This is a genomic window from Agrobacterium sp. 6Ca8, assembly GCF_055382765.1.
This window is the reverse complement of sequence record NZ_AP026433.1, coordinates 2,776,965-2,832,897: the sequence shown is the minus strand read 5'-3', so window position 1 is coordinate 2,832,897 and position 55,933 is coordinate 2,776,965. Positions and strand designations below refer to the sequence as shown.

Annotated in this window: 57 protein-coding genes and 1 tRNA gene (2 of these 58 only partly in view); 36 read left to right on the top strand and 22 right to left on the bottom strand. The window is 58.0% G+C overall.

Annotated elements, in window-relative coordinates:
- The 3 genes from ACZ5A6_RS13750 to ACZ5A6_RS13740 form a co-directional block, all read right to left on the bottom strand.
- A protein-coding gene (locus ACZ5A6_RS13750) for a YegP family protein (RefSeq protein ID WP_003514584.1) crosses the window boundary here: on the bottom strand, positions 1–64 show its 5' portion. The gene continues 125 nt to the left of window position 1, outside the view; the window shows 64 of its 189 coding nt (coding positions 1–64); its start codon is at positions 62–64; its stop codon lies off the left edge, out of view.
- Positions 65–150: 86 nt separating this feature from the next.
- On the bottom strand, positions 151–849 hold the full coding sequence (locus ACZ5A6_RS13745) for a type 1 glutamine amidotransferase (protein WP_003514574.1): 699 nt from the start codon (positions 847–849) through the stop codon (positions 151–153).
- Positions 850–987: 138 nt separating this feature from the next.
- Positions 988–1,437 (bottom strand): DoxX family protein, encoded by a 450-nt coding sequence (locus ACZ5A6_RS13740; RefSeq protein WP_003514571.1) that lies wholly within the window; start codon positions 1,435–1,437, stop codon positions 988–990.
- Positions 1,438–1,582: 145 nt separating this feature from the next.
- Here ACZ5A6_RS13740 and ACZ5A6_RS13735 point away from each other — a divergent pair, with 145 nt between their 5' ends.
- Together ACZ5A6_RS13735 and ACZ5A6_RS13730 are read left to right on the top strand one after the other, a co-directional pair.
- Complete coding sequence (locus ACZ5A6_RS13735; RefSeq protein WP_003514570.1) at positions 1,583–1,888, top strand: Rdx family protein; 306 nt, start codon at positions 1,583–1,585, stop codon at positions 1,886–1,888.
- A gap of 120 nt (positions 1,889–2,008) precedes the next feature.
- A tRNA-Leu gene (locus ACZ5A6_RS13730) sits at positions 2,009–2,095 on the top strand.
- A 240-nt stretch (positions 2,096–2,335) separates the two neighbouring features.
- Here the strand turns inward: ACZ5A6_RS13730 and ACZ5A6_RS13725 are convergent.
- On the bottom strand, positions 2,336–2,719 hold the full coding sequence (locus ACZ5A6_RS13725; RefSeq protein ID WP_046205577.1) for a pilus assembly protein N-terminal domain-containing protein: 384 nt from the start codon (positions 2,717–2,719) through the stop codon (positions 2,336–2,338).
- A 445-nt stretch (positions 2,720–3,164) separates the two neighbouring features.
- Between ACZ5A6_RS13725 and ACZ5A6_RS13720 the strand changes: the two genes are divergently transcribed.
- From ACZ5A6_RS13720 to ACZ5A6_RS13680, 9 genes are all read left to right on the top strand, one after another.
- Complete coding sequence (locus ACZ5A6_RS13720) at positions 3,165–3,347, top strand: Flp family type IVb pilin (RefSeq protein ID WP_003514568.1); 183 nt, start codon at positions 3,165–3,167, stop codon at positions 3,345–3,347.
- An 82-nt stretch (positions 3,348–3,429) separates the two neighbouring features.
- Positions 3,430–3,942 carry an A24 family peptidase gene (locus ACZ5A6_RS13715; protein WP_003514567.1) on the top strand — a complete coding sequence of 171 codons (513 nt, stop codon included), beginning with the start codon at positions 3,430–3,432 and terminating at the stop codon, positions 3,940–3,942.
- Between the two features lie 125 nt (positions 3,943–4,067).
- A complete protein-coding gene (gene cpaB, locus ACZ5A6_RS13710; RefSeq protein WP_003514566.1) occupies positions 4,068–4,874 on the top strand; it encodes a Flp pilus assembly protein CpaB in 807 nt (268 codons plus the stop codon).
- Positions 4,871–6,454 carry a type II and III secretion system protein family protein gene (locus tag ACZ5A6_RS13705; protein ID WP_025592137.1) on the top strand — a complete coding sequence of 528 codons (1,584 nt, stop codon included), beginning with the start codon at positions 4,871–4,873 and terminating at the stop codon, positions 6,452–6,454. The genes cpaB and ACZ5A6_RS13705 overlap by 4 nt, the downstream gene beginning before the upstream one ends.
- Positions 6,455–6,510: 56 nt before the next feature.
- On the top strand, positions 6,511–7,203 hold the full coding sequence (locus ACZ5A6_RS13700) for a CpaD family pilus assembly protein (RefSeq protein ID WP_003514564.1): 693 nt from the start codon (positions 6,511–6,513) through the stop codon (positions 7,201–7,203).
- 34 nt (positions 7,204–7,237) lie between these two features.
- Positions 7,238–8,524 (top strand): AAA family ATPase, encoded by a 1,287-nt coding sequence (locus tag ACZ5A6_RS13695; protein ID WP_003514563.1) that lies wholly within the window; start codon positions 7,238–7,240, stop codon positions 8,522–8,524.
- 33 nt (positions 8,525–8,557) lie between these two features.
- The gene (locus ACZ5A6_RS13690) at positions 8,558–10,030 is read left to right on the top strand and encodes a CpaF family protein (protein WP_149909543.1); all 1,473 of its coding nucleotides are present in this window, start codon (positions 8,558–8,560) and stop codon (positions 10,028–10,030) included.
- A gap of 118 nt (positions 10,031–10,148) precedes the next feature.
- Positions 10,149–11,153 (top strand): type II secretion system F family protein, encoded by a 1,005-nt coding sequence (locus ACZ5A6_RS13685; RefSeq protein WP_003514558.1) that lies wholly within the window; start codon positions 10,149–10,151, stop codon positions 11,151–11,153.
- 10 nt (positions 11,154–11,163) lie between these two features.
- Positions 11,164–12,150: a type II secretion system F family protein gene (locus ACZ5A6_RS13680; RefSeq protein ID WP_003514557.1), complete on the top strand. Its 987-nt coding sequence runs from the start codon at positions 11,164–11,166 to the stop codon at positions 12,148–12,150.
- A 98-nt stretch (positions 12,151–12,248) separates the two neighbouring features.
- On the opposite strand, the gene ACZ5A6_RS13675 is transcribed toward ACZ5A6_RS13680, so the two are convergent.
- Positions 12,249–13,073, bottom strand: a complete 825-nt coding sequence (locus ACZ5A6_RS13675) for a tetratricopeptide repeat protein (RefSeq protein ID WP_065659772.1) — start codon at positions 13,071–13,073, stop codon at positions 12,249–12,251.
- A gap of 142 nt (positions 13,074–13,215) precedes the next feature.
- On the opposite strand from ACZ5A6_RS13675, the gene ACZ5A6_RS13670 reads away from it, so the two are divergent.
- Complete coding sequence (locus ACZ5A6_RS13670; protein WP_013635292.1) at positions 13,216–14,610, top strand: leucyl aminopeptidase; 1,395 nt, start codon at positions 13,216–13,218, stop codon at positions 14,608–14,610.
- 64 nt (positions 14,611–14,674) lie between these two features.
- On the opposite strand, the gene pncB is transcribed toward ACZ5A6_RS13670, so the two are convergent.
- The 8 genes from pncB to ACZ5A6_RS13630 all read right to left on the bottom strand — a co-directional run bounded on the left by pncB (position 14,675) and on the right by ACZ5A6_RS13630 (position 21,817).
- Complete coding sequence (pncB, locus tag ACZ5A6_RS13665; protein ID WP_003514549.1) at positions 14,675–15,979, bottom strand: nicotinate phosphoribosyltransferase; 1,305 nt, start codon at positions 15,977–15,979, stop codon at positions 14,675–14,677.
- 158 nt (positions 15,980–16,137) lie between these two features.
- Entirely contained in the window at positions 16,138–16,497 is a 360-nt protein-coding gene (locus ACZ5A6_RS13660) for a hypothetical protein (protein WP_035251992.1), read from the bottom strand.
- Positions 16,498–16,591: 94 nt separating this feature from the next.
- On the bottom strand, positions 16,592–17,443 hold the full coding sequence (locus ACZ5A6_RS13655) for a C40 family peptidase (protein WP_112682570.1): 852 nt from the start codon (positions 17,441–17,443) through the stop codon (positions 16,592–16,594).
- Between the two features lie 17 nt (positions 17,444–17,460).
- Positions 17,461–17,805 (bottom strand): MarR family winged helix-turn-helix transcriptional regulator, encoded by a 345-nt coding sequence (locus tag ACZ5A6_RS13650; protein WP_080799778.1) that lies wholly within the window; start codon positions 17,803–17,805, stop codon positions 17,461–17,463.
- A 368-nt stretch (positions 17,806–18,173) separates the two neighbouring features.
- On the bottom strand, positions 18,174–19,280 hold the full coding sequence (locus ACZ5A6_RS13645) for a DUF475 domain-containing protein (protein WP_003514542.1): 1,107 nt from the start codon (positions 19,278–19,280) through the stop codon (positions 18,174–18,176).
- Between the two features lie 307 nt (positions 19,281–19,587).
- Positions 19,588–20,508, bottom strand: a complete 921-nt coding sequence (locus ACZ5A6_RS13640; protein ID WP_003514540.1) for a DMT family transporter — start codon at positions 20,506–20,508, stop codon at positions 19,588–19,590.
- Between the two features lie 116 nt (positions 20,509–20,624).
- On the bottom strand, positions 20,625–21,506 hold the full coding sequence (locus ACZ5A6_RS13635) for a LysR family transcriptional regulator (RefSeq protein WP_003514539.1): 882 nt from the start codon (positions 21,504–21,506) through the stop codon (positions 20,625–20,627).
- On the bottom strand, positions 21,503–21,817 hold the full coding sequence (locus tag ACZ5A6_RS13630; protein WP_013635289.1) for a putative quinol monooxygenase: 315 nt from the start codon (positions 21,815–21,817) through the stop codon (positions 21,503–21,505). The genes ACZ5A6_RS13635 and ACZ5A6_RS13630 overlap by 4 nt, the downstream gene beginning before the upstream one ends.
- A gap of 175 nt (positions 21,818–21,992) precedes the next feature.
- On the opposite strand from ACZ5A6_RS13630, the gene ACZ5A6_RS13625 reads away from it, so the two are divergent.
- Positions 21,993–23,489, top strand: a complete 1,497-nt coding sequence (locus tag ACZ5A6_RS13625) for a CoA-acylating methylmalonate-semialdehyde dehydrogenase (RefSeq protein WP_003514535.1) — start codon at positions 21,993–21,995, stop codon at positions 23,487–23,489.
- A gap of 78 nt (positions 23,490–23,567) precedes the next feature.
- Here ACZ5A6_RS13625 and ACZ5A6_RS13620 read toward each other — a convergent pair whose 3' ends face one another.
- The gene (locus tag ACZ5A6_RS13620) at positions 23,568–24,617 is read right to left on the bottom strand and encodes a Fe(3+) ABC transporter substrate-binding protein (protein ID WP_236768911.1); all 1,050 of its coding nucleotides are present in this window, start codon (positions 24,615–24,617) and stop codon (positions 23,568–23,570) included.
- Positions 24,618–24,790: 173 nt separating this feature from the next.
- Between ACZ5A6_RS13620 and rirA the strand changes: the two genes are divergently transcribed.
- The 7 genes from rirA (at position 24,791) to ACZ5A6_RS13585 (ending at position 31,051) form a co-directional block, all read left to right on the top strand.
- Positions 24,791–25,261 (top strand): iron-responsive transcriptional regulator RirA, encoded by a 471-nt coding sequence (rirA, locus tag ACZ5A6_RS13615; protein ID WP_003514531.1) that lies wholly within the window; start codon positions 24,791–24,793, stop codon positions 25,259–25,261.
- 170 nt (positions 25,262–25,431) lie between these two features.
- On the top strand, positions 25,432–26,478 hold the full coding sequence (locus ACZ5A6_RS13610; RefSeq protein ID WP_112682567.1) for an AbrB family transcriptional regulator: 1,047 nt from the start codon (positions 25,432–25,434) through the stop codon (positions 26,476–26,478).
- Positions 26,479–26,619: 141 nt separating this feature from the next.
- Positions 26,620–27,531 carry a glycine betaine ABC transporter substrate-binding protein OsmF gene (gene osmF, locus ACZ5A6_RS13605; RefSeq protein WP_173992261.1) on the top strand — a complete coding sequence of 304 codons (912 nt, stop codon included), beginning with the start codon at positions 26,620–26,622 and terminating at the stop codon, positions 27,529–27,531.
- Between the two features lie 84 nt (positions 27,532–27,615).
- Positions 27,616–28,773, top strand: coding sequence for an ABC transporter permease (locus ACZ5A6_RS13600; RefSeq protein ID WP_464110963.1), 1,158 nt, complete (start codon positions 27,616–27,618; stop codon positions 28,771–28,773).
- Positions 28,774–28,778: 5 nt separating this feature from the next.
- Positions 28,779–29,717: an ABC transporter ATP-binding protein gene (locus ACZ5A6_RS13595; protein WP_003514521.1), complete on the top strand. Its 939-nt coding sequence runs from the start codon at positions 28,779–28,781 to the stop codon at positions 29,715–29,717.
- Positions 29,714–30,454, top strand: a complete 741-nt coding sequence (locus tag ACZ5A6_RS13590; RefSeq protein ID WP_019564507.1) for an ABC transporter permease — start codon at positions 29,714–29,716, stop codon at positions 30,452–30,454. The genes ACZ5A6_RS13595 and ACZ5A6_RS13590 overlap by 4 nt, the downstream gene beginning before the upstream one ends.
- A 108-nt stretch (positions 30,455–30,562) precedes the next feature.
- Positions 30,563–31,051 carry a gluconokinase gene (locus tag ACZ5A6_RS13585; RefSeq protein ID WP_174060714.1) on the top strand — a complete coding sequence of 163 codons (489 nt, stop codon included), beginning with the start codon at positions 30,563–30,565 and terminating at the stop codon, positions 31,049–31,051.
- Here ACZ5A6_RS13585 and ACZ5A6_RS13580 read toward each other — a convergent pair.
- The 7 genes from ACZ5A6_RS13580 to ACZ5A6_RS13550 form a co-directional block, all read right to left on the bottom strand.
- Complete coding sequence (locus ACZ5A6_RS13580; protein ID WP_174060656.1) at positions 31,048–32,349, bottom strand: NAD(P)/FAD-dependent oxidoreductase; 1,302 nt, start codon at positions 32,347–32,349, stop codon at positions 31,048–31,050. The two genes, ACZ5A6_RS13585 and ACZ5A6_RS13580, sit on opposite strands and share 4 nt — an antisense overlap.
- Before the next feature lies 1 nt (position 32,350).
- The gene (locus ACZ5A6_RS13575) at positions 32,351–33,712 is read right to left on the bottom strand and encodes a glutamine synthetase family protein (protein ID WP_003514517.1); all 1,362 of its coding nucleotides are present in this window, start codon (positions 33,710–33,712) and stop codon (positions 32,351–32,353) included.
- Between the two features lie 235 nt (positions 33,713–33,947).
- Positions 33,948–35,195 (bottom strand): NAD(P)/FAD-dependent oxidoreductase, encoded by a 1,248-nt coding sequence (locus ACZ5A6_RS13570; protein ID WP_174060655.1) that lies wholly within the window; start codon positions 35,193–35,195, stop codon positions 33,948–33,950.
- A gap of 102 nt (positions 35,196–35,297) precedes the next feature.
- Complete coding sequence (locus ACZ5A6_RS13565) at positions 35,298–36,938, bottom strand: ABC transporter ATP-binding protein (protein ID WP_464110962.1); 1,641 nt, start codon at positions 36,936–36,938, stop codon at positions 35,298–35,300.
- A gap of 5 nt (positions 36,939–36,943) precedes the next feature.
- The gene (locus ACZ5A6_RS13560) at positions 36,944–38,089 is read right to left on the bottom strand and encodes an ABC transporter permease (protein ID WP_003514514.1); all 1,146 of its coding nucleotides are present in this window, start codon (positions 38,087–38,089) and stop codon (positions 36,944–36,946) included.
- On the bottom strand, positions 38,089–39,183 hold the full coding sequence (locus tag ACZ5A6_RS13555; RefSeq protein ID WP_003514512.1) for a microcin C ABC transporter permease YejB: 1,095 nt from the start codon (positions 39,181–39,183) through the stop codon (positions 38,089–38,091). The genes ACZ5A6_RS13560 and ACZ5A6_RS13555 overlap by 1 nt, the downstream gene beginning before the upstream one ends.
- Positions 39,184–39,325: 142 nt before the next feature.
- Positions 39,326–41,170, bottom strand: a complete 1,845-nt coding sequence (locus ACZ5A6_RS13550) for an extracellular solute-binding protein (RefSeq protein WP_065688428.1) — start codon at positions 41,168–41,170, stop codon at positions 39,326–39,328.
- Positions 41,171–41,376: 206 nt separating this feature from the next.
- Between ACZ5A6_RS13550 and mepA the strand changes: the two genes are divergently transcribed.
- From mepA to dapB, 4 genes are all read left to right on the top strand, one after another.
- Positions 41,377–42,426, top strand: a complete 1,050-nt coding sequence (mepA, locus tag ACZ5A6_RS13545; RefSeq protein WP_013635279.1) for a penicillin-insensitive murein endopeptidase — start codon at positions 41,377–41,379, stop codon at positions 42,424–42,426.
- 101 nt (positions 42,427–42,527) lie between these two features.
- The gene (locus ACZ5A6_RS13540) at positions 42,528–42,911 is read left to right on the top strand and encodes a methylglyoxal synthase (protein WP_013635278.1); all 384 of its coding nucleotides are present in this window, start codon (positions 42,528–42,530) and stop codon (positions 42,909–42,911) included.
- 21 nt (positions 42,912–42,932) lie between these two features.
- The gene (locus ACZ5A6_RS13535; protein WP_174060654.1) at positions 42,933–43,955 is read left to right on the top strand and encodes a glucokinase; all 1,023 of its coding nucleotides are present in this window, start codon (positions 42,933–42,935) and stop codon (positions 43,953–43,955) included.
- Between the two features lie 115 nt (positions 43,956–44,070).
- Complete coding sequence (gene dapB / locus ACZ5A6_RS13530; protein ID WP_013635276.1) at positions 44,071–44,898, top strand: 4-hydroxy-tetrahydrodipicolinate reductase; 828 nt, start codon at positions 44,071–44,073, stop codon at positions 44,896–44,898.
- A gap of 22 nt (positions 44,899–44,920) precedes the next feature.
- On the opposite strand, the gene phnF is transcribed toward dapB, so the two are convergent.
- Entirely contained in the window at positions 44,921–45,658 is a 738-nt protein-coding gene (gene phnF / locus ACZ5A6_RS13525; RefSeq protein WP_003514498.1) for a phosphonate metabolism transcriptional regulator PhnF, read from the bottom strand.
- Between the two features lie 82 nt (positions 45,659–45,740).
- On the opposite strand from phnF, the gene phnG reads away from it, so the two are divergent.
- The 12 genes from phnG to ACZ5A6_RS13465 all read left to right on the top strand — a co-directional run.
- Complete coding sequence (phnG, locus tag ACZ5A6_RS13520; protein ID WP_174060653.1) at positions 45,741–46,202, top strand: phosphonate C-P lyase system protein PhnG; 462 nt, start codon at positions 45,741–45,743, stop codon at positions 46,200–46,202.
- Positions 46,202–46,810 (top strand): phosphonate C-P lyase system protein PhnH, encoded by a 609-nt coding sequence (phnH, locus tag ACZ5A6_RS13515; protein WP_013635274.1) that lies wholly within the window; start codon positions 46,202–46,204, stop codon positions 46,808–46,810. The genes phnG and phnH overlap by 1 nt, the downstream gene beginning before the upstream one ends.
- Before the next feature lies 1 nt (position 46,811).
- Positions 46,812–47,921, top strand: a complete 1,110-nt coding sequence (locus ACZ5A6_RS13510; RefSeq protein WP_111804248.1) for a carbon-phosphorus lyase complex subunit — start codon at positions 46,812–46,814, stop codon at positions 47,919–47,921.
- Positions 47,922–48,054: 133 nt separating this feature from the next.
- Positions 48,055–48,957, top strand: a complete 903-nt coding sequence (locus ACZ5A6_RS13505) for an alpha-D-ribose 1-methylphosphonate 5-phosphate C-P-lyase PhnJ (RefSeq protein ID WP_003514490.1) — start codon at positions 48,055–48,057, stop codon at positions 48,955–48,957.
- Positions 48,954–49,730, top strand: a complete 777-nt coding sequence (gene phnK / locus ACZ5A6_RS13500) for a phosphonate C-P lyase system protein PhnK (RefSeq protein ID WP_003514488.1) — start codon at positions 48,954–48,956, stop codon at positions 49,728–49,730. Before ACZ5A6_RS13505 ends, phnK begins: the two co-directional genes overlap by 4 nt.
- Before the next feature lie 4 nt (positions 49,731–49,734).
- Positions 49,735–50,442, top strand: a complete 708-nt coding sequence (gene phnL, locus ACZ5A6_RS13495; RefSeq protein ID WP_003514486.1) for a phosphonate C-P lyase system protein PhnL — start codon at positions 49,735–49,737, stop codon at positions 50,440–50,442.
- Positions 50,439–51,056, top strand: a complete 618-nt coding sequence (locus ACZ5A6_RS13490; protein WP_003514484.1) for a transferase hexapeptide repeat family protein — start codon at positions 50,439–50,441, stop codon at positions 51,054–51,056. Before phnL ends, ACZ5A6_RS13490 begins: the two co-directional genes overlap by 4 nt.
- 236 nt (positions 51,057–51,292) lie before the next feature.
- Positions 51,293–52,153, top strand: a complete 861-nt coding sequence (phnC, locus tag ACZ5A6_RS13485; protein WP_174060652.1) for a phosphonate ABC transporter ATP-binding protein — start codon at positions 51,293–51,295, stop codon at positions 52,151–52,153.
- Between the two features lie 85 nt (positions 52,154–52,238).
- Positions 52,239–53,144 carry a phosphonate ABC transporter substrate-binding protein gene (gene phnD, locus ACZ5A6_RS13480; protein ID WP_003514479.1) on the top strand — a complete coding sequence of 302 codons (906 nt, stop codon included), beginning with the start codon at positions 52,239–52,241 and terminating at the stop codon, positions 53,142–53,144.
- Between the two features lie 69 nt (positions 53,145–53,213).
- Positions 53,214–54,200, top strand: coding sequence for a phosphonate ABC transporter, permease protein PhnE (gene phnE, locus ACZ5A6_RS13475; protein ID WP_174060651.1), 987 nt, complete (start codon positions 53,214–53,216; stop codon positions 54,198–54,200).
- On the top strand, positions 54,200–55,549 hold the full coding sequence (gene phnE, locus ACZ5A6_RS13470) for a phosphonate ABC transporter, permease protein PhnE (RefSeq protein ID WP_038489427.1): 1,350 nt from the start codon (positions 54,200–54,202) through the stop codon (positions 55,547–55,549). Before phnE (ACZ5A6_RS13475) ends, phnE (ACZ5A6_RS13470) begins: the two co-directional genes overlap by 1 nt.
- 266 nt (positions 55,550–55,815) lie before the next feature.
- On the top strand, positions 55,816–55,933 hold the start of the coding sequence (locus ACZ5A6_RS13465; protein WP_174060650.1) for a DUF1045 domain-containing protein. The gene runs 581 nt beyond the window's last position; the window shows 118 of its 699 coding nt (coding positions 1–118); the start codon lies at positions 55,816–55,818; the stop codon falls past the right edge of the window.

Below are 55,933 nucleotides of genomic sequence, written 5' to 3'. Positions count from 1 at the left end.
TGGATGCTTTGAAGCGGAAGCGATATTCCCCGGCCCTGTCCTGATAGATTTCGAATTTATACATGATCTTGGTGCCTCCTTGGCAAACGTCGGTGAAACACACTCAATTCTGAGCGGCCTTGGCCATATTCGCAACCGATAATTGCCAGATCACACAAGCCGTACCCAGGCACGGGCAATTTCCAGACCGGTCGCATCGGCCACATCGGCACGCCCGCCACGGTGATCGTGGTAATTGTTCATCCAGCCGGGCGCCATTTTCTCGACGGAAGCCGGGAATGCCTCACACCATCCGTCTACCACGGCCGTGGATGCCTCAAAATGAAATTGCGTGCCATAGGCGGCCCGGCCAACGCGAAAAGCCTGATTTCGCGTTGCACCATTGGTCGCAAGTCTCGTCGCCGCGGGAGGAAGCGTGAATGTGTCGCAATGCCACTGAAAAATGGGAAATGTCTTGTCGAGTCCCGCCAATAGCGGATCGGACACGCCCTCTTCCGTGAGGGATACGTCTTCCCAGCCGAATTCGGGCGGGCCGGCCAGAATATTCTCTCCGCCATAGGCGCGCGCCAGCAACTGGCTGCCGAGACAGACGCCCATCACGGCCTTGTCCGCATCGCCAAACGCTTTCATCAAAAGTGCGAGGTCTGGAAGATAGGGATAAAGCACGTCGTCAAGAGCGTTCTGCTCCCCGCCCAAAACGACGAGCGCATCGTGTGCAGCTGCATCGAGAGGAAGAGGCTCACCCGCATAGGCGCGGATGACATGCACGTCAGCCCCTGCCTCTTGCAGAGCGACGCCGATCTGTCCATGCGGCGTGCCCGCCATGTTTTCGATAATTGCAACGCGCATGGGGCCTCTTGCCGACAACGGGGAATACGATCGGCCGGTATCGCCGATCGAATTCAGCTTCACCACGAGAAAAACGGATTTTCAAGAGGCGCAATATCGTCAGCAAGGCAATAAGCGGAAAAGCCGGCCTGTGGCACCTTAAAATTCCCGCGACAGCTTCGCGTCGACGGAATGCCGGTTGCCGCCGCGGACAGCGAAGAACAGGAAAATGGCTGCCCAGAGAACTGATTTTTCCGCGCCACCCAGACCTTCCGCTTTTACGATACCGTGAAAATAGACCGTTACTAAAAGCACGATCATTGCGGCAAAGGATGCCGGCCGCGTGAACAGCCCAATGGCCACGAGAATTCCACCGAAAAATTCGGTGGCGGCCAGGAGAGGTGACCAGAATACACCCGGATAAAAGCCGAGGCTCTCCACCATGCCGACAGCCCCGAACGGATTGGCGATCTTGCCGAAGCCGTGGGTGACAAGAAGAAGCCCGGCCACGACGCGCAGAACGGTCTCCACCAGATCATGTGTCGAATTATAAAGAGGTGCGACCGCCGGAACGAAAAGACGCTGACGATTATTGTCGAACTGGGCCATGGGATCTCCGCGTTTTAGCCTTCGATGGCTTATCTGTTCGCAAAGCAGCATGATAAGAACAAGCATGCCGCAGGTAAAAACATGAGTATTATAGTTGACATTATCGTGAGCATTATTGTCACCGGGCGCTGAAGGAGACGTGATCATGGCCGAGACCAAGCCCCGCATAACCATCCGCTACTGCACACAATGCAACTGGCTGCTTCGTGCGGGATGGATGGCGCAGGAGATTTTGCAAACCTTCGCTTCTGATATCGGCGAAGTCAGCCTCATTCCCTCAACGGGTGGCCTGTTCGAGATCACCGTTGATGGTGAAACCATATGGGAGCGCAAGCGCGATGGCGGTTTCCCCGGTCCAAAAGAGCTCAAACAGAGAATCCGCGATGTCATCGACCCGGAACGTGACCTCGGTCATGTCGACAGGACGAAGCATGAAGGGCTCGACAATTGACGCGGCAACATGTTTCAACAGCGTCTAACCAAGTTTTTTCCCTTTAAAATCAATGATCGTCATAAAAGTTCAAAAAGTCTGTTGACACCGGGCGGCTGCCCTCGTACATCGCTCTCCGTCGCCCAGATGGCGGAATTGGTAGACGCGCCAGCTTCAGGTGCTGGTACTCGCAAGGGTGTGGAGGTTCGAGTCCTCTTCTGGGCACCATTCCATTTTTGATCTTAGCCAGATCAAACACTTAGACGAAAAAACAGCAACATTCAGTCCTCCTGCAAAAGGCAGGGGAACATGTTGCGGTTTTTCGTTTTGCTGGCGATCAACCCCGATTTTTCCCATAAAAATACTGCCCAGGACGAGCACTAAGCCTTTGTCACTTTGACAAAATGCCAGCCATTCCCGCGCGCGGAATTCCGATATATTCAGACCTGGTATTGGGTTGCAGTTCGCTTAAGGCTGGGCGTCTTTGTCGCCACTGTTTTGCGAATGCTGTTCGCAATTCGGCGTACAGGAAAGCACGGTCCGTTCCGTCTGTCGAAAAACGCGAACCGTATTGCCCTCATCGATGGAGACGAGAATGCGCTCATCGACGATTGGATTGCCCTCGGCATCGAGAAGAACAAGATTCGTCGTGCCGAAACTGCGCCCGGTCAGCACGATCGTGGTGGCATCGGCCACCGTCGCATCGGCGACTTTCGAGTTGCCGACAATAACCTTGCTCACGGGGCGGTCGAGGCGAAGGACACGGGCGTGGTTCATCGAAACGCGCAATATGTCTTCCTGAGCAAAAACAGGCTGTAACGAACCCGATAGGATGACGGACAAGCCGACCACGATTTTCGCCAGTTTTCCGGATGACACGCGTTTCGCCCCTGCTCACTACCCGCACTTACTGTGCAGCAGAATGCGGGTTTTTAGTGAATGAAGCGTTAAATGATAGAGGCCCCTAATGTGAACGGTAACCATGCCTGACATGGCAATATTTTCGAGGCTCTCGCTGTCCCGCACCAAAACTGAACATCTATGTCTCACCGGGAGGACACTTTGCCGGAAATAAGAAACTGACAGTCTCTGGAATATATTTGTTTATCAGGAACTATAAAAATAGAGACAATACTTTTTTGTTTTGTTTACCAAGAGAAACTCATCCTGTCGTTTACTTTGGATTAATCCTCTTCTTTAAGCGCTTGGAAATCGCTCACCTGTAATTTGAACGCAACCGAACAACGGAAAACAGTTGTCGGCGTGCTGAACACAACACAAGAGTTAGGAGAGACCCATGACTAAGATTTTCGCTCGCTTCCTGAAGGATGAGTCCGGCGCCACTGCAATTGAATACGGCCTGATTGCTGCGCTTATTTCTGTTGCCATCATCGGCGGCGCATCGTCGCTGGGCTCCAAAATCGGACTCCAGTTCACGAACCTCGCGACTTACCTCAACTTGACCGCGAAGACATCGTGATTATACGCACCAAAGCATATGCCACCCCGTAAACGGGGTGGCATTTTTATAACAATCTTCCGTCAACTTCGAAGAGATAAAAATGGCAGTTGCGGCAATTTTTCTTATACTGCCTCTCTGCTTGGTGTTCGCTGCCATCAATGACGTAGCGAGCATGACCATACCCAACAGAATACCGCTTATATTGCTGCTTTCCTTCATTGTGGTTGCGCCCTTTACGGGTATGGAGTGGCAAACCTTCGCAATGAGCATTTCAGCCGCCGCAGCCGTTTTTTTTGCCTGTTTTGCGCTCTTCGCTGCCAATGTCATGGGCGGTGGGGATGCCAAACTTCTCACAGCTGCCGCTGTCTGGTACGGTTTCAATGCCTCCCTAATAGAGTTTCTACTTGCGGTCACCTTCATCGGCGGCGTGTTGACGCTTGGAATCCTGCTTTTGCGATCGCGCTCGCGGGAAATCATGGCGGCCGGCATTCCCATTCCGGATTCCTTGCTGGTTGCGAAGAAAATCCCCTATGGCATAGGCATCGCTATTGCCGGGCTTTTGACCTATGGCGAAACACCGCTTGTAAAAGCCGCCATCGCAAGTCTTTCCTGAGAAATCTGCGTTCACTGCAGGTTAAAGGCCTGTTAACCAGAAATCCAAGCATAATATTAACCATAATTATACCAATGACCGGCCATCCTGACGGGAGAAGAATCTGATTCCCTCAAGGATCGAGCATGAAACCGTCGCGTATCGTCATTCTGTCCGTTGCCCTAGTCGCCGCCGGTCTTGCCGGCATCGTTGCCATGCAGATTTCCGGCGCGAAGCAGGTCATCGAAAAAGCGGAAACGATCATAGAGAAGGAACCGACGGTTAACGTTCTCGTTTCCTCGGTCAACCTACCCGTTGGCAGCCGCCTGAACGATAGTTCGGTACACTGGACGCCCTGGCCCACTGGTAACGTCATCGACAGCTTCATAACGGAAGCGAAAAACCCGAACGCCATAACCGAACTATCCGGCGCTGTCGTGCGGCTGCCTTTGTTTCAGGGCGAGCCGGTACGGCCTGAAAAAGTGGTCGATTCAAGCACCCGCATCATGTCCTCGCTTTTGCCGGCCGGCAAACGCGCCGTCGCCACGGAAATTTCCGTCTCGACAGGTGCTGGCGGTTTCGTGCTGCCGAATGACCGAGTCGATGTCATCATGGTCCGCAAGGGCGATTCAGGTCATTTTTTAACTGAAAATGTTTTGAACAATGTCCGTGTTCTGGCGATCGACCAGCAGATCAAGGAAGGCGAGGACGGCACCTCAGCCGTCGTGGGTGCAACCGCAACGCTCGAACTCACACCCGAACAGGCCAAAATCATCACCGTGGCGCAACAGATGGCGGATCGCCTTACGCTGGCTTTGCGCTCAGTCGCCGATGCGCAGGAAAACGACACGCTTTCAGCAGGTTACCTTCTCAACGGCGGCTCCGGGCAGCCGGAGATTCAGGTGATCAAATCCGGTTCGATCGTCAAAGCCGGACAAGGAGCATCGCAATGACCGGGAGTTCCATGGCAAAGCGCATTAAACAACACCTGCGTTCCTCAATGGCGGGCAGCCTTGCATTTTGCTTGGCTTTTTCAGGTTTTCCGGGTCAGCACTCTCCCGCGTTTTTGCGTATCAGCGAAGCCGAGGCTCAAAGCGCGAGCATCGTGCGGATCACCGAAAGCGGTAGTGGCATTCGCAAGCGCCTGAAGCTCGGTCTCAACAAGGCACTGGTCATCGATCTGCCGGAGGATGCCCATGATATTCTCGTCGCCGATCCGAGCCTTGCCGATGCCGTAACCCGTACGTCCAAGCGCATCTATCTGTTCGGAAAAACGGTGGGCCAGACCAATATCTTCATTTTCGGAGATGGCGGGCGCGAAATCGTCAGTCTTGATCTTGAGGTCGAGCGCGATATCTCTGGGCTTGAGGCCAATATCCGCCGTTTCATTCCCGAATCGGACATCAAGGTAGAGATCGTTTCGGACAACATCGTTCTCACTGGATCAGTGCGCACGCCGCAGGATTCTGCACGCGCCGTCCAGCTTGCCGAAGCATTTCTGAAAGGCGGCGAAGCCACCACCCGCAACATATCGCTGACGGGCGGTAACAATGGCGGTGACGCGGCGATATTTGCCGAAAACCGCCAGACATCGCAGATCGTCAATATGCTGACGATTGAGGGCGAAGATCAGGTGACGCTGAAAGTCACCGTTGCTGAAGTTAGCCGGCAGGTGCTGAAACAGCTTGGCTTCAATGGTTCCATCAGCAGCTCGACAAGCAATAACGGTTTCGAATTTTCAAATCCGTCCAATCTCGGAAATGCAATTAGCGGTGCGTCGCGAATAGCCAGTGGCGCGATTGGCTCCGGCTCGCTCAACTTTGCTTCCTATCTCAACGCCATGGAACAGGCGGGTGTCGTGCGCACTCTGGCCGAACCAAGTCTTACCGCCATCTCCGGCGAACAGGCCAAGTTCTACGTGGGGGGCGATTTCCGTCTGCCTGCAGAGCAAGAAGTTACCATCGACAAGGATACGGGCCAGCCAACCATAACGCGTACCACCAACACGGTCGACTACGGCATCACGTTGAACTTCAGGCCCGTCGTGCTTTCACCGGGACGGATCAGCCTTAAAATCGAGACCAATGTTTCCGAGCCGACATATGAAGGCAACGTTGTAACCGGAAATGCGGGCCGCACCATCCCAGGTTCTACCTACATGTCGATCCGCAAACGCGAGACATCGACAACAGTCGAACTTCCGTCCGGCGGCTCGATTGTGATCGCAGGTCTGGTCCAGGACAATATTCGCCAGGCCATGTCAGGACTTCCCGGCATTTCCAAAGTCCCGATCTTCGGCACGCTTTTCCGCAGCAAGGATTTCATCCGCAACGAGACGGAGCTTGTCATCATAGCAACGCCCTATCTGGTACGTCCTGTTGCGCGCAATCAGATTGCCCGGCCGGATGACAACTTCAACCCGGAAAACGATGCCGCGATGTATTTCATGAACCGTGTCAACAAGGTCTATGGCCGGAAGGATCAGGTCCAGGCGGCTCCCTATCAGGGATCAGTGGGGTTCATCTACAAATGACGACACACGCACGAAATCTCGTCCTCAGAGCAAGCCCGGTCCGGGCAGGAAACGTCATGCAGGAAAACCCTTCTTCCTTTTCCTCAAGCCTGCCGGGCAGACGGGCAGGTCTCGTCGCCATGGTAGCGCTTGCCGCCGGCCTGTTGCAGGGTTGCGCACGCGACCCGATGACGACCAACGCCATTCCTGACGACTACCGCACGCGCCATCCGATCACCCTCTCGGAAGCCGAGCATTCGCTGGATATTCCGGTTTCAGCAGGCGATAGCCGGCTGACCACGGCAATGGCGGATAATGTCCGTGGTTTCGCCCAGAATTACGCCTCGATGTCGACGGGAATCGTCAATATCCAGATGCCATCGGGATCAGCCAACTCGGCAGCGGCTTCAAAAATGGCGAGACAAATCCGCTCCGCGCTTTCCGGCGCTGGTGTGCCCTCTGGCAAGATCATGGAAACACGTTACGCTGCATCCCCGAATGGCGACGCCGCCCCCATTCGACTGAGTTATGTGGCCGTTACCGCCATGACCGGGCAATGCGGCCAATGGCCCGAAGACCTTTCCGACAATACCTTTGCCAACAAGAACTGGTACAATTTCGGATGTGCCTCCCAGAGCAATCTCGCGGCACAGGTTGCCAATCCCATGGATCTGGTTGGCCCGCGTGGCATGAGTCCGATCGACGCGGAGCGCCGAGCAGTGGTGATTGACGCCTATCGCAGCGGCAAAAACACGGCGACGCCAAATTGACGCGGTTCCAACAATTGTCAGGGCAGGAAAGACGATGAGCGCTGTAGAATACGATATCAAGTCAAGCGGCGACGCGGAAGCCGAACAGCCGGCGCCGCGTGCCTCGGATATGGATCGCCTGCGGCCCTTGCCCCGCATATCCGTCCATGCCTTCTGCGTCAGCGAAAACATGCAGCGCGTGATGGATGCCTTATCCAGTGACAGGCGGATGAGCAAGGTCACCCTGCGGGTAACCAAGGGCGACATCAACGCGGCGGCGACGATGTTTTCCGCCTCACCAACGCCCAACCTCATCGTTCTCGAAACAGCAAGCTCACCGTCTTCTCTGCTGGATGATCTCGCTCCTCTGGCAGAGGTTTGCGACCCCACCACCCGTGTCATCATCGTTGGCCGGCACAACGACATAACGCTTTATCGCGATCTCATCCGCAACGGCATTTCCGAATATCTCGTCGCACCGATCAACATGGCCGATCTATTGGCCTCGATCGCGACGATCTTCGTTGACCCGGAAGCGGAGCCGCTCGGTCGCAACATAGCCTTCATCGGTGCCAAAGGCGGGGTGGGCTCGTCGACGATCGCGCATAATTGCGCCTTCGGCATCTCTACCCTCTTCTCCACCGAAACCATTCTGGCGGATATGGATCTTGCCTATGGCACGGCCAACATCGATTTCGATCAGGATCCCGCTCAGGGCATGGCGGAAGCGGTGTTTTCGCCGGAACGGCTGGACGAGGTGTTCCTCGACCGTCTGCTGACGAAATGTTCCGACCACCTCTCACTTTTGGCCGCACCCTCTCTTCTCGACAGGACCTATGATTTCGATCGTCAGGCGTTTCTGCCGATTCTTGAGGTCCTGCAGCGCAGTGCGCCCGTCGCGGTTCTCGACCTTCCCCATCAATGGTGTGACTGGACGCGGGCGGTGCTTGCGGAAGCCGACGAGGTGGTCATTACGGCGGTTCCGGATCTCGCAAACCTGCGCAATACGAAGAACCTGTTCGACGCGCTGATAAAACTGAGACCCAACGACAAGTTACCGCATCTCGTTCTCAATCAGGTCGGCATGCCGAAACGCCCGGAGATCGCCCCTGCGGATTTTCTCGACCCACTGGAAATCGAGCCGGTCGCCATCATTCCGTTCGACACCCAGCTGTTCGGAAATGCCGCCAACAGCGGTCGCATGATCAGCGAGATGGACGAAAAATCCCAGATCGCGGAAACGTTCTCGCAAATTGCCCATACCATTACAGGCCGTACCATTCTGCGCAAAAACAAGCGCGGCGGTCTGGACAAGCTCAAGAATATTCTCAAGCGCAAATAGGCTCCCTTTCTGGGCCTTTAGACGGAAACGCCGATGTTCGGAAAACGCGGGCCAGAAGGCCCAGCCAGAACCATAAAGCCGGATTTTGTCGCGCCTGCCATACAGCAGGTGAAGGCAACACCTGAGCCGCGATCTCTGGCGATCGACACTTTGGAGCCCGGCCAATCGCCTGCAACGCGGCAGACGCAATCTCCCACGCAATCGCCGCAGAAAAAGCGTGCCCGCACGGAAGATTATTACAATACCAAGGGCCAGGTCTTTTCCGCGCTCATCGATACGATCGACCTTTCGCAGCTCGCCAAGCTCGACGCGGAGAGCGCACGCGAGGAAATCCGTGATATCGTCAACGATATCATAACGATCAAGAATTTCGCCATGTCCATCGCCGAGCAGGAAGAGTTGCTCGAAGACATTTGCAACGACGTTCTTGGTTATGGGCCGCTGGAGCCGCTTCTCGCACGCGATGATATTGCCGATATCATGGTCAACGGTTCCGGCCAGACCTTCATCGAAGTCGGCGGCAAGACCATCGAATCCGACATACGGTTCCGTGACAATGGTCAATTGCTTTCCATCTGCCAGCGCATCGTCAGCCAGGTCGGCCGACGCGTGGACGAATCGAGCCCGATATGCGACGCCCGCTTACCCGATGGATCGCGTGTCAACGTCATCGCACCACCGCTCGCCATCGATGGTCCGGCGCTTACGATCCGAAAATTCAAGAAGGACAAGCTCACGCTAGACCAGCTAGTGCGTTTCGGCGCGATCACGCCTGAAGGCGCGACCCTGCTCAAGATCATCGGCCGCGTCCGCTGCAATGTCGTCATCTCTGGTGGTACCGGCTCGGGCAAGACCACGCTTCTCAATTGCCTAACGAGCTTCATCGACAAGGATGAACGCGTCATTACCTGTGAGGACACCGCCGAACTGCAACTGCAGCAACCGCATGTGGTGAGGCTGGAAACGCGCCCGCCGAATATCGAAGGTGAAGGTGAGATCACCATGCGTGATCTGATCAAGAACTGCCTTCGTATGCGGCCTGAACGTATCATCGTCGGCGAAGTGCGTGGACCGGAGGTTTTCGACCTTCTTCAGGCGATGAACACCGGCCATGACGGATCGATGGGAACGCTCCACGCCAATACGCCGCGGGAATGCCTCAGCCGTATCGAATCGATGATCGCCATGGGCGGGTTTACCCTGCCGGCAAAGACGGTACGTGAAATCATTTCGGGCTCTATCGACATCGTCATTCAGGCCCAGCGCCTTCGCGACGGCTCACGCCGGATAACGCAGATCACCGAAGTGATCGGCATGGAAGGCGACGTCATCGTGACCCAGGATCTGATGCGATACGAAATTGACGGCGAAGACGCGCATGGCAAGCTGATCGGCAAGCACGTCTCCACGGGCATCAGCAAACCCCATTTCTGGGATCGCGCGCGCTATTATGGCGAGGAAAAACGCCTGGCCACCGCGCTCGACGAGATGGAAAAGACATCCTAGAGCAAGTCTTGTTTAAACGGAATCGTCTGACGTGCTCTAACTCTTTGTTTCTACGCATTTTCCGGACGGAAAACCACTACGCAATTTTACCGGAAATGCTCTAAGGAAGGCGACTGCCATGGACCCCACAATCCTGTTACTGGCCGCACTTGTCGCTATTTCGGCAGGGGCGCTTGCTTATGCCTTCCTCTTCCAGCAGATCGAGGTCGAGAAAAAGACCACTAGTCGCGTCAAGCGGGTCAAGGCCGCCGAGACGGATCACGCAAACATCAAGGCCGCGCGGGACCGGGTCCAGGAACTTGGCAAACGCCGCAAGTCCATGCAGGACAGCCTGCGGGAAATGGAAAAGAAACAAAGCGAAAAGGCGAAGAAAGCAAAGAATGTCGGTCTGCGCGAAAAGCTGGTTCAAGCGGGACTGCAACTTTCTGTCCGGCAGTTCCACCTTCTGAGCGCAGGCGCGGCTGCTTTCTCCGTCGTCATTGCGCTTCTTTATGGCCTGTCGATGCTTATCGCTCTGCTCATAGGAGCCGTCGTGGCCTTGGGACTGCCGCGATGGGTATTGGCATTTATACTCAAGCGCCGGCAGAAAAAATTCCTCGAGGAATTTCCAAATGCGCTGGATGTCATGTGCCGGTCGATCAAATCCGGATTACCGTTGAACGACGCCGTGCGACTGATTGCTTCAGACGGTCAAGAACCAGTCAAGACGGAATTCCAGCGCGTCATCGACGCGCTACAGGTCGGCATCGGCATTCCGCAGGGGATCGAGCGCATGATGCTGACCGTGCCGCTTTTCGAAGTGAGCTTCTTCAGCACCGTGATCAACATTCAGGCGCAGGCGGGCGGCAATCTTTCGGAGGCTCTTTCCAACCTTTCGAAAGTTCTGCGTGAACGCAGGAAAATGCGTGCCAAAGTCAACGCGTTATCGATGGAGGCGAAGGCCTCGGCAGTTATTATTGGCGCGCTGCCTTTCATCGTCATGCTGCTGGTGCATTTCACCTCGCCCGACTATCTGTCGGTGCTCTTCACCGACATGCGTGGGCACATCATTCTGGGGGTGTCGGCATTATGGATGCTGATCGGGATTTTCATCATGCGCCAAATGATCAATTTCGACATATGAGGGCACGACCATGACAGGAAGCCTCTTTTCCAGCCTGACGGACCCGCAAACGATCATTGCCATTCTCGTCACCCTTGCGGTTTTCGCGACCCTCTATACGCTCATCATGCCACTCTTTGAGCGAAAAGACTTCGCCAAGCGCATGAAAGCCGTGTCATCGGAGCGCGATCTCATTCGCAGCCGCGAGCGTGAGCGCCTGGCCGCCGCCACTAGGGACGGCAAGGCCTCCCTGCGTGGCAATAATAATAAATCGGCGCGCCGCATCGTCGAAAAATTCAACCTTCAGGAAGCGCTTGCCGACAAGAACACGATGAACAAGCTGCGCGCTGCGGGTTTTCGTTCACAGAATGCGCTCAACACATTTCTTGCCGCCCGGTTCGTGCTGCCATTCGTTTTTCTGGCCCTGGCCTTTACCTGGGTTTTCGTTCTCGGAAACCTCGCCGATAAGGCTTTCGTCGTCCGGCTGATGGCAGTGCTCATTTTCGGTTATCTGGGTTTTTACGCACCCAATATCTATGTTTCCAACGCCATGAACAAGCGGCAGGCCTCCATCAGGCGCGCTTGGCCGGATGCGCTTGATCTGATGCTGATCTGCATCGAATCCGGTGTGTCCATGGAGGCCGCCATGCGTCGTGTTGCGGAAGAAATGGGTGAGCAGTCGCCCGAACTGGCGGAGGAAATGATGCTGACGACAGCGGAGCTTTCCTTCCTTCAGGACCGGCGCATCGCACTTGAGAATTTTGGCATGCGCACGCAGCTGGACGGCGTCAAAAGCGTGGTGCAAGCGCTTATCCAGGCGGAACGATACGGCACGCCATTGGCTCAGGCGTTGCGCGTTCTGGCCCAGGAAGGCCGCGACGAGCGGATGAACGAAGCCGAAAAGAAGGCCGCCGCCCTGCCGCCAAAGCTGACCGTGCCGATGATCATATTTTTCCTGCCGGTGCTCATCGCAGTCGTTCTCGGACCAGCCGGCATTCGCGTCGCCGATACGTTCTGACACGCTAAACGCGCCCGCCCTATAGGCGGTAGCGCGTGATGAGGCGGAGCTGTGAAATTATCTGCGATCTGGCATTGATGGACGTGCCTGAACCCGCGTCAGCCTGCTGGCTTGTTGTCCTTCTTCGCCAGTTGCTGCCAGGAATTCTGCTGCGATAGCATTGCACGCAGATAACCGAGATTTGCCTGCGCCTGCTGTGGCGAAAGTTCCTGAACCGCGATGCGCTCAGCCTCGGCAAACCGTCCCTGAAGACCCACCACGAGCGCGAGGTTCTGGCGAACGCGGCTGTCGGCGCCCGGCTGGGCGATGGCCGATTGCAGATATGTCTCGGCGGTACGGGGATCGCTCGACAGGACATAGGACATGCCAAGGTTCGAGAGCACACTTGGATCGTTCGGTTTGAGATCGAGTGCCTGCCTGTATTTGGTGCGGGCCTCGTTCGACCTGCCAAGCTGGTCGAGCACGGCACCTTCGGCAGAATACAGCCGCCAGTCTGGACGATCAGGCGTCTGTGCTCTCTGGATGGTTGAAAGGGCCTGTTCGAGCTGGCCTGATGCTGCCTGCGCCTTGCCATAGGCGGCAAGCACCTCGCGGTCGGCCGGATTGGCGATGGCGATCTGCTGCATGACCGCGAGCGCCTGCGTGTTCTTGCCGGTCATCATCAGCACGTTGGCATAATTCATGCCGACGGACCTGTCCTTGGGGCTGCGTTCATAGGCCTTGCCGGCCGTCTCTTCCGCCTGCCGGAGCTGGTCCATGTTCATGTGGTCATAGGAGCGTGTGGCCGCAGGAATGGAGCCGGTGGACATGCGATCCGGCTTGTTGGTACTCGCGCATCCGGAAACGGCGAAAACCAGCGCTGCGAGACATGCTCCCCGCAGTAAGCCTGTCCGACCTGTCTCGCTCAAAGAAAAAGCAGTCATGGCAGTGCCCCCGCCCAAGAATTATCGATCTTGCGCCCGACATACGACAGACTCACATGACGCAACTTTCGCTTAAGCAATAATCTGTTAACCCTAACAGAGCGTTAATCGCACCGATTCTCGACAGTTACGAAAGCAGACCATGGCGCCCTATCAGTTCATCGAACGCCCGACACCTTTCAGCTCCAAGGCTGGCAGCACCCTGCCGGTTTTCGCCGTGACGCCAGCCCATATCGAACAGGGTGCCATCGATCCTGTTGCTCTGGACTGGGCGAAAAAAGCGGGTTTCAAGGCCGAAGCAGGCGCCGTATTGCTTGTTCCCTCTTCCGATGGTTCGCTGGGTGGCGTTCTTCTCGGCCTTGGCGGCAATCCCTCAGAAATCCCGTTCATAACCGGAAAACTGGCCCGCGAGCTGCCCGAAGGCGAGTGGCATATTGAAACCGCGCCATTGACGGCCAATCGGCTGGCTCTCGGTTTCGGCCTCGGCAGCTACCGCTTCGACAAATACAAGACAACCAAAACCAGCGGGGCCAAGCTTCTCATTCCGCAGGATGCCGAAGATGGCGAGATCAAGCGCGTTCTGGCCGGCGTCTTCCTCGCCCGCGATCTCATCAATGTTCCGGCTAACGATATGGGACCGGACGAGCTTGAGATCGCCTTCCGCAGCCTTGCCGCACACTACAAGGCAAAGGTGGGCGTCATTACCGGCGACGATCTGCTGAAGGAAAACTTCCCGCTCATCCATGCCGTCGGCCGCGCCAGCGAAAGCGCACCGCGCCTTCTGGAAATGAACTGGGGCAAGAAGGGAAATCCCCGCCTGACCCTCGTTGGCAAGGGTGTCTGCTTCGATACTGGTGGTCTCGATATCAAGCCAGCCGCCTCCATGGCGCTGATGAAGAAGGACATGGGTGGTGCGGCCAATGTTCTCGGTCTCGCGCTGATGATCATGGACGCGAAACTGCCGGTCAATCTTCGCGTCCTGGTGCCCGCCGTCGAAAACTCCATTTCCGCCAACGCCTTCCGTCCCGGTGACATCTACAGGAGCCGCAAGGGCCTGACGGTACAGATCGACAATACGGATGCGGAAGGCCGTCTCGTTCTGGCCGATGCGCTGGCCTATGCAGACGAGGATGCGCCGGACCTGATGATTGACATGGCAACGCTCACGGGTGCCGCCCGCGTTGCTCTCGGCCCGGATCTGCCGCCCTTCTATACCGATGACGACGATCTGGCCCACGATATCGCGGAAGCAAGCATCGATACCGACGATCCCCTGTGGCGCATGCCACTCTACATGGGGTACGACAAGGATATCCGCTCACGCGCGGCCGATATCACCAACGCGCCATCAGGCGGCATGGCAGGATCGATCACCGCCGCTTTGTTCCTGAAGCGTTTCGTCACCAATACGAAAAAATGGGCACATTTCGATATTTACGGCTGGTCCTTGAGCGAAAGGCACCATTCATCGATCGGCGGCGAGGCTCAAGGTATCAGAGCACTCTTCCATTACATCACACACCAGTTTGCGAAGTAAATCGGTACCACGGTTGATCTGACTGGCCCACGGGCGCTTCGTTAAGCGGAGCGCCCGGCCTTACTCAAACCAGAACCTTCTGTTCCTTGAGATCTTCCTCACCAAAGAACTTCAGATAACGCTCCACCTCGGATCGTTCGCCTGTCGCTTTTTGCGGATTATCGGAGAGTTTCACGGCTGGCCGACCATTGGCGTCGCTGACCTTGCAGACAATGGAAATCGGCTTCAAGCTGGCGATGGTCTTCGGCGCGCAACCGGCGAAATCATTGGTCAGATTGGTGCCCCAGCCGAAGCTCATGCGCACTCGGCCTTCGAAATGCCTGTATGTATCAACGATGGCATCGACATCGAGACCATCTGAGAAAATCAGCATCTTCTTGCGGGGGTCACGGCCCATCTTCTGCCACCACTCGATGATCTTTTCCCCGCCTTCGATCGGCGGCGCGCTGTCGGGACGGAAGCCCGTCCAGTCCGCCACCCATTCCGGCGCGTTGCGCAGAAAGGCCGCCGTGCCAAAAGCATCGGGCAGCACGATCAGCAGATTGCCGCCGTAAAGCCGGTTCCAGTCCTTCAGAACCTGATAGGGTGCTGCGGCCAATTCCTCGTTGGTCTGCGCCAGCGCCGCAACCACCATCGGCAATTCATGCGCATTGGTGCCGACCGCCTCAAGGTCGGAATCCATGGCGAGAAGGACATTGCTCGTGCCGGTGAAGGCAGGGCCGATGCCTTCCTTCAGCGCCTCGACGCACCAGCGCTGCCACAGAAAACTGTGGCGGCGACGGGTGCCGAAATCGGAAATGCGCAGGCCCGGCAGTTCCCGCAACCGTTCGACCTTTTCCCACATCTTGGCCTTTGCGCGGGCGTAGAGAACATCCAGCGTAAAATAACCAAGCGAGCGCATTGCGCTGCGCGAGCGTAGCTCATTGATGATCGCCAGCGCCGGGATTTCCCAGAGTGTCGTATCCATCCAGCGGCCGTGGAAATTCAGCTCATATTGCCCGTCGCGCTTGAAAAGCTCGTATTCGGGCAGCTGGTAGCTCGAAAGCCAGGAGAGGAATTCCGGCTCGAAGATTTGCGAGCGGCCGTAGAAGGTGTTACCCGCAAGCCAGATGTTCTCCTTCTTGGAGAGGCGCAGGGTACGAGCGTGATCGAGCTGCTCGCGCAGTTCCATCTCGTCGATCTCTTCCGCCAGCCGCACCGTCTTCGTGCGGTTGATGAGCGAAAACGTCGCGTCGACTTCCGGATAGAGTTTCCAGATCATCTGCAACATCAGCAGCTTGTAGAAATCCGTATCGATCAGGCTGCGGACGATCGGATCGAGTTTCCAGGTGTGATTGTGGACACGGGTTGCTATATCGGTCTTCGTCATGCTTGCATTCCCCAGCATCGGCCCAGAACATCGGCAGGGCCGACGTCACCCCGCACCTCGGCAGGTATTATCAACCTGTCATGTCAAAGATTTATCTGAAAAAGCAACAACAAGTCCAGAGTGCGGGCGGCGCAAACGCCGCTTTAAGTCATATTACTTCAGAAGGTCGGGTCGACAGGATTGATGCCGGGATACCAGTCCTTGGAGATGGGATTTCTGCCACCGAAGCTGGAGATGCCGTTCTCATCGGTGCAGCGATAGCCCTGAACCGGCAGACCGCGGCTACCGAAAACATCCCGGTATGGGCCGCGGGCATATCCAGTTACACCAAGTTCGCTATGGCAATTGTAACGCACCTTGGGCTGTAGCGTTCGCGGGTCCTTGACACCCGGCAGGTTCGCATAGGCATCTGGAGCCGGAGCAAAACCATTCTGAAAAACGGTCTGCGCCTGCGCGGAAGCGCTCATTAACACCGCTGCCAGGATCGCTGCCAATCGTGTTGCCATTTTTGTGTTCATCGATGCCGGTCCCGTACCATCATTCAACCGATGTAGGCTTTCGGCTGTGGTCGCACAAAGGGCGAGGCAGGCACAATTTCGTGAAGCCGCCGCCTCAGCCTTCCAGACGCCGGAAAGCCGTCGGCTTTTCGTAAAGCCAGCCGATGCGCTCGATGGCCTCATTGAGATTTTCGCGTGCAACATTCATCGTGTGGCCATTGGCATGCAGCAGCGTCTCTTCGTTTTCCATAAGGCCGACATGGCCCTTCCAGAAAACCAGATCGCCGCGGCGCAATTCATCGCGCTCTATTTCCACGCCGAGCGATTTCACCTGCATGTCGGTATCGCGCAGAACCCGTCGGCCCGTCATCGCCATGGACAATTGCACGAGGCCCGAGCAATCGATGCCGAAGCCGGAGCGGCCGCCCCAGAGATAAGGTGTCTCGATAAAGCGCAAGGCCACCGCAACATAGTCCTCTTCGAGAGCGGCATCGACTGGGCGGCAATGGGCGGCGATTATGCCTTCGCCATTTTCGGTCAGCAGATAGCGGGTGCCGCGTGTCTCGGCCTCACCAACGATCCGGACCATGCTGCCCATGGAAATGGCTGCGACCGGCGGTTTGCGCAATTCGGCGGAAGGATAGAGGAAGGTGCGTGGCGCAACCACCTGGTGGGTAACGGCAACGACATCGCCGATTGCCGTCTCCGGCACGTAACCGGCATAACCATCAGCATCCGCCTGCACCCAGGCCCAGCCATTCGCCCGGTCGAAAATGCGCACGGTTTCACCAAACAGCAGCTCCGTATCGATGCCGGCGGCAAGGTCAGGCGTTGGCCGCAGGCCAATAACCGGCACTGCGATCTGGGCGGGCGAACCGCTGACGAAACGCTCGGCCTGAACCACGCCTTGCAGTTTCTCATCGGCCAGATCGGAGCGGAAGACATTCAGGCGGCGGTCGAGCATCATGGTTTCACATCCAGAGGTTAGATCTTGCGTGCCTGATCAATAATCAGATCGCCGAATTTTTCCAGATAGAGCGCACCTGCCACGGTGCGTTTTATCACGACATTGCGCTTGTCCCGTTCGTCCCGCACCCTGTCAACCAGCCCGAGCGCTCCCAGACTGTCGAGTGCGCGGGTGATGACCGGTTTGGTCACGCCCAGCAAGGCGGCGAGGCCCCGGACTGTATGTGGCGGCGGCACGAGGTATATCTGCAGCAGGATTGTAGTCTGGCGCAAGGTCAAATCCGGCGCATCGGCCGTGACCTGCGCAGTAGATACGCGATGCCAAAGCCCCAAGGCCTCCGTAGGCGAAAGTTCTGCAGGCAAACCGGTAACCTTCCAGTCGTTATCTCACCGTTTTCATTCAACGGAGCGGAAAACTCAAGAAGCATACCGCACAAACAGAACCGCCGCGCCTTCACAGACCATAAAAGATCGCGCGGCGCGGCGGTGTTGTTTAAACCCGTTTGTCGGGCCTTTAATGTCCCCTCTGGACTTGCAAAATGAGATGCAGGAAGCGTGCCAGTTTTACTGCAGTGCACAAATACGAGCAAAAACAGGTACTTGGGGTGTAATTCCGATGTTATGTTCAAATTTTCCGCAAGGCAGAAACAGCAACAAAAACAGGCAATCAGCAATTCAGTGCTTAAAAACTGCCTTCCGCCGTAACAGCGGAAGGCTGGGATCGGGATGGATCAGATTTCCGCACCGCGTGCGGCATCGGTCGCATCTGCATTGTGCCGCCGGTTATGTCGGATCGACGACCAGAGCGAAATGCCGATCAGGGTCGCGCCACCAAGGCCGGTGATGACCTCCGGAATGTGGAACATCGTCTGCACGTACATGATGACGGACAGGATGAGGATCGCGTAGAAAGCGCCGTGTTCCAGATAGCGGTATTCGGCGAGCGTTCCCTTTTCCACCAGCATGATCGTCATCGAGCGCACGTACATGGCGCCGATACCGAGGCCGATGGCGATGATGAACAGGTTCTGCGTCAGCGCAAAAGCACCGATGACGCCATCGAAGGAGAAGCTTGCATCGAGCACTTCGAGATAGAGAAACGCACCGAAGCCGCCTTTTGCAGCGCCTTCGAGCACTTCCTGGCTACGATCGAGAATACCGCCGACGACTTCCACCAGCAGGAAGGTCAAAAGACCCCAGATTGCCGCATGGAAAAAGGTGTTGGCCGCAACCGGACCAAGCTCCGGATTGTCGCTAGCGCCGATGATACGAGAGAAGGCCAGCATGACGACCAGCACGAAGGCGATCTCGATACCCTTGACGGAGGAATAGACCGCAGCCTTTTCCTCGATCCAGCGCACCCAGTGCACGTCCTTTTCATGGTCGAAGAAGAAGTTGAGACCGACCATCATCAGGAAGGTACCGCCGAAAGCAGCGATTGGCAGATGGGCGTCACGCATGATTTCTGCATAACGTTCCGGCTGCGTGGCCGCCATGACGAGCGCCGTCCAAGGGCCGACATTGGCGGCAACGACCACGATCAGCAGCGGGAAGACGATACGCATGCCGAAAACGGCTATCAGAATACCCCAGGTCAGGAAGCGATGCTGCCAGACTGGCGTCATCTCTTTCAGCTTGTTGGCGTTGACGATGGCGTTGTCGAAGGAAAGCGAAATTTCCAGCACGGCAAGCACCGCACAAATGAAGAAGATCGTCGCTGTTCCACTGACAGTTCCGGTCATTTCCCAGCCGAGATAGCCGCCAAGGATCAGACCGACGATGGTGACGATAAAAGCCCACTTGAAGTAGGAAAGTGTGGTTTTCTGGGCGGCGCTCATGTCCGGTTACCTCCGGTAACGAGAGCGATTGCGGAACGACGCAGGACGTCGGGCCGCACGCAGAAAGCACGCGCGCGAAGCACATTCAGGTTTTTCATAGTTTTTAATCCGCCGGCCAATTTTTGCAGGCGGTACCGACATCACGAGAGCGCCGTAAAACTCTCGCCAGAGGGGCCCGGCACCTTTGTTTCCTCTGCCCTTGCGAGACATATGATCGCAGGACCTTCTCTTACTCCTCGAAGATCACCTCTTCGTCAAGTCCCGTGATGATTTCGGCGGCAACATCACGGGTAAACAGAGGAAATGCCTAGTCCGCAGCCAGTATATCCACCTTTTCGCGACCGCGTTTGAGCGTATTTTCACGGAAGAAAATATAAAGGCCGGAAAGAACGATCAGGCCCGCACCGACGACGATACTGGTCTGCGGCACATCACCAAAGAACAGCCAGCCAAAGACCACCGCCCAGAGCAGCAATGTGTATTGCAGCGGCGCGACGGTCGCGGCGTCCGCGAGCTTCAGAGCGCGGTTGACCAGCACATGCGCCGCCATGGCGACCACGCCAAGCAGGCCGAGGAAAGCGAGATCGAAACCGGACTGGACCGGCAACCAGCCCGACGGCGTGACGAACACCGCAACGAGGCCCGCAAGCCCCGCACCGATGATCTGCCAGAAAGCGAGCACCGTATCGGGCGTGTTGCGTAGCTGGCGTCCGGACAACATCATGAAGGCGAAGGCGGCGCTGCCGAGAATGGAAAACAGTGCGGCCGAGGTGAGGCTTGCCGAGCTTGGCTGCAAGGCAATGAGAACACCGACGAAACCAATGGCGATGGCCGTCCAGCGACGCCAGCCGACCTTTTCTCCCAGGAGAAACGGCGATAGAGCCGCCACATAAATGGGGGCGGCGAGCCAGTAGGTCATCACGTCTGCCAGCGGCAGGGCAGCGACTGCGAAATAGAAACAGAAAAGCTCGGCGGTGGAGAAGAATACGCGCGCCACCTGGAGAGACGGTCGCTCGATTTTCATGAGGCCGGAAAGACCGCCTTTCCACACGATCGGAACCAGAATGACAAGGGCAGCGACGCTGCGGATGAGGATCACCTGCCCCTGGCTGTAGGTCGAAACCAGCCATTTTCCCATAGCGTCGTTCAACGCGAAAAGCAGCATTCCAAGCAGCATGACGGCCACGCCGAGGCCAGTCGGCGAAAGCTTTCGTAATATATTCGGCATGTCAGGTTCCGTTCTCTCCCAATGGCTGCATTGGTCGTTCAGCCAGCCCTCGTTTGTCAAGCCCGAAGCGGGAGGAGTCGCGTATTAATAGTACTAATAAATCGGCAATTTCGATGTCACGCGAACATGCGCTTCTCTTCGGCAACGAGTTCCTGGAGAAAATCGACCACCGTGCGTACGCGGACCAACTGACGGGCGGATTCGTGATAGGCCGTCCAATAGGACCGACTTATGCTCATATGCGGCATGATCCGCAGAAGTTCGGGATATTGTCCGGCAATGTAATTGTGCAGGATGCCGATACCGGCGCCCGAGCGCACCGCCTCGGTCTGACCGGTGGCGCTGGATATTTCAAAGGCGGCGTCCCAGTCGCGCATGATCTCGCCGGTATAGTTCAGAGAAGGCGAGAAGATCAGATCCTCGACGTAGCCGATGCGCCGATGGCGCTTGAGTGTTTCCACATCCGCCGGCGTTCCATATTCGGAGAGATAGGACTTCGATGCGTAAAGCCCCAGCGAATAGTCGGTGAGCTTGGAAAACATCAGCCTACCCTGTTCCGGCCGCTCGATGGTGATGGCGATATCGGCCTCGCGCTGCGACAGGGAAAAGGAGCGCGGCACCGGCACGAGCTGGATTTTCAGGTCGGGATAACGCGCGGTCAGCCGGCCAAGCCGTGGCGCAAGAAAAGAAACCCCGAGACCATCGGGCGCGCCGATGCGCACCGTTCCCGCCACTGCCGTATCGACACGACCGAGATTTGCCTGCGCATTCAGCATTTCGGTTTCCATGCGCTCGGCAGCGCCCAAAAACAGCTGACCTTCTTCGGTCAGTTCGCAACCGTTCGTCCGGCGGATGAATAATTGGGTCTTCAGTGCCTGCTCCAGCGACGTCAATCGCCGCGAAAGCGTAGCGTGGTTGAGTCCGAGCCGTTTCGATGCGGCAAGGATCTGCCCGGAGCGGGCAACGGCGAGGAAGATGCGGACGTCATCCCAATTCATGGTTTGCTGCGCAGCATTATGGGTTCGACGTCAAGCAAGGTCAGCGACGTCACCATTCCTGCCACACCCTCTTTGTATTTCAGAAAATGCGGCGTTTGCAGATGCGCTTCATATGCCGCCCGGTCCGCGTAGACTTCGAGGATGCGAATCTTTTCCGGGCTGCCTTTAATTGCCACCGCATTTAATGCAAGCACACCAATTTCCAGGCTGACCGAAGCTTCGATCTCTTCTGCAAGCAGTCTGCGGTAGGCATCCAGCTGGGTTGGATCGATTTCGATTTCAGCCATCCGCACGACCGGTTCATCGCTCATCAAGCTTCTGACCTTCTGTTGACCGGCGAACGTGTGGGTGTCGGAAATCCGCCGCTACCCTCAAAATGCTCGCCTTGCTTCAATTTACGCACAACGGTTTCTTATCTGAGTTCATTGATTTGTACAAATTCAAGTGCAATGCTGCACCCATCAAAAAATCGCGGAGGAAAGCCCCATGAGGGAAATCGGTCATTTCATCAACGGCAAGCATGTGTCCGGCACCAGTGGCCGCACATCTAACGTCTACAACCCGGCAACCGGCGAAGTGCAGGCGACTGTCGCGCTTGCCAGCGACGCCGAGCTGCGCGCTGCCGTGGAAAGCGCAAAAGCGGCACAGCCGAAGTGGGCCGCCACCAACCCGCAGCGCCGCGCCCGCGTTTTCTTCAAGTTCGTCGAACTTCTGAACCGCGACATGAATGAACTGGCGGTGCTGCTCTCCAGCGAGCACGGAAAGACCGTCGAGGATTCCAAGGGCGATATCGTGCGCGGCCTCGAAGTCTGCGAATTCGTCTGCGGCATTCCGCATCTGCAGAAGGGTGAGTTCACCGAGGGCGCAGGTCCCGCCATCGACATGTATTCGATCCGCCAGCCGGTCGGCATCGGTGCGGGCATCACGCCGTTCAACTTCCCCGGCATGATCCCAATGTGGATGTTTGCGCCGGCAATCGCCTGCGGCAACGCCTTTATCCTCAAGCCTTCCGAGCGCGATCCGTCCCTGCCGATCCGCCTTGCCGAACTGATGATCGAGGCAGGTCTTCCGGCCGGCATCCTAAACGTCGTCAATGGTGACAAGGGCGCTGTCGACGCCATCCTGACCGATCCGGATATTGGCGCGGTTTCCTTCGTCGGCTCGACGCCGATTGCCCGCTACGTCTACGGTACTGCCGCCATGAACGGCAAGCGCGCACAGTGCTTCGGCGGCGCGAAGAACCACATGATCATCATGCCTGATGCCGATCTCGATCAGGCCGTGAACGCCCTGATGGGCGCCGGTTACGGTTCGGCCGGCGAACGCTGCATGGCTGTGTCGGTTGCGGTTCCGGTTGGCGAAGAAACGGCCAACCGTCTCGTTGAAAAGCTCATCCCGCAGATCGAAGCACTGAAGATCGGCCCCTACACCGACGACAAGGCTGATATGGGCCCGCTCGTTACCAAGGAAGCGCAAACGCGCGTCAAGGGTCTGATCGACAGCGGTGTCGAGCAGGGCGCAAAGCTGCTGGTCGATGGCCGCGACTTCAAGCTCCAGGGTTATGAAGACGGCTATTTCGTCGGTGGCTGCCTGTTCGACCACGTCACCCCTGACATGGACATCTACAAGACGGAAATCTTCGGACCGGTTCTCTCCGTCGTTCGCGCCAAGAACTACGAAGACGCGCTGGAACTGCCGATGAAGCATGAATATGGCAACGGCGTTGCGATCTACACCCGTGACGGCGATGCTGCGCGTGACTTCGCCAGCCGCATCAATATCGGCATGATCGGCATCAACGTTCCGATCCCTGTTCCGCTCGCCTACCACTCCTTCGGCGGCTGGAAGGCCTCGAGCTTCGGCGATCTCAACCAGCACGGAACGGATTCAATCAAGTTCTGGACGAAGACCAAGACGATCACCTCGCGTTGGCCGTCCGGCATCAAATCGGGTGCCGAATTCGTCATGCCGACGATGAAGTAAGCAATGCGTCTCTAAACAATGAACCGGCGGGCGATTGACCCGCCGGTATCCTAACCGGTCAAAGGCGTGTAAACGGCGTCAATTGGTCGGGCCGTCGTTGAAACCCACTTCGTCCACCAGCTCGGATGCCTGTTTGCGGTGGGCGGCAATATCCGTCAGTGGCAGCTTGTCCGGATTGATGGGGCCGAAGCCCTTCACGACATCGGAAGGCTCCGCGCCGGGCAGCACCGGGTATTCGAAGACCTGCTTGGCATAGATTTCCTGCGCCTCGCGCGATGCCAGGAATTCCATCAGCTTCAGCGCATTGTCCTTGTTGGGTGCGTATTTGGTCAGCGCCATGCCGGAGATATTCACATGCGTTCCGCGGTCGCCCGCATTGGGGAAGATCACCCGCACCGATCCCGCCCAAACCTTTTCCTCCGGCTCGCGGTCGTTGGTCAGCATCAGGCCGACATAATAGGTATTGCCGAGCGCGATATCGCATTCGCCGGAAAAGATCGATTTGGCCTGGCTGCGGTCTGTTCCATCAGGCTTGCGGGCAAGATTGTTCTTAAGGCCGGTCAGCCATGTCCGGGTATAATCGACGCCATGATGGGCGATCATCGAGGCGATCAGCGCGATATTGTAGGAATGCTGGCCGTCGCGAATGCAGATCTTGCCCTTCCATTTCGGATCGGCAAGCTCTTCATAGGTGATGTCTTTCTGGGTGACCCGCTCCTTTGAGGCATATACCACGCGGCCACGCGTCGTCAGGCCGAACCATTCGCCTTGCGGATCGCGCAGATTGGCCGGGATATCCTTTTCAATGACGGGATCGTTCAGCACCGGCTGTGTGACACCGCCTTCTTTTGCCTCGACAAGCCGGGCAATATCGACCGTCAACAGCACGTCGGCCGGCGAATTGACGCCTTCTGCCTGAATACGCTCCACCAGACCCTTGTCGAGGAAGAGAACGTTGGCCTCTATGCCCGTTTCTTTCGTGAAGGCATCGAGCAGCGGCTGGATCAACTCGGGCTGCCGGTAGGAATAGACGTTCACCTCGCCGCCCGCAAAAGCAGCGGGCGCGGCCCAGAGGATCGTCAGACCCGAAAAAACGGCAGCGGAAAAACACGATTTCAAGCTTGCCATTAAGAATGCCTCCATTACATTCAGATTCTTGACTTGTTTGTTCATGAATCATCAAAGCGGTCAACAAGGCTGTCCGAGAAATATCGAATGGCTGCCAGTTTTTTCAGTTTCTGGAATTGTTCTAAACTGAAAAAGAGACTATATAACTCCACATTGAGAGTTAGGAGACCAGCATGCGTTTGACCAAACAGACCAACTATGCCGTTCGCATGTTGATGTATTGCGCCGCAAATGAAGGCAAGTTGAGCCGCATTCCGGAGATCGCCAGGGCTTATGGCGTATCTGAGCTGTTCCTTTTCAAAATTCTGCAGCCGCTCAACAAGGCCGGTCTGGTGGAAACCGTGCGCGGCCGTAACGGCGGCGTGCGTCTTGGCAAACCCGCTGAGAAAATCAGCCTGTTTGACGTGGTGAAGGTGACCGAAGACAGTTTTGCCATGGCGGAATGCTTCGAGGACGGTGCCGTCGAATGTCCGCTTGTGGATAGCTGTGGCCTCAACTCGGCGCTTCGCAAGGCGCTCAATGCCTTCTTCGATGTGCTGGCGGAATATTCCATCGACGATCTCGTCAAGGCGCGGCCGCAGATCAACTTCCTGCTCGGCATCGACACGGAAATGCCAAAGATCGCCGCCTTGCCGGCCGCCTGATCATCCCATTGCCCAAGCAACAATTGCGCTAGCCCGTGTCCGCAGGTCACGGGCTTTTCTTTTATAGAATACTTCGGAAATGCAATATTTTTGGTCGAGCGTGTTGACGCCAGGAGACGAAGCGGCGCATTTGGTCGCGAGCTTTTTTGAAGCAATCAGCCAGCGTCGCAATGATCATCAAGCCTGAATTCCATACATTTGCACTTACCGCGCTCGTCGGCAGCATGGGTGCGCTGCTTGCCAGTCTCCTTAACGTTCCAGCGCCGTTTCTGTCCGGTCCGGCGCTCGCCGTGACGATTACGGGACTGGCGGGCGTGAAGCTTGGGATTCCCGCCTTCATCCGCAATGCCTGTTTCGTTGTAGTCGGCATTTCGATGGGAACGAGCGTAACGCCGTCGGTGATCGATGCCGCCAAGACATGGCCACTGAGCTTCGTCATCGTGCTCGTTGCTGTCGTCATCATGCTGTATGTCGCCTATTGGATCCTGCATTACGGCTTCGGATACGACAGGACGACGGCGATGCTGGGCGCTTCGCCCGGGCACCTCAGCTATATCATCAGCCTCGGCGCCGAGACGAAAAGCGACCTTGCGACCGTCAGCATCGTGCAAAGCGTGCGAGTGCTGGCGCTGACGCTTTCCGTGCCGCTGATTGTTGAATATTTCGATCTCGTCAGTACGGAACCGCTCATCGCCAATCCACCGATGGGCCTGTTCACACTGGCCCTGACTATTTGCGCGTCGCTTGCGATGGGATGGCTGTTCCTTCGCTGGAGATTTCCCGCAGCCCTGCTGCTGGGCGGCGTCGCGGTTTCCATCGGCACCCATATTACCGGCCTTACCGAGGGCGGCGTTCCGAGCTGGCTCAGCCTGCCGGTCTATGTGCTGATCGGCTGTCTCATTGGCACGCGCTTTTCGAATGTGTCGCTGATGGATGTGCGAAAAGGCTTTCTGGCAGGTTTCGTCGTCACCATCGCTGTGATGGTGATCGCCGGAAGTATCGCCTGGATGATTTCCAACATTACAGGCGTTCCGCTCAATGCGGTGATGATCGCCTATTCGCCGGGCGGGCTTGAAACCATGGCGGCGATGGCCGTGATGATGCATGCCGATACCGCCTATGTCGGGTCACATCACGTCTTACGGCTCCTGTTCCTGTCGGTTCTCATGCCGCTCGTCATGGGCAAGGATGCACGCAAGCGGGACGGCGAAATCTAAGCCGGGCCATCGCCCTCGCCATTCAGGTAAAAAACGCCAATGGCGTTGCAACCATTTGTTCCTCTGGCCGTTTACGTTTCTCCGCAATTGCGGCGGCGATTTTTCGCGTGTTCGACAGGCTGACCCACCGGAGGACTATTCATGAACCGCTTGATGATGTTGACAGGCGCCGGATTTGCGCTCGCCCTTTCTGTTTCCTTCGCTCAGGCGCAGGTGGTGGTGTCGTCTAAGATCGACACGGAGGGCGGCGTTCTCGGCAACATCATCCTTGCCGTGCTGAACAAGAATAATATCGAGACGACGGATCGCATCCAGCTCGGCGCTACCCCGGTCGTCAGAAAAGCGATCACGGCTGGCGAGATCGACATTTATCCGGAATACACAGGCAACGCCGCCTTCTTCTTCTCCAAGGCGGACGACCCGCTCTGGAAAGATGCCGCCAAGGCTTACCAGGAAGCCAAGACACTCGACTATGACGCCAACAAGATCGTCTGGCTGACACCATCGCCCGCAAACAACACCTGGGCGATTGCGCTGCGCAAGGATGTTGCCGACAAGAACAATCTGAAGACGCTTTCGGATTTCGGCAAATACATTGCCGATGGCGGTGAGGTGGTTCTTGCCGCCTCCTCGGAATTCGTCAATTCCGCAGCCGCCCTGCCGGCATTTCAGACAACCTACGGCTTTACCATGAAGCCGGACCAGCTGATCACGCTTTCCGGTGGCGACACGGCTGCCACTATCGCTGCCGCCGCAAACCAGACGAACAATGCCAATGCTGCCATGGTCTATGGCACCGATGGTGGCATAGCGCCGTCCGGCCTTGTCGTGCTTGAGGACGACAAGCATGTGCAGCCCGTCTACCAGCCTGCGCCGATCATTCGCGAGGAAGTTCTGAAAAAGAACCCCAATATCGAGACATTGCTGAAACCCGTTTTCGAAAAGCTGGATCTGGCAACCTTGCAGGAGCTGAACGCCCGCGTGCAGGTGGGGGGCGAACAGGCCAAGGCAGTTGCGACCGACTTCCTGACGAAAAACGGTTTCCTCAAGTAATTGCCAGAGAACCGTTGGGGCGGGATATCGGAAACCATGTGAGGTTAACCATCCCGTCCGAACCTATGATCCGGGGAGCGGAATTTGACGAAATGGCCTGACAAGGTAGGCGTGCTGATTTCGTGCCTGCTTCTCTACGCGCTTGCAGCGTCCCCCTTCATGACATTCCGAGCTAACCGGATCATTCAGGGTGAAACGCGAACGATCTTCGAAGCGCTTCCGGTTGCTGCTGCTACCCTCCTCGTCGCCATCATTATTGTCGCCGCCTTCATCGCCTTTTTCCGGTTTCCAGCGCACCTGAAACTCGCCGCTGCGCTGGTCGGTCTCGCGGCACTGGCGATCTTCGTCGGGCAGGCGGCGTCTGCGCTGACACCTGAGGGCAACAGTTTTGCCCGCGTTTCGCCCGCCAGCGGTTTCTGGTTGATGTTTGCAGGGCTTGCACTGCTTGCCGCCGATTGCATTGCACGTCTCCAGCCGAAACCCACTTTGCGGATTTTGCTGTTGCTGGTGGCAACCGGGACGCTTGCAGCGGTCCTGACAAGCGGCCTCTGGGACGATCTCTCCATCATCAAGGAATATAACGGCCGGGCAGATATCTTCTGGACCGAAGCACTGCGGCATGTGGAACTTGCCATCGGGTCGCTGGTTGCAGCCACCCTCGCCGGTATCCCGCTCGGCATTCTCTGTTACAAGGTCGAGCGTTTGCGCTCCGGTGTACTGAACGCTCTCAATATCGTCCAGACCATTCCCTCCATCGCGCTTTTCGGCCTTTTGATCGCGCCACTCGGATGGATGGCAGCCAATGTGCCGGGTGCGGCGAAGATCGGCATCGCCGGTATCGGCATGGCGCCGGCCTTCGTGGCGCTATTTCTCTATTCGCTGCTGCCGGTTGTCTCCAATACGGTGGTCGGCCTGTCCGGCGTTTCGCAGGCAGTGCGGGAAGCCGCGCGCGGGCTTGGCATGACGCCACTGCAAAGGCTGCTGCGGGTGGAGTTTCCGCTCGCTATGCCCGTCATCCTCACCGGCATCCGTATCGTGCTGGTGCAGAATATCGGTCTTGCGACCATCGCAGCGCTGATCGGCGGCGGTGGATTTGGCGTTTTCGTGTTTCAGGGCATAGGGCAGACCGCGATGGACCTCGTACTGCTCGGCACCGTGCCGACCGTTCTGCTCGGCTTCGCCGCCGCGATTACGCTCGACGCCCTTATCGACAGCAATCTCTTCAGCGCAGGCGGAAGGTAAAAGGCATGATCGAGATCGACACCATCACGAAACGATATGGCGATACGGTCGTGGTCGACCAGGTCTCCCTGACTGTGGCGCCGCGCACCGTCACCGTCATCGTCGGCACTTCCGGGTCAGGAAAAACCACGCTGCTGCGCATGATAAACCGGCTGGTGGAGCCGACTTCCGGCACTATCCGCATCGACGGAGACGATGTGAGCACCATGCCGGGCTACAAGCTGCGCCGTCAGATCGGCTATGCCATTCAGGGCCATGGGTTGTTCCCGCATCGCACCGTGGCGGAGAATATCGCGACGGTTCCGCAGCTCATCGGCTGGGACCGCAAGCGCATCGATGCGAAAATCGACGCGCTGATGCAGCTCTTCCAGCTGGATCCGGCGCTTTATGCCAACCGCTTTCCGCATGAGCTTTCAGGCGGCCAGCAACAGCGTGTCGGCGTGGCGCGCGCGCTTGCGGCCGAGCCGAACATTCTTCTGATGGACGAACCTTTCGGTGCACTGGACCCGGTTATTCGCGCAAAGGCCCAGAACGATCTTCTCGATATCCAGAAGAAGCTCGGTGTCACCATCGTTCTTGTCACGCATGATATGGACGAGGCCTTTCACCTGGCGGATCGTATTGCCGTTATGGACAAGGGCCGTATCGTTCAGGACTGCCCGCCGGCCGAGCTGGTGCTGAAACCGGCAACGAATTTCGTCCGCACCATGATCGGCGAAAACGAGCGCGCCCTGAAACTTCTATCCGTCCTGTCGGTTGCAGACGTCGTGGAGCCGGGAAGCGCCGAAGGCGAACCTTTGAATGAACATACCAGCCAGCGCGACGCCCTGTCTGCAATGTTGTGGGCGGGCTGCGATACCTTGCCGGTGCTGAAAGACGATGGCAAACCCGCAGGTATCGTACGGCGCGATGTTCTCCTCCAGCGGGCTGCCGGAACCCCATGAAAAATGCCGCTTCGTTTTTCGCCCCCGGGCTTCTGGTGCTGGCGCTAATCGCCTTTCTCGCGGCGCCGCAGGTTTTCGCACCGATATTCCGCCCTCTTGTGCAGACCAATGCGCCTGCGATCTACACGCAGGCCAATCTGCTTTCCCTGACACTGTCGCATCTGACCATTGTCGCAATCGCAACGGGGCTCGCCACGCTGGTGGCGGGGGCCCTTGCGGTTCTCGTCACCCGCCCTTTCGGCGCGGATTTTCTGCCGCTATCGCGCAGCATCGTCAATATCGGCCAGACCTTTCCCCCGGTGGCGGTGCTGGCGCTTGCCGTGCCGATGATCGGTTTTGGCGAGAAACCGACGCTCATTGCGCTGTTTCTCTATGCGCTTCTACCGGTTTTCGAAAATACGCTGACAGGGCTGACCACGCTGCCGCCAACCGTCATGGATGCCGCAAAGGGCGCCGGCATGACCGGCTGGCAACGGCTCGTCAAAGTGGAGCTGCCACTTGCCCTTCCGGCGATCCTCGCAGGCATCAGGCTTTCGGCGGTGATCAGCCTTTCAACAGCAACTATCGGTTCCACGGTCGCGGCCCGCACGCTCGGAGAGGTGATCATCGCCGGCCTGCAATCCAACAATCTCGCCTTCATCCTTCAGGGCGGATTGATCGTCGCTGTGCTGGCAATCCTGATCCACGCCAGCTTTTCTGCACTGGAAAAGGCAGCGGCCCGCAAAACCGGGCACTGACAAATGCAAGCTCCTCATTTTTATGTTCCCGACATCCGCCGCGCATGTTAGGGGCTGACCGTCGAAACAGAAACATTCGAGGTTCGGGTGACAAAGGCAATCGTCGTGATGGGAGTGAGCGGCTCTGGCAAGTCCACGGTCGCAGAGGAACTGGCGGAAAAACTGGGCATTGCCTTTATTGAGGGCGACAAGCTTCACCCGAAATCCAATGTCGACAAAATGTCAGAGGGCATTCCGCTGACCGACGAAGATCGCTGGCCTTGGCTCGATCTGATTGGCGCAGAACTGCGCAAGGGAAACGAAAATAACGGTGTCGTCGTTTCCTGCTCGGCGCTGAAGAAAATCTACCGCGACCGCCTTCGCGAGGCTACCGGTGGCCCGCTCGCTTTCGTCTATCTGGACGGCAGCCTGGAACTTCTCAGCAGGCGTATGGGCGAACGCAAGGGCCACTTCATGCCGCTCTCGCTGCTCCAGACCCAGCTTGCCACGCTGGAAGTGCCGACGGGCGAACCCGGCGTCGTAAGCGTCAGCATCGACGCCACGCCGGAGGAAATTACCGCAAACGCACTTTCGGGCCTGAAAGCGGTGATTTTTTAAAATCCGAGCCTGTCGCGCAGGCCGTACCACCATGCACCAAGCACGGTCAGCGGCACGCGGAACGTCTTACCGCCCGGGAACGGATAATTCGGCAGGGAACTCCAGACATCGAAACGCTCTGCGTGGCCTGCAACGGCCTCGCCCAATATCTTGCCGAGCAGATGCGTGGTGGTGACACCGTGGCCGCTGTCGCCATGCGAAAAATAGACATTGTCCGACAGTTTGCCCATATGCGGGATGCGCGTCAGCGTCAGCGCGAAATTGCCGCTCCAGGCAAAATCGATCTTCGTCTTTTCCAGTTGCGGGAAAGTCTTCAGCATATTCGGACGGATTACCCCGGTCAGATCCGCCGGATCGCTGCCGCCATAACCGATACCACCGCCATAAAGCAGGCGGTTGTCGGAGGTGCGGCGATAATAATCGAGAATATAATTGGCATCCTCGACGCAATAATTGGCTGGCAGGAGTTGCTCGATCAGATCGGCATCAAGCGGCTCTGTCGCCATGACCTGGCTTGAGACCGGCATCATCCGGTCGCCGATTTCCGGCAGCAGCTTGCCGAGATAGGCATTGCCGCAGACGAGAACATATTTCGCCTTCACGCTGCCCGTCGCCGTGCGCACGACAGGGTTTACGCCCTGCTCCAGCGAAATGACCCTCGAATTTTCGAATATGCGCGCACCGAGACTTTCGGCCGCCGCGGCTTCCCCCTGCACCAGATTGAGCGGATGGATGTGGCCGCCGAAACGGTCGATCATGCCGCCGGCATAACGATCGGTCCGCACGTATTTTCCGACATCGGCTTTGGAGACCATCTCAAGCCCGCCATGGCCGTGTTTTTCCCAATGGGCCTTGTGGGCCTCCATCTCGCGAATCTGTTTCGTCGTGAAGGCCGCAAAGAAACCGCCATCGACGAGATCGCAATCGATAGCGTATTTCGAAATGCGGCTGCGGATGATCTCCCCGCCTTCCAGCGACATTTCGCCGAGTTTCACCGCCTTGTCGTGGCCGTAACGACTGGCGATTGTTTCGAGGTCGCGGCTATAGCCATTGACGATCTGGCCGCCATTGCGCCCCGACGCGCCGAAGCCGACCCGCACGCCTTCCAGCACGATAACGGAATAGCCGCGTTCGGAAAGTTCGAGTGCTGCGGAAATCCCGTTAAACCCGCCACCGATGACGCAGACATCCGCTTCCATTGCGCCTTCAAGCGTTGGCCGCACGGATTTGACATTGGCGGAGGCCGCATACCAGGAGGATGTGTGGCCGGGATTGGGAATAGTCGTCACCTCAGCCATCTCACACCGTCCTGATATAGGCGTCATATTCGACGTCGGTTACACGCAAGGAAAATTCGGAAAGTTCCTGCTGTTTGCAGGCAGAAAACAGCGTGCGATAACGCTGGCCAAGCGTCGCATAGGCGAAACTCGAACGCGTGAAACGCTGCAATGCATAATCCCAGTTGGTGGGCAGAGGTTCGTGATTGATGGCGTGGCTGTCGCCGGAAATCGCGCCGCCCGGCTGGCGTTTTTCCTTCATGCCGGCAAGGGCAGCACTCAGGATCATCGCCACAACAAGATAGGGATTGGTATCGGCGCCGGCGACACGATGTTCGATGCGGGTTGCGGCCTTGCTGGCAGTGATAACGCGCACCGCCGCCGAGCGGTTGTCTATGCCCCAGGAGGCATAGGTGGGCGCATGTTCGCTGGGCGTCAGGCGGCGATAGGAATTGGCATGGGGAGCGAAGATTGCCATGCTCTCCCCCATGTTTTCCAGAAGGCCGCCGACCGAATGCATCAGCGCGTCCGATGGTCCGTTTTCCCCGGCGTAGATATTCCTGCCGTCACTATCGAGAACGGAAAAATGCACATGCATGCCATTGCCGGCCTGTAACCCGTACGGCTTCGCCATGAAGGTGGCGTCGAGATCGTGCCGCCGCGCCACACCCTTGACGATACGTTTCAGGAAGACAGCGAAATCGGCGGCCCGCAACGCGTCCGGCACATGATTGAGGTTGATTTCATATTGGCCGGGGCCGTTTTCCCGCAGCGTCGTATCGGCAAGAACACCCTGCGCCCTGCATGCGGTTGCGATATCATGGAAGACATCCTCGAAATCCTGCAATTCGGAAATCGACAGAACCTGTGTCTGGCCCGTGTGCCACCGGCCTTCGCGGCTGTGCGGCGGACGCACCGGATCGAGCGCAGAGCGAACCGGGTCGATCAGGTAAAATTCGAGTTCGGTCGCCACGACCGGCGTGAGGCCGGCCTTTTTGTAGGCTTCCAGCACCCTTGCCAGAACATTGCGCGGATCGCCATAAAACCCGGTTCCATCAGGATTTTTCATCGCGAGCAGGACTTGCGCGGTCGGCCGGCCAAGCCATGTCACCCGAGACAGCGTGCCGGGAACAGGAAAGCAGAACCCGTCCGGATCGCCCGTCCCTTCGGCGAGGCCTGCGGCATGCACATCGCGGCCCCAGATATCCAGCGCATAGACCGAGCGTGGGATCGCCATTCCCTTTTCAAGGACATCGATCGCCCTTTCGCGCGGAATCCATTTGCCGCGCGGCACGCCGTTCGCATCTATGACGAAGGCTTCGAGAATTTCGATATCGGGGTTATCGTCGAAAAATTTCTTTGCTTTTTCAATATCATCCATCATGCACCAGCAGGCCGTTTCTCTTCTGTTTCGCGCGCAGAAGCGCTTCGCTAACGAAAATCGTCCTGCTGTTGATAGATGAGAAACCTCGCCGTCATGATGACGCTTGCCCCTTTTCCCTTTTTATAAGCCCATGTTACGTGGCCCGCCGCGGGAAGGCCAGCGGATTCGGCCATCAGAGCGGGATGGCGAAAAGTGTACACGGTTTTCGCCAGAGATGACTTCAGTTCATCAGGATCTAGGGATTGAACCTTTCGGGTCGATAGGCATCGATGGCGATGACCGGCGTTTCTCCCAGCATGGTTTCCGCCAGCACACGGCCAGTGATGGGCCCGAGTGTGAGGCCGTGATGGGCGTGACCGAACGAGAACCACAATGTCCTGTGGCGCGGCGCCTTGCCGATGATCGGCATCATATCCGGTGTGCAGGGACGCGCGCCCATCCAGGGTTCCGCATCCAGCCTGCCGCCCAGAGGAAAGACGGTGCGGGCCACCCGTTCCGCCCGCTCGATCTGCACGGGGGATCTCGGCGCATCGCGTTCGGCAAATTCCGCGCCGGTCGTCAGGCGGATGCCTTTGCGCATTGGCGCGAGGAAATAACCGCGCTCGGCGTCGATCAACCAGTTGTTGAGCTTGGTTCCCTCCTGCGGCGCATAGTGCATGTGATAGCCGCGTTTCACGCCGAGCGGAAAGCGGTAACCGAGCCGTTCCGTCACCGTATCCGCCCAGGGGCCCAGTGCGACAACGGCATGTTCAGCCTCCACCGCCCCGGTTTCGGTGCGTACCGTCCAACCATTTGTCGTCTGGCTGAGCGTGGATGCGTCACCCCGGACAAAGGTTCCGCCAAGGCTCTCGAACAGTTTGACATAGGCGAGCGTCAGCGCATGTGGATCGCGCACCGACCATGGATCGTTCCATTTCAAACCGCCGACGAAATCGCGGCTGAGATGCGGCTCCGCCGCGGCGAGTTCCGCCCCATCGAGTTTCCTGTGGGAGATGCCGTGGTCGCGCGCCAGACGTTCGGCGAAAGCAAAGTCTGCATCCCGTCTTTCGGCGGTCCTGTAGGTCTCCATCCAACCGTTTTTTACGATTAGATCGCCTGCCTTGGCTTCATCGATCAGGATGCTGTGTTCGGAGACCGAGTGCTCGATCAGCGGCGCGTAGGCGCGGGCAATTGCTGCGTGGCGCGTGGCCGCAGAATTATACCAGTAGCGGCCAAGAAAAGGCGCGATCCTGGGCAGGGCAGAGAGATGATAACGGGCATCGATGCTGTTGTTCAGGGAATAGCGGAGAAGCCGGCTAACTTCCTGCGGGAAGGCGTAGGGAACGACACCCTCTCTCTGGATCAGTCCGGCATTGCCGAAGGAGGTTTCCTCACCCGGTCCCCGCCGGTCCACCAGCACCACCGATTTGCCCCTGCGGGCCAGTTGCAAAGCGACGGAGACCCCGATGATCCCCGCGCCCAAAACGATCACATCCGCTGCCATGGCATTCAATCCGTTTGCGTATCTCGTCCCCGCAACATGGGTCGGCATTTTGCGCAAAGCAACAGAAAAATCATCGTCTTAATAGAAACAGCAATGCGCCTGCTACTGGCTCACCGCTTTAGTTTCGACTGCCTCGATATTGAAAGCAGCAGCCAGCAAGGCCTTGGTATATTCCTGTTGCGGATCGGCGAATATCTCCGCTGCCGGGCCGCTCTCCACCACCTTGCCGTTGCGCATGACGATTACGTCGTTGGCAAGCGCTTTAACTACCTTCAGGTCATGACTGATGAAGAGATAGGCGACTTCGTGGCGGGCCTGAAGATCGCGCAAGAGATCAACCACCTGTGCCTGCACGCTCATGTCGAGCGCCGATGTGGGCTCGTCCAACATGACGAAGCGGGGTTTCAACACCATGGCGCGGGCAATGGCGATACGCTGACGCTGGCCACCGGAAAATTCATGCGGATAGCGCCAGCGCGTCGCCGGGTCGAGGCCGACTTCTTCCAGCGCTTGGGCGACGCGGGTATCCCGCTCATCGGCGGAAAGCTGTCGCTCGTGCACCTTCAGACCCTCGGCAACGATTTCGCCCACCGACATGCGTGGGCTGAGCGAACCGTAAGGATCCTGAAACACCACCTGAAGCCGATTTCTGAGGGGCTTCATCATTTCATAGGAATAGCTGTCGATCGACTGACCGATGAAACTGATACGCCCCTCAGACGCTATAAGACGCGATAGGGCGAGACCGAGTGTCGTTTTGCCGGAGCCGGATTCGCCCACGACGCCAACCGTCTGTCCTGCGCGCAGGGTAATATCGATACCGTCAACCGCCTTCACGTGGTCGACCACCTTGCGCATCAGCCCCGCCTTGATCGGGAACCAGACTTTTATGTCGTCGCCCTGCATGACGACAGGTTTGCTGGCATCGGAAAGCGGCGGCTCGCCCTTGGGTTCGGCAGCCAGAAGATGGCGGGTATAGGCATGCTGCGGATCGGTAAACACCTGCTCCACCGTGCCGGTCTCGACGATCTTTCCCTTGGTCATCACGCAGACACGATCGGCAAACTTACGGACAATGCCGAGATCGTGGGTGATGAACAGCATGGACATGCCGTGCCGGTTTTTGAGGTCGCTCAGCAGTTCAAGGATTTGTGCCTGAACGGTTACATCGAGTGCGGTCGTGGGTTCATCTGCGATCAGCAGTTTCGGCCGGTTGGCAAGCGCCATGGCGATCATCACGCGCTGCCGCTGGCCGCCGGACAATTCATGCGGATAGGCCTTCAGGCGCTTTTCCGGCTCGCGGATGCCCACCTGCAATAACAGTTCCAGCGTGCGCGCCCGCGCTTCAGCGCCGGTGATTGCCTGATGCAGCTCCAGAATCTCGCCGATCTGCCGCTCGATGGTGTGGAGCGGGTTGAGCGAGGTCATCGGCTCCTGGAAAATCATGGTGATGTCGTTGCCGCGAACAGCGCGCAACGCGCGTTCCGGCAGGGTCAGCATATCCTTGCCGTCGAACAGGATTTTGCCCGAAGGATGGCTCGCCGCCGGATAGGGCAGCAATTTGAGAATGGAGTTCGCCGTGACCGATTTTCCGGAGCCGGATTCCCCGACCAGGGCGACAACTTCGCCCGGCATCAGGTCGAAGGAAACATGATCTACGGCGACGCTGGTCGCTCCACCCTGATGAAAGGCAACGGAGAGATCACGGACGGAGAGAAGCGGCTGGGTCTTTGTTTCCATCATGGCGATCACCGGAACGTCTTGCGTGGGTCGAAGGCGTCTCGCACCGCCTCGCCGACGAAGATCAGCAGCGACAGCATGATGGACATGGTGAAGAAGGCCGTGAGGCCAAGCCAGGGCGCCTGAAGATTGTTCTTGCCCTGCGCGATCATCTCGCCCAGCGATGGCGATCCCGGCGGCATGCCGAAGCCGAGGAAATCGAGCGAGGTCAAAGTGGTGATCGAGCCGGAGAGGATGAACGGCAGGAAGGTCAGTGTTGCCACCATGGCGTTTGGCAGAAGATGCCGGAACATGATTGTCCAGTTGCCGACACCAAGGGCGCGGGCGGCGCGGACATATTCGAAGTTTCTGGCACGCAGGAATTCCGCGCGCACGATGCCGACGAAGCCGACCCATGAAAACAGCAACATGATGCCAAGCAGCACGAAGAAACCCGGCGGCAGAATAGCCGCGATGATCAGCAGGATGTAAAGCACTGGCATGGATGACCAGATTTCAATGAAACGCTGCAACAGCAGGTCCGTCCAGCCGCCGAAGTAACCCTGGATGGCGCCGGCAGTCACCCCAACGAGGGCGGATGCGATCGTCAGCGTCAGGCCGAAAAGCACGGAAATACGGAAGCCATAGATCATCCGCGCCGTGACGTCGCGCGCTTGATTGTCGGTTCCGAGCCAATTGAGATTGCCGAGCGTACAGCCGGGATCGGCATTACCCTGCGGATAGGCCGAGCAACGGTCCTTTTCATCCATCAGCCAGAATGGTGCCGTGGGGGCGGAATGCGGAATGTTGGAATTGACCGTCTGATAGGAATAGCGGATCGGCGGCCAGATCATCCAGCCATTGGCGTTGATCTCGTCCTGAATGAAGGAGGATTTGTAGTCAGTCTGGGCAAGGAACCCGCCAAACTTTTCCTCCGGATAATCGACCATGACCGGCACCAGAAATTCGCCCTTGTAGGAAGCGAAAATGGGTTTGTCATTGGCGATGAATTCCGCAATCAGGCTCAGGAAAAACAGGATCAGGAACAGCCAGAAGGACCAGTAACCGCGCCGGTTTGCCTTGAAATTCTGCCAGCGGCGCTTGGTGGTTGGTGAAAACCACGGGCGCTTCGGCTTTACCAATGTTTCCGTTGCGGCGGTATGGGCAAGCGTCATCACACGTCCCTCCGCTCGAAATCGATTCGCGGATCGATCCATGTGTAGATAAGGTCGGATAGGAGGCTGACCACGAGGCCCATCAGCGAAAAGATGAAGAGCGTGCCGAACACGATCGGGTAGTCGCGATTGACGACCGAGAGATAGCCGAGGCGGCCTAGGCCATCCAGCGAGAAGATATTCTCGATCAGCAGCGAACCGGTGAAGAATGCCGAGATGAAGGCGCCCGGAAAACCGGCGATCACGATCAGCATAGCATTGCGGAAGACGTGGCCATAAAGAACCTTGCGTTCGCTGAGCCCCTTGGCGCGGGCGGTCACGACATATTGCTTCTTGATCTCGTCGATGAAGGAATTCTTCGTCAGAAGCGTCGTCGTCGCGAAAGCCGAAAGCGATAGCGCGATCAGCGGCAGGGTCAGGTGCCAGAAATAGTCGATGATCTTCTGCCACCAGTTCAGCTGGTCAAAATTGTCCGATACCAGACCGCGCAGCGGGAACCAGTCGAAGAACGATCCGCCGGCGAAAAGCACGATGAGAAGAATGCCGAACAGGAAGCTTGGAACGGCATAACCGATGATGATGATGCCTGATGTCCAGATATCAAAGGTCGAGCCGTCGGAAACGGCTTTCTTGATGCCGAGTGGAATGGAGATCATGTAGGAGATGATCAGGATCCAGAAGCCGAGCGACATCGAGACCGGCAGCTTGTCGATGATGAGATCGATGACCGAGGAATTGCGGAAGAAGCTGTCGCCGAAATCGAAGCGTATGTAATTCCACATCATTTCGAGAAAACGGGTGAGCGGCGGCTTGTCGAAACCGAACTGTTTCTCAAGCTTGGCGATCAGCTCCGGATCAAGGCCCTGCGCACCGCGATATTTCGAGCCGCTTTCATCGAAACCGCCGGACTGGCCCATAAGATCGCCGCCGCCGGAGAGGCGGTCGGAGGCGCTGTCGCCCTGCCCAGTCAGTTGCGCGACGACCTGTTCCACCGGCCCGCCCGGCGCGAACTGGATGACAAGAAACGAAATGCCCATAATGCCGATAATGGTCGGGATCATCAGCGCCAGACGTCTGAGAATATAGGCGCCCATCAGCTTTTGCTCCCGGCTGATACGTCAGCGGTTTTCGTTTCTGTCAAACCCGGTCCTTTCCTGAAAGCGCTGCCTTGCGCGATCCAAGCGATTCGTCTCGCCCTATGTGAATCAAGCCTTCGGCGCGAAAGCAAGCGGGGCGTCAGTTCGCGGCCTGGCTGGACCACCATGCTTCCGGAAAACCGATGCCATATTGCGGCAGGTTTTCCGGACGGATGAGCGTGTTCCAGTAAGCGACGAACATCTCGCCGCGATAAAATTGCGGTATGACGTAGCTGTTTGCCAGAAGCACCCGGTCAAGCGCCCGCGCGGCGGCCACCTGCTCATCCCGGTTGGGCGCAAATATGACCTTCCTGACCAAAGCGTCGACGGCAGGGTTCTTGATGCCGGCGAGATTGTTGGAACCCTGCCGGTCGGCCGCCGCCGAACCCCAGAAATCCGCCTGTTCGTTTCCGGGATTTGCCGACGTCGCCCAGAGCTTGACCGCAACGTCGAAATCGAAGCTGCGGGTACGGTTGGTATATTGCGAGGCATCGACGGTGCGGATGGTCGCATTGACGCCGATCTTCTTCAGGTTCTGGACATAGGGCAGGATGGTTCTTTCCATGCCGGAGGAATCGATCAGAAACTCCATATCCAGCGGCTGCCCGCTCGCCGCGTTGACCATGCGGTTGCCGCGAAGCTCATAACCGGCCTCCTTCATCAGCTTTACCGCCTCGCGCAGATTGTCACGCTGTTTGGCGGGTTCACCCGCGACGGGATTGCTATATTCGGTGGTGAAGACCTCCGGCGGCACCTGATCCTTCAACTCCTGAAGAATTTCGAGTTCACGACCGGTCGGCAGGCCGGAAGAGGCGAGCTCGCTGCCCATGAAAAAGCTGTTGATGCGCTGAAACTGACCGTAAGCCAGCGTCCTGTTCAGCTCTTCGAAGTCGAAAGCATAGTTGAGCGCCTTGCGCAGTTTCGGGTTCTGGAACTTCTCCCGCCGCATGTTCGGCACGAAGGCCTGCATGATGCCGACGGCGCGATAGATGTTCGGCAATTCCTCCTTTGTGACGCGGCCTTCCTTGACGGCCGGAAAATCATAACCAGTGACCCAGCGGCTGGAAGAAGCTTCCTGCCGGAAATCGACTGTGCCTGATTTGAAAGCCTGGAACTCGACGTCCTGATCGGCAAAGAAGGTATAGGTGATTGTTTTGAAATTGTGCTGGCCGACATTCACATTGATGTCCTTGCCCCAATAGTCGTCACGTCGCTCATAGGTCATCGTCGATCCGGGAGACAGCGACGCTATTTTATACGGGCCAGACCCCATCACCGGCTCCAGCGTGCCACGCGATATGTCGCGCGGCTTGCCATCAGGACCAACGCCCTCCCACCAGTGTTTGGGAACAATCAGCAACTGCCCAACGATCTGCGGCAATTCGCGATTGTTCTTTTCATCGAAGGTAAAGGTGATGTCCCTTTCACCCGTCACCTCTGCCTTGGTGACATGGGTGTAATAGGTCGCAAGCTGCGGGCTGAGATCTTTGGCTTTTTCAAAACTGAAGACGACATCTTCCGGCGTCACCGGCTTGCCGTCGGCCCATTTCGCTTCTGCGCGCAGCCGGAAGGTGGCTTTGGAGATATCGTCGGGATAGCTCACGCCCTCTGCCAGGAGACCGTAGGAGGCCGAGAGTTCCTCTTCAGTCGATTTCATCAGAGTGTCGAAAACCAGTGAAAGACCTGTAGCCGCCTCACCCTTGGCGAGCAGCGGATTGAGCGTGTCGAAGGTTCCCGACGTCGACAGGCGTAGCGTGCCGCCTTTCGGCGCCTTGGTGTTCACATAGTCAAAATGATCAAAACCATCGGGATGTTTCAATTCACCGACCGTCGAGATTCCCTTTCGCCAGACATCCGCAGACTGTGCGGAGGCGGCCGCCGGCATCAGCATGGCGGAGGCCGCAAGAGCGACGAGGAGCCGGGATTTCAACGGTGCCAATTTCATTCGGGACGTTCCCTGTTTTCGTGTTTGTTGAAGAGAGCATAAAACAAACATTGGCAAAAAACAGATGCTCCGGCTCACAAGCTCTTTATTGAGGCCTTTATTCGCATGCCTTGGTGCGGGCGACTTGAAACATGGTTTCAACAAAATCCCGATCCAGTTTATCCTGAGGGGCGAGAGAATCATTTAGTCGGAACGGGCACGAATATATGACGGCGGGATCATCCAGAGTTTTCAAGGCGGCCATGCTGGCGATTTCGGTCGTTTCGGCGCTCCAGTTGCAGACGCAAATCGCATCGGCCGAGGACAGGCCCGCGAAAGAAGTATTCGGCCACATCGACCTGCCATCTGCGAATAGCTCCCAGCCGATCGGCTCCTATGCAAAGGGATGTCAGTCCGGCGCCATCGCAATGCCCGCAGATGGCCCGACGTGGCAAGCCATGCGCCTTTCCCGCAATCGCAACTGGGGCCAACCGCAGCTCATTTCCTTCCTCGAGCGGTTTTCGCAGGATGCACAGAAAATCGGCTGGCCGGGCCTGTTGCTCGGCGATATCTCACAGCCGCGCGGTGGACCGATGCTGACAGGCCATGCCTCGCACCAGATCGGCCTCGATGTCGATGTGTGGTGGCGGCCCATGCCGAACCCGAGGCTGACGGTGCAGCAGCGCGAGACGCTGCCTTTCATTTCCATGCTTGATAAGTCCAAGTTCCTGACGGTCGATGACCGCAAATGGTCGCCGCTCAATGCACGGCTGGTAATGATGGCAGCGAGCTATCCGCAGGTGGAGCGGGTCTTCGTTAACCCGGCAATCAAGCAGAAACTCTGCCAGACATGGACCGGCGACCGCACCTTCATGGGCAAGATCAGGCCAATCTACGGTCACGACGAACATTTCCACATCCGGCTGGAATGCCCGCCCGGCGCGCCCAACTGCAAACCTCAGGCAGAAGTTGGCAAAGGTGACGGTTGCGACAAGTCGCTGGCCTGGTGGTTCACCAAGGAACCATGGGCGCCGCCGAAAAAAGACCCCAATGCCAAGCCGGTGAAACCCCGTCAGGTCATGGTCTCCGATCTGCCCGCAGCCTGTGCCGCCGTGGCCGCCGCCCCATCCGCCAATACGGAAGGTTTTGCTGCCCAGGCATATTCCCCGGCGCAGGCCGTGCGCCAGCAAGGCGTGGAACAGATAATCCAGAACGCTCCGGCCATTCAGCCACCTGCGGATATTCCGCTTCCGACCCAGCGCCCGACATTGAACTGAAACAGAAATGCGGCATTAAACAGCTTCCCTTTTCAAATGGGGACAAGCTGTTATAGAAGGCTTCAAATCGATTTAATTCTTTATGGGAACAGGCTGGGGACATGGCAGGACAACGCTGTATCGCACTCATCGCTCACGACGAGAAAAAAGACGATATGGCGGATTTTGCGCGTCATCACCAAAAGGCGCTTTCCGGCTTCAAGATCGTCGCCACCGGCACCACCGGCGGGCGCGTTCAGGAAGCCTGCCCCGGCCTCAGCGTCATTCGCCTCAAAAGCGGCCCGCTTGGCGGCGACCAGCAGATCGGTGCGATGATCGCCACCGGTGAGGTCGATATGCTTATCTTCTTCACCGACCCGCTGACGGCGATGCCGCATGATGTGGATGTGAAGGCGCTGACGCGGCTTGCCACGGTTTACGATATTCCCATGGCGCTCAATCGCGCCACCGCAGAAAACCTGATCGACTTCAACCTCGCCGAATGACGCGCCAACATGGAACAGGTAATGCCGAAGACGTCCGATACCGAATATCTTTCCTTTCCGATCCTTCTTGGCGACATCGGCGGCACCAATGCCCGCTTTTCCATTCTGATCGATTCCTTTGCGGAACCGGTGCACCTCAGCACCGTGAAAACAGCGGAATATCCGACAATTGACGACGCCATCCAGCAGGCGGTTCTGGACAAGACCTCGCTTCAGCCCGTGTCGACCATCCTTGCGATCGCCGGCCCCATCGAAGGCGACGAGATTCCGCTGACCAACTGCCATTGGGTCGTTAAGCCGAAGGATATGCTGGCCAAACTCGGCCTGAAGGACGTCATCGTCATCAACGATTTCGAGGCGCAGGCACTGGCTATTGCCGCGCTCGACGACGACAACCGCGATTCTATCGGCTCCGGCAAAAAAGACATGCTGGCATCGCGCGTCGTTCTCGGACCAGGCACAGGCCTTGGCGTTGCCGGTCTGGTTTACGCCCGGCATATGTGGTTTCCCGTACCCGGCGAAGGCGGCCACATCGATATCGGCCCCAGAAGCGCGCGTGACTATGCGGTCTTTCCGCATATCGAGACCATCGAGGGCCGTATCGCCGGCGAACAGATCCTTTGCGGGCGCGGGCTGGTCAATCTTTACCGGGCCATCTGCACCGCCGATGGCATCGAGCCGATCTTTTCCGATCCGGCCGACATAACCTCGCAGGGGCTTTCGGGCCAGAACCCGCAGGCGAAAGAGACGCTTTCGCTTTTCAGCACCTATCTCGGCCGTGTGGCGGGTGACCTTGCCCTGATCTTCATGGCCAAGGGCGGTGTCTATCTCGCAGGTGGCATTTCGCAGAAAATCGTTCCCGCGCTGAAAAGCCCTGAATTCCGGGCGGCGTTCGAAGACAAGGCGCCGCACAGTGCCCTGATGCGCAGCATTCCCACCTTCGTCGTTACCCATCCACAGGCGGCCCTTTCCGGTCTCGCCACCTACGCGCGCACCCCTTCGGATTTCGGCCTTTCACTCGACGGGCGGCGCTGGAGAGCCTGATCTGCGCTTGGGACAGACTTGCGAAGCGGGCGGGCGGTCTTTAACGTCGGTGAGGTATGGGTCAGTCAATTGAATGGCGACCTTGAACGGCAGCACGTGAAAAGTGAGTGAAGGCATGAGCGGCAGCGATATGAAACTGGTGGTGGTTGGTGCGGCGGGCCGCATGGGACAGGCGCTGATCCGCCTTATTCACCAGACACCGGGTGTAACGCTGCATGCCACCGTCGCACGCGAAGGGTCTGCTTTTGTTGGCCGCGATGCCGGCGAGATTGCCGGTCTCGGACCAATCGGCATCAAGATCACCAGCGATCCCTTGCAGGCATTCCTGCATGCGGAAGGGGTGATCGACTTCACCTCGCCTGCAACCAGCGTCACTTTCGCCGGTCTCGCCGCGCAGGCCCGCATCGTACACGTCATCGGCACCACCGGTTGCTCACTGGGCGACGAGGAAAAATTCAAGGCAGCGTCACGCCATGCCCGCATCGTCAAATCGGGCAATATGAGCCTCGGCGTCAATCTGCTCAGCGTTTTGACGCAGCAGGCCGCCAAGGCACTGGATGCGCAGAACTGGGATATCGAAATCCTTGAAATGCACCACAAACACAAGGTGGACGCGCCCTCCGGAACAGCGCTGCTGCTCGGCGAAGCGGCGGCAGCGGGCCGCAAGGTCGATCTCGCCACCTCCTCCGTTCGCGTGCGTGACGGGCATACGGGTGCCCGCGAAGCGGGCACAATCGGTTTTGCGACCCTGCGCGGCGGCTCGGTGATCGGAGAACATTCGGTGATCTTCGCTGGCGAGGGAGAGCGCGTCGAGCTTTCCCACTACGCCGGCGACCGCTCCATCTTCGCACGCGGCGCGATTGCGGCGGCGGTCTGGGCCTTCGACAAGAAGCCGGGCTTCTACTCGATGCTGGATGTTCTCGGCCTTTCGCAGGCAGAATAACGCTTCAGTCTATGTCTGCGCCTTAATTTTCCACGGTAAACTCAACCGTATCTGCCGAGAACCGGCTGATGGCATATTGCACGGGAATGCCGTCCATATCCGCGTTCAGCGCCTGAGTGACGAGCAGTATTGCGCCCGGCGACAATTCGAGATCGGCCAGATCCTGCGTATCGGCGTGGCTCGCGGAAATGACGGTAGAGATGCGCACATAATCCGCGACGCCCAGCATTTCGAAGGCGGCGGTGATCGACCCACTTTTTTGATAGGCTTCCCCTATCCCTGAAAAACGGTCCGCCGGAAACCACGTGGTCGAGCGCGAAACCGGCCGGCTGTCGGCCTTTCGCAGGGTTTCCAGACGCACAAGCGGTGCACCCGGCTGCAATTGCAGCCGTGCCGCCAGGTCGGCATTTGCCGGCTCGGTGGTGTGGGAAAGAAGCAGCGCCTGCATATCCTTCACCTGATCGCTGATACCGGCCGTGAACCGTGTGCGCAGTGAAATCGGAAAACTCAGTCGTTCCTTGCGCGCAATCATCGTGCCGCGCCCCTGCCTCGCCTCGAGAATGCCTTCGCTTGCCAGCGCGGCAATGGCGCTCCTGACGGTATGGCGGTTGACACCGAATTTTTCGGCCAGCGTCATTTCTGGCGGCAACATGCCGGTTTCGTCGTGATCGCCCGCTGCGATCTCGCCCCTGATCCTGTCGGCGATCTGTCGCCAGAGCGCCACGCCGTTCTTTCTTTTCATCGCTGCCGAAGGGCTCATGTCACACGCTTGTCATTCATCGACGTTAATTGTAACTTATATTGTATAGTTGTCTATATCAATATACATTAGAGGTCAAGCGATGAATAACGAAGCTGCGAATTCACATGCGGAAAGGAAACGGGTGGTAGCACTTCTTGCCCGCGCCACCGTTCAGGAACTTGAGGCGGTCTGGAGCCGGCAGGATGCCAGCCCGCAGACGGAAAACGTGCGGGGGCCTGAAACCGGCCTCGTGATGGTCAAGGGCCGTATCGGCGGTGGCGGTGCGCCCTTTAATCTGGGCGAAACCACCGTGACCCGGGCAACCGTGAAGCTCGCATCCGGCACCGTCGGCCATGCGCATGTGCTCGGCACCGGTCGCAAGAAGGCCTGGTACGCTGCGGTTTTCGATGCGCTCTGGCAGGAAAACCCGACACGCGGCTTCATCGAGACCGAGCTTCTTTCACCGGTCGAAAAAAGACTGGCCGAGGAGAAAGACCGGAAAACGAAAGAAACAACCGCAACTCGTGTGGATTTCTTCACCATGGTTCGAGGAGAGGATTGATGGGCGTGAAAGCCGAAGCATTGACGGGCGGTTTTTCCGACGCCGTTTTCGATTCACAGCGAATCTTCAAGAAGCTCATGGACGGCATGGCCCGGCCAGGCACAGCGCAAACGATTGAAACAACAGTTGCCCCGCCGCTGCCGCTTGGTGCGGCCAGCGGCGCCGTTCTTCTTGCACTTTGCGATCATGACACGCCGGTCTGGCTGAGCGGCGCGCTACGCAAAACCACGGTGCCGGGATGGATCGGGTTTCACACCGGGGCGGTTACAACAGAGGAAAAAAGCGCGGCGCATTTCGCCGTCATTGAGGCGGGAAGCGCAATTGCCTCCTTCGGTCTCTTTGCCCAAGGCAGTCAGGAATACCCCGACCGTTCCACGACGGTCATCATTGAATTGCCCGATCTTGACGGCGGACGGGAACTGCTGCTGTCCGGCCCCGGCATCCGCCATATCAACATCATTAGCCCATCCGGCCTGCCGGACATATTCCCGAGGCTATGGGCGGAAAACAACGCCATCTTCCCGCGCGGCATCGACGTCATCCTGACGGCTGGCGACAAATTCGTCTGCCTGCCGCGCACGACGCGCATTCAACCCGTGGAGGCATAAGATGTATGTTGCTGTCAAAGGCGGGGAAACCGCCATCGCCAACGCCCACCGGCTTCTGGCCGACAAGCGGCGCGGAGACCGCGACCTGCCCGCCATGACGGTGGCGCAGATCGTTTCGCAGCTTTCGCTCGCCGTTGACCGGGTGATGGCGGAGGCTTCGCTTTACGACCAGTCGCTGGCCGCCCTTGCCGTCAAGCAGTCTCGCGGCGACATGATAGAAGCGATTTTCCTGCTGCGCGCCTACCGCACGACCCTGCCCCGTTTCGGCTACTCTGTTCCCGTGGATACTGCGAATATGACGGTCCAACGGCGCGTTTCGGCAACCTACAAGGATTTGCCCGGCGGGCAATTGCTGGGACCGACCTTCGATTACACCCACCGCCTGCTCGATCCCTCGCTGCTGGAGGACGGAGCTGTCGAGATCCCTGCCATCCGTGAGGGCGAGACAGAATACGTCATGCGCGTATCCGACATTCTCGCCGAAGAAGGCTTGATCGAAAGTGACGGCGACATGCCAGACGACCACGTTGCCGGCGATCTGACACGCGAACCAATAGAGTTTCCGATGGCGCGCGACCTGCGCCTTCAATCGCTTGCACGCGGCGACGAGGGCTTTCTTCTGGCGCTCGCCTATTCGACGCAGCGCGGTTACGGACGCACACACCCCTTCGTCGGTGAAATCCGCATCGGCGAGGTGGAGGTCGAACTGGATGTGCCGGAGCTCGGTTTTGCTGTCTCGCTCGGCGACATCAAGGTCACTGAATGCCAGATGGTCAACCAGTTCAAGGGTTCTGCCAAGGCACCTCCGCAATTCACCCGCGGTTACGGTCTGGTGTTCGGCCAGAGCGAGCGCAAGGCGATGGCCATGTCGCTGGTTGATCGTGCGCTACGCGCCGCTGAATTCGGTGAGGATGTGGTTGCCCCGGCGCAGGACGAGGAATTCGTCATCTCGCACGCCGACAATGTGCAGGCGACGGGCTTTGTCGAACATCTGAAATTGCCGCACTACGTGGATTTTCAGGCCGAACTGGGCTTGGTGCGCAAAATGCGCGCAGATTTCGATGCGACCGACACCGATGCCGGGGAATGGATGAGCGATGCCGCCGAATGACTCAGCGACTGTGCTGCTCGCCGAACCAATAGGCGCAAAAGACGGTCAATGCTGCAAAAGCGGCAAAGAACACGGCTGCAAGAATTCCAATCTCCATGAGCTTGTACTCCTTTTTTCGCAAGGTTAACGCGCAATGCTTAAAGAAGTTTCATTCGACGACGGGCTGGCTGCCTACAACTTCGCCTATCTGGACGAACAGACCAAGCGGATGATCCGCCGGGCGATCCTTAAGGCAATTGCCATTCCCGGTTATCAGGTTCCCTTCGCTTCCCGTGAAATGCCCATGCCTTACGGCTGGGGCACCGGCGGCGTGCAGGTGACCGCCGCCATCCTCGGTCCAGACGATGTCCTGAAGGTTATCGACCAGGGCGCCGACGACACCACCAACGCCGTTTCCATCCGCGCCTTCTTCCAGAAAGTCGCTGATGTCGCCGTCACCACACGCACCAAGGATGCAACCATCATCCAGACGCGGCACCGCATTCCCGAAGAAGAACTGCATTCGGGGCAGGTGCTTGTCTATCAGGTTCCCATTCCTGAACCCTTGCGGTTCCTCGAGCCGCGCGAGACCGAAACCCGCGTCATGCATGCGCTGGAGGAATACGGTCTGATGCACGTCAAGCTTTATGAGGACATCGCCCGCAACGGCCGTATCTCCACCACCTATGCCTATCCGGTGAAGGTTGCGGGGCGCTATGTGATGGACCCCTCGCCAACCCCGAAGTTCGACAATCCGAAAATGCACCTGTCGGACGCCCTGCAATTGTTCGGGGCCGGGCGCGAAAAGCGCATCTATGCCGTGCCACCCTACACGGATGTCGTGAGCCTGGATTTCGAGGACCATCCGTTTGAAATCCAGAGCTTCGACAAGCCCTGCGCGCTGTGCGGCGGGGAGAATGTCTATCTGGACGAGGTGGTGCTGGACGACAAGGGCGGGCGGATGTTCGTCTGCTCCGATACCGACCATTGCGAAGACCGCCGCGCCCATGGCCACAAGGGCCATTTGCTGGCGGATGTGAAGGAGGCCGCAGAATGAGCGACGCACCGCTTCTGAAAGTCAGGGACGTTTCGAAATATTACGGCGACCGCGCCGGTTGCCGCAACGTCTCCTTCGAGCTTTATCCGGGCGAGGTTCTGGCAATCGTCGGCGAATCCGGCTCCGGCAAGACCACGCTTCTCAACTGCATTTCCACACGGCTCGTGCCGACGGCTGGCAGCGTGGAATATCGCATGCGCGATGGCTCGGTGCGAGACCTCTATCATATGGGCGAGGCCGAACGGCGTTTCCTGATGCGGACAGACTGGGGTTTCGTGCACCAGAACCCAGCGGATGGACTGCGCATGGCGGTTTCGGCGGGCGCCAATGTCGGCGAGCGGCTTATGGCTGTCGGTAACCGGCATTACGGCAATATCCGGCAATCAGCCAGCGAGTGGCTGGAACGGGTGGAAATAGGCACAGACCGCATTGACGACCAGCCTCGCGCCTTTTCCGGCGGCATGCGTCAGCGTCTGCAGATTGCCCGCAACCTGGTGACCTCACCGCGCCTCGTCTTCATGGACGAACCGACCGGCGGCCTCGATGTTTCGGTGCAGGCACGCCTGCTCGATCTCGTGCGTGGTCTCGTCAACGATCTCGGCCTCGCCGTTATCGTCGTCACCCATGATCTGGCGGTCGCGCGGCTGCTTTCCCATCGCATGATGGTGATGAAGGGTGGTGACGTCATCGAACACGGTCTGACAGACCGGGTGCTGGATGATCCGCGCGAACCCTACACGCAATTGCTTGTTTCCTCCATTTTGCAGGTTTGACGCCATGCCGACACCCCTCATCGTTTCGGAAGTCTTTAAAAGCTTCACCATGCATCTTCGCGATGGCATCGAACTGCCTGTTGTCCGCGATGTCAGTTTCTCCGTGTCCGGCGGAGAATGTGTCGTGCTCGGCGGCCCGTCCGGCATCGGCAAAAGCTCGATCCTGAAAATGCTCTATGGCAATTATGCCATCGACAGCGGCCAGATCCTCATCCGCCACGAGGATCAGGTCATCGACATGGGCAGCGCCTCGCCGCGCACCATCCTCGAGATTCGCCATCGCACCATCGGGTATGTCAGCCAGTTTCTGCGCACCGTGCCGCGCGTTCCGGCGATCGACGTCGTCGCCGAGCCGCTTTTTGCGCGCAAGGTTGCCGCAGAAGAGGCCCGCGAGCAGGCAGCCGTTCTGCTTTCGAAACTCAACCTGCCGCGGGAATTGTGGTCGCTGCCGCCAGCAACCTTTTCCGGCGGCGAGCAGCAGCGCGTCAACATCGCACGCGGTTTCATCACCGATCACGCGATCCTGCTTCTCGATGAACCGACCGCATCCCTGGATGCCGCCAACCGACGGGTGGTCGTGGAGATGATCGCGGAAAAGAAGCGCAAAGGGACGGCCTTGCTCGGTATTTTCCATGACGAGGAAGTGCGGGAAGCCGTGGCCGATCGCGTTCTGGATGTCTCGCAATTCTCCCCCCGGAAGGCAGCGGCATGAGTGTGAAGGTCGGTCTCGAACCTGTTGTCCACGAAAGTGCCCGTGTCACCAATTCATCGATCGGCCGCTATACCGAAATCTCGGAACGCTGCCGCATCGAGGAAGTGGAGATGGGCGACTATTCCTATGTCATGCAGGACGGTGCGATCTGGTGCGCCACCATCGGCAAATTCGTCAACATCGCCGCATCCGTCCGCATCAACGCGACCAATCATCCGATGTCGCGCGCCACACTTCACCATTTCACCTACCGTGCCCGCAATTATTGGGACGACGCCGATGATGAAAATGACTTCTTCGCCGCCCGCCGCGCCAAGCGCGTGGTGATCGGCCACGATGTCTGGATCGGCCATGGCGCGACCATCCTGCCTGGCGTCACAATCGGAAACGGTGCGGTAATCGGGGCCGGTGCGGTCGTGTCGAAAGACGTTGCGCCCTATACCATCGTCGGCGGCGTACCCGCCCGGCTGATCAGGAACCGCTTCCCGGCGGACCTTGGCCAGCGCATGGACGATCTCAAATGGTGGGACTGGGACCACGCAACGCTGCGCGGCGCACTGGACGATTTCCGCACCCTCGCCGCCGAGGATTTCGTGGCGAAATACGCCGGGTAAAATCGCCCCACACCGAAGAAACTGCAGATTCCGGGGTCATGCTCCGGGGTCTCCCTAACAATGTCTGCGAGACACCCGCCGGCCTCAATCCGGTGGCACGACTACTAAAAGGTTCGCAGGCGACCACGCGCACGCCTTATCTGCGCATTCTGTAATATTTTCTTCATCAAACTGACATTCACGCTTCACGCACCGCTGTTAGGTCGAACCCCATCAGAAGAAGATTGGACGGGGAAATGAGCTTTCACCTGAAGCAAGTCACGCGCCGTTTCGGCAACCACACTGCGGTCGATTCCGTGAATGTGGAAATTCCGCAAGGCCAGATGGTTGGCGTGATTGGACGTTCTGGCGCAGGAAAGTCAACGCTGCTGCGCATGATCAACCGCCTCGTCGATCCCTCCTCGGGTTCCATTCACTTCAACGACACGGAAGTCTCTTCGCTGAAGGGTGCCGCCCTGCGCAACTGGCAGCGCGACTGCGCGATGATCTTCCAGCAGTTCAATCTGGTGCCGCGTCTCGACGTGCTCACCAATGTCATGCTCGGCCGCCTGAACCACCGTTCGACCGTGCTCAGCCTGTTCAACATCTTCACGGATGAAGAGCGCCTGATGGCGATTGCCGCCCTCGAGTGGCTCGGCATCGAGCACGTAGCCATGCAGGCGGCGGGCACGCTTTCCGGCGGCCAGCAGCAGCGCGTCGCTATCGCCCGGGCACTAATGCAGTCTCCGAAGATGGTTCTCGCCGACGAGCCGATCGCCTCTCTCGATCCCCTGAACGCCAAGATCGTCATGGACGCCCTGCGCGACATCAACGAGCGTGAAGGCATCACCGTCATAACGAATCTGCATACGCTGGATACGGCGCGCAATTATTGCGAACGCATTATCGGCATGTCGCAGGGTCGAGTCGTTTTCGACGGAACACCCGCCGAACTGACGGCGGCGGCGGTCACCGAGATTTACGGCACGGATTCACACGGCGCCGGCATCGACGAGACCATGACCTCGACCAGCATCAATATTCCCGGCGCGCAGCTTGCCGCGCGTCCGGTTCAGCAATCTGCCGGTCCCGAACCGCTGGCTCTCGCCGGGCTCTGAGGAACCGCTCAGCATCGTTTGCGCCCGCGTCAAGGGCCGATACTTCACAACAAACTCCGGCTCGCCGGGAAACAGGAGAAAGTCCATGTTGAAGAAAATCCTTCTTTCGGCAGTCGCCCTTGGCGTTCTGGCCGGTTCGGCCATGGCTCAGGACGTCAAGGTCCTGCGTATCGGCCTCGACGGTTCGGAAAATGAAGCCGACCAGATCCGCAACACGAAGTGCGTTGCGGATGGCCTCAAGGCTGCAACCGGCGTTTCCGAAGTTCAGGTTTTCCCGTCGCCGGACTATAACGGCGTTATCCAGGGCCTGCTCGGCGGCACCATCGACATTGCATCCATGGGCGCTTCTTCCTACGCCAAGATCGCCATTGCCGATCCCAAGGCCGTCGATCCGATCCTGACCTATACCGGCTCTGACGGTTCCAGCGGCTACTACACGATCATGGTTGCCCGCAAGGACAGCGGCATCAAGTCTCTGGCTGACGCCAAGGGCAAGAAGATCGGCTTCGCCGACCCTGACTCCACCTCGGGCTTCCTCGTCCCGAACGTATCGATCCCGAAGGAAACCGGCGTTCCGGTCAAGGAATATTTCTCCGAAACCGGCTTCGGCGGCGGCCATGAGAACCTCGTTCTCGCCGTTCTCGACAAAAAGTTCGACGTCGGCACGACATTCGGTTCGGGCGTCGGCAAGTGGGAAGAAGGCTACTCCGGCGGCAACCTTCACCAGATGGTCAAGAAGGGCAACCTCGACATGGACGATATCGTTCAGGTCTGGAAGTCCCCGCTGATCCCGAACGGTCCGCTTCTCGTTGCGAACAAGATCGGTGACAGCATGAAGCAGAAGGTCGAAGACTTCTTCATGGAACTGCCGAAGAAGGATCTCGCCTGCTTCCAGGGTTACACCCAGGGCAAGAACACTGCCTACATCAAGGTCGACCCGGCTTTCTACCAGACGATCATCGACGCTCGTAAGTCCGTTATCGGCGGCTGATCCTCAGATCATATCCGGAAGCGGCGGTGCCTTGCGGCACCGCCGCTTTTGCCAATAAAGGAAAGCGGCATGGCGACCACACTGCAACATGGTACCCTCACGCCCGAGGGATTGAGCGCATCGTCCCGAACGGTGATGCGTCATTATCAACAGCAGCTTAGGACACGGCGGATTTATACCGTTATGTCGCTCGTTATCTTCCTCATCGTCCTTGCCGCCTCACTGAATTTCGCCAATGAGGCCAATTCGGGCAAGTTCTTCGAGCGCCTGCCATATTTTTTCGACTTCATGAAAACATTCGTGCCGGATAGCCCGCTCGAGGTCTTCCGGGCGATGTTCGACCTGCCGTCGCCCTATGACAACGGTTCGCTGAAATACAACTATGTCGCGGATCGCGTTTACATCACCAACGGTTTCTACATACCGCATTTCGTCTATCAGCTGATCATCACGCTCAACATCGCGCTGGTCTCGACGATAATAGGCACGACCTTCGCATTTGTGCTGTGCTTCTTTGCCTCCACCAACCTTATCGGTGCCGGCCTCGTGCGCTGGGTGGTACGCCGGGTAATGGAGATCCTGCGCGCCTTTCCGGAGATCGTCGTCGCGGGATTGCTGACTGCCATCTTATCGATCGGGCCGATCGCGGCGATCATCGCGATTTCCGTGCACACCATCGGGGCTCTGGGGAAGCTATTCTTCGAAGTCGTGGAAAATGCCGACATGAAGGCGGATGAAGGGCTGCGTGCCGCGGGTGCCAACTGGCTGGAGCGAGTGCGCTTTGCCATCGTGCCGCAGGTCCTGCCCAATTTCGTGTCCTATGCATTGCTGCGTGCCGAAATCAACGTACGCGCCTCGACCATCATCGGCGCCGTTGGTGGTGGCGGCATTGGCGAGGTCTTCCGGCTGTCGATCGGTAACGATCACGCCTCCAAGACCTATGCCATCATCATCCTGCTGCTGATCACCATCATCGCCGTAGACCAGTTTTCAAGCTGGTTGCGCCGCAGGCTGATCGGCCATCAATCCTTCGAATTCGGACGGGGAGCGGCCTGATGTCGTCCAGCTTCATTCTCAATACCGCAGACCGCGAGAGGCTGACGGCCGCACATCCCGCAATTTTCAATCGCGGATTCATGCAGCGATACGGCTTGCTGACCGGTATTGTCGCCGTCCTCGTCTATCTCACCGCCTGCTTTTTCTTCTTCAATGTCGGCCCCGCTTTCATGCAGGGCCGATGGGATCGCGCTTCGAGCTACATTCAGGACTGGTATTCCTGGCGGGCCCAGCCACGCCTTCGTTTCGAAGACGGCAAGGTGAACCCGCAGTGGTCAAGCCGGATGCAATATCCCGCCGATGCGCCGATCGACTGGCTGCAACCCTTGCCGGATGGTGGCTACAGCGTCGTTTATGCGGGTACGCAAAACCGTCTGGACGTAACGCCGACCCGGGTGGACGTCTATGTGGACGGCAAGAACTATCCCGTCATCATCAATGGCGACAAGGCTCTGGCGCCTGAGGTCCTGCCGCAAGAGATCACGCAGGACGGCAACAAGGTTCTCGTGCACTACGGTTTTGCCGGACAGGCGGAAATCCGCACCAGCCAGGTTTACGTGCAGCGGCGGTTCCTCGGGTGGGCGAACTTCCTGTTCGATACCAAATCGGAATTCTGGGGCAAGAGCTACGGCGACCTTGCCGCACTGGCGCTGTGGGGGGAAAGGCTCGATCCCACGCGCTCAAACATAAGCCACATGGTCGATGATTTCCTCGACAATGGTGTCTGGCAGCACGCCGATATTCTTTCCAAGCTGATGCAGACGCTGGTGATGGCCTTTGTGGGCACGCTGTTCGGCACGCTCGTTGCCCTGCCGCTCGCTTTTCTCGCCGCACGCAATATCACCGCCAACAGGGCCGCCAACTGGGGCATGAAGCGTCTGTTCGACTTCCTGCGCTCGATCGACATGCTGATCTGGGCGCTGTTTTTCACCCGCAGCTTCGGTCCGGGGCCGATCCCCGGCATTGCCGCGATCTTTTTCACCGATACCGGCGCGCTCGGCAAGGTCTATGCCGAGGCGCTGGAGAATGTTGACGACAAGCAGCGCGAGGGCGTCAAATCGGTTGGCGCTTCCCCCATTGCCGTCAATCGTTTCGGCGTGCTTCCGCAGGTCCTGCCGGTCTTCATTTCCCAGTCGCTTTATTTCTGGGAAAGCAACACCCGTTCAGCCACGATCATCGGTGCGGTTGGTGCTGGCGGCATCGGTTTGAAACTGCTGGAAGCGATGGGTACCAATGCCGACTGGGACAAGGTCGCTTATATGGTGCTGCTCATTCTCTTCGTGGTTTTCCTGTTCGACCACATCTCGAATTCCCTGCGGTCGCGCCTGATCGGGAAAACCCAGCATTAATTCATAAAGCAGGAGCGGGGTTTGGCTATCCCGCTTCCCGAGACGTGCGCAAAACCGGAACCTCTTTGCAAAGTCAGATACATCCCCTCAATGCGCCAGCATCCGTCTTCCGGACATTCGAGAGACACGCGGCGTTTCAAGCGCTTTTTTTCCTGGGGCATCATCATTCTGTCACGGAAAGCGATTACCTCGCACTCCTGACCTTGCGGGAAGCGGGCGAGTCACGCCAAATAGCTTTTCATCCAGGTTTTCCATGACACCGAAGAGTGCTTGCCGTGCGCTACGCCATCTATTTTTCTCCGGCTAAAGATCATCCACTGACTGAAGCGGCGTCGCGCTGGCTGGGACGCAATGCCTTTTCCGGCGCGCAGCATGATGACCATG

Bases quoted from the DNA above. Each gene is read 5' to 3' on its own strand.
- phnF (WP_003514498.1), bottom strand. From the start codon at position 45,658: ATGAGCCCTTCGGCAGCGATGAAAAGAAAGAACGGCGTGGCGCTCTGG.
- ACZ5A6_RS13735 (WP_003514570.1), top strand. From the start codon at position 1,583: ATGGCCGAGACCAAGCCCCGCATAACCATCCGCTACTGCACACAATGC.
- ACZ5A6_RS13575 (WP_003514517.1), bottom strand. From the start codon at position 33,712: ATGATGGATGATATTGAAAAAGCAAAGAAATTTTTCGACGATAACCCC.
- ACZ5A6_RS13505 (WP_003514490.1), top strand. From the start codon at position 48,055: ATGCTTAAAGAAGTTTCATTCGACGACGGGCTGGCTGCCTACAACTTC.
- ACZ5A6_RS13490 (WP_003514484.1), top strand. From the start codon at position 50,439: ATGAGTGTGAAGGTCGGTCTCGAACCTGTTGTCCACGAAAGTGCCCGT.
- ACZ5A6_RS13610 (WP_112682567.1), top strand. From the start codon at position 25,432: ATGATCATCAAGCCTGAATTCCATACATTTGCACTTACCGCGCTCGTC.
- cpaB (WP_003514566.1), top strand. From the start codon at position 4,068: ATGAAACCGTCGCGTATCGTCATTCTGTCCGTTGCCCTAGTCGCCGCC.
- ACZ5A6_RS13620 (WP_236768911.1), bottom strand. From the start codon at position 24,617: ATGGCAAGCTTGAAATCGTGTTTTTCCGCTGCCGTTTTTTCGGGTCTG.
- ACZ5A6_RS13720 (WP_003514568.1), top strand. From the start codon at position 3,165: ATGACTAAGATTTTCGCTCGCTTCCTGAAGGATGAGTCCGGCGCCACT.
- phnK (WP_003514488.1), top strand. From the start codon at position 48,954: ATGAGCGACGCACCGCTTCTGAAAGTCAGGGACGTTTCGAAATATTAC.
- ACZ5A6_RS13700 (WP_003514564.1), top strand. From the start codon at position 6,511: ATGCAGGAAAACCCTTCTTCCTTTTCCTCAAGCCTGCCGGGCAGACGG.
- phnC (WP_174060652.1), top strand. From the start codon at position 51,293: ATGAGCTTTCACCTGAAGCAAGTCACGCGCCGTTTCGGCAACCACACT.
- ACZ5A6_RS13645 (WP_003514542.1), bottom strand. From the start codon at position 19,280: ATGAGCGCCGCCCAGAAAACCACACTTTCCTACTTCAAGTGGGCTTTT.
- ACZ5A6_RS13550 (WP_065688428.1), bottom strand. From the start codon at position 41,170: ATGAAATTGGCACCGTTGAAATCCCGGCTCCTCGTCGCTCTTGCGGCC.
- ACZ5A6_RS13510 (WP_111804248.1), top strand. From the start codon at position 46,812: ATGTATGTTGCTGTCAAAGGCGGGGAAACCGCCATCGCCAACGCCCAC.
- osmF (WP_173992261.1), top strand. From the start codon at position 26,620: ATGAACCGCTTGATGATGTTGACAGGCGCCGGATTTGCGCTCGCCCTT.
- ACZ5A6_RS13635 (WP_003514539.1), bottom strand. From the start codon at position 21,506: ATGAATTGGGATGACGTCCGCATCTTCCTCGCCGTTGCCCGCTCCGGG.
- ACZ5A6_RS13695 (WP_003514563.1), top strand. From the start codon at position 7,238: ATGAGCGCTGTAGAATACGATATCAAGTCAAGCGGCGACGCGGAAGCC.
- ACZ5A6_RS13675 (WP_065659772.1), bottom strand. From the start codon at position 13,073: ATGACTGCTTTTTCTTTGAGCGAGACAGGTCGGACAGGCTTACTGCGG.
- ACZ5A6_RS13660 (WP_035251992.1), bottom strand. From the start codon at position 16,497: ATGAACACAAAAATGGCAACACGATTGGCAGCGATCCTGGCAGCGGTG.
- ACZ5A6_RS13670 (WP_013635292.1), top strand. From the start codon at position 13,216: ATGGCGCCCTATCAGTTCATCGAACGCCCGACACCTTTCAGCTCCAAG.
- phnG (WP_174060653.1), top strand. From the start codon at position 45,741: ATGAATAACGAAGCTGCGAATTCACATGCGGAAAGGAAACGGGTGGTA.
- mepA (WP_013635279.1), top strand. From the start codon at position 41,377: ATGACGGCGGGATCATCCAGAGTTTTCAAGGCGGCCATGCTGGCGATT.
- ACZ5A6_RS13745 (WP_003514574.1), bottom strand. From the start codon at position 849: ATGCGCGTTGCAATTATCGAAAACATGGCGGGCACGCCGCATGGACAG.
- ACZ5A6_RS13630 (WP_013635289.1), bottom strand. From the start codon at position 21,817: ATGAGCGATGAACCGGTCGTGCGGATGGCTGAAATCGAAATCGATCCA.
- ACZ5A6_RS13585 (WP_174060714.1), top strand. From the start codon at position 30,563: ATGGGAGTGAGCGGCTCTGGCAAGTCCACGGTCGCAGAGGAACTGGCG.
- ACZ5A6_RS13540 (WP_013635278.1), top strand. From the start codon at position 42,528: ATGGCAGGACAACGCTGTATCGCACTCATCGCTCACGACGAGAAAAAA.
- phnD (WP_003514479.1), top strand. From the start codon at position 52,239: ATGTTGAAGAAAATCCTTCTTTCGGCAGTCGCCCTTGGCGTTCTGGCC.
- ACZ5A6_RS13580 (WP_174060656.1), bottom strand. From the start codon at position 32,349: ATGGCTGAGGTGACGACTATTCCCAATCCCGGCCACACATCCTCCTGG.
- dapB (WP_013635276.1), top strand. From the start codon at position 44,071: ATGAGCGGCAGCGATATGAAACTGGTGGTGGTTGGTGCGGCGGGCCGC.
- ACZ5A6_RS13555 (WP_003514512.1), bottom strand. From the start codon at position 39,183: ATGGGCGCCTATATTCTCAGACGTCTGGCGCTGATGATCCCGACCATT.
- rirA (WP_003514531.1), top strand. From the start codon at position 24,791: ATGCGTTTGACCAAACAGACCAACTATGCCGTTCGCATGTTGATGTAT.
- ACZ5A6_RS13535 (WP_174060654.1), top strand. From the start codon at position 42,933: ATGCCGAAGACGTCCGATACCGAATATCTTTCCTTTCCGATCCTTCTT.
- ACZ5A6_RS13680 (WP_003514557.1), top strand. From the start codon at position 11,164: ATGACAGGAAGCCTCTTTTCCAGCCTGACGGACCCGCAAACGATCATT.
- ACZ5A6_RS13715 (WP_003514567.1), top strand. From the start codon at position 3,430: ATGGCAGTTGCGGCAATTTTTCTTATACTGCCTCTCTGCTTGGTGTTC.
- phnE (WP_174060651.1), top strand. From the start codon at position 53,214: ATGGCGACCACACTGCAACATGGTACCCTCACGCCCGAGGGATTGAGC.
- ACZ5A6_RS13560 (WP_003514514.1), bottom strand. From the start codon at position 38,089: ATGACGCTTGCCCATACCGCCGCAACGGAAACATTGGTAAAGCCGAAG.
- ACZ5A6_RS13705 (WP_025592137.1), top strand. From the start codon at position 4,871: ATGACCGGGAGTTCCATGGCAAAGCGCATTAAACAACACCTGCGTTCC.
- ACZ5A6_RS13740 (WP_003514571.1), bottom strand. From the start codon at position 1,437: ATGGCCCAGTTCGACAATAATCGTCAGCGTCTTTTCGTTCCGGCGGTC.
- pncB (WP_003514549.1), bottom strand. From the start codon at position 15,979: ATGACGAAGACCGATATAGCAACCCGTGTCCACAATCACACCTGGAAA.
- phnH (WP_013635274.1), top strand. From the start codon at position 46,202: ATGGGCGTGAAAGCCGAAGCATTGACGGGCGGTTTTTCCGACGCCGTT.
- ACZ5A6_RS13625 (WP_003514535.1), top strand. From the start codon at position 21,993: ATGAGGGAAATCGGTCATTTCATCAACGGCAAGCATGTGTCCGGCACC.
- ACZ5A6_RS13570 (WP_174060655.1), bottom strand. From the start codon at position 35,195: ATGGCAGCGGATGTGATCGTTTTGGGCGCGGGGATCATCGGGGTCTCC.
- ACZ5A6_RS13655 (WP_112682570.1), bottom strand. From the start codon at position 17,443: ATGATGCTCGACCGCCGCCTGAATGTCTTCCGCTCCGATCTGGCCGAT.
- ACZ5A6_RS13690 (WP_149909543.1), top strand. From the start codon at position 8,558: ATGTTCGGAAAACGCGGGCCAGAAGGCCCAGCCAGAACCATAAAGCCG.
- ACZ5A6_RS13565 (WP_464110962.1), bottom strand. From the start codon at position 36,938: ATGATGGAAACAAAGACCCAGCCGCTTCTCTCCGTCCGTGATCTCTCC.
- phnE (WP_038489427.1), top strand. From the start codon at position 54,200: ATGTCGTCCAGCTTCATTCTCAATACCGCAGACCGCGAGAGGCTGACG.
- ACZ5A6_RS13595 (WP_003514521.1), top strand. From the start codon at position 28,779: ATGATCGAGATCGACACCATCACGAAACGATATGGCGATACGGTCGTG.
- ACZ5A6_RS13640 (WP_003514540.1), bottom strand. From the start codon at position 20,508: ATGCCGAATATATTACGAAAGCTTTCGCCGACTGGCCTCGGCGTGGCC.
- ACZ5A6_RS13685 (WP_003514558.1), top strand. From the start codon at position 10,149: ATGGACCCCACAATCCTGTTACTGGCCGCACTTGTCGCTATTTCGGCA.
- ACZ5A6_RS13590 (WP_019564507.1), top strand. From the start codon at position 29,714: ATGAAAAATGCCGCTTCGTTTTTCGCCCCCGGGCTTCTGGTGCTGGCG.
- phnL (WP_003514486.1), top strand. From the start codon at position 49,735: ATGCCGACACCCCTCATCGTTTCGGAAGTCTTTAAAAGCTTCACCATG.